This is a genomic window from Aeromicrobium massiliense JC14 (assembly GCF_000312105.1).
Taxonomy (GTDB): domain Bacteria; phylum Actinomycetota; class Actinomycetes; order Propionibacteriales; family Nocardioidaceae; genus Aeromicrobium; species Aeromicrobium massiliense.
In genome coordinates, this window is record NZ_HE978638.1 from 352,089 (window position 1) to 407,150 (window position 55,062).

The window sequence follows — 55,062 nt, forward strand, 5'->3', positions numbered from 1 at the left end:
CTGCTGCCGGGGCCCGAGGACACCGACATCTGGCAGTACTTCGCCACCGCGTCGATGCCCGACCCGGTGAAGGCGCAGGCGGTCATCGCGGCGCTGGGCGACGAGCCGCTGTCCACCCCGGCGCTCGAGACCCGGGTCGACGTCAAGCGGTCCTCGCTGGAGCTGCTGCTCAAGGTGCTCGACGTCGACGGCGCGGTGCGCCGGGTGCGCGGCGGCTGGGTCTCCACCGGCGTCCCGTGGACGTACGACGCCGAGCGCTACGAGCGCATCGCCGCCGCCCGCCAGGCGGAGCAGCAGGCGATGCTCGCGTACGAGCGGGCCACGACGTGCCGCATGGAGATCCTGCAGCGCGACCTCGACGACCCGAGTGCGGTGCCGTGCGGGCGCTGCGACGTGTGCGCCGGCACCTGGTACCCGACCGACGTGGCCGCCGACGCCGCGGCGTCCGCCTCGGGCACCCTCGACAAGGTGGGCGTGCCGGTCGAGCCGCGCGGCCAGTGGCCGACCGGCGCGACGCGACTGGGCGTCGAGGCCAAGGGGCGCCTGTCGCCCGACGAGAAGGCCGAGACCGGACGCGTCGTCGCCCGCCTCACCGACCTCGGCTGGGGCGGCACGCTGCGCACCCTGCTGGCTGCGGGAGCGCCAGACCAGCCGGTCACCGACGAGCTGCTCGGCGGCGTCGTGCGGGTGCTGCGCGACTGGGACTGGCAGCAGCGTCCGGCCGGCGTCGTGGCCATGCCGTCGCTGCACCGTCCCGAGCTCGTCGCGTCCACCGCGGCCGGCATCGCCCGGCTCGGCCGGCTGCCGCTGCTCGGCACGCTCGACGCCGACCCGGCCATGCCGGTGCCGGGCCCCGGCGGCAACAGCGCCTACCGGCTCGCGTCGGTGTGGGGACGTTTCTCGGTCGGTCCCGAGCTGGGGCAGGCACTGGGGTCCGTCACCGGGCCCGTGCTGCTGGTCGACGACCTCGTCGACAGCCGCTGGACGCTGACCGTCGCCGCCCGCGAGCTGCGCCGGGCAGGCGCGTCCGCGGTGCTGCCGTTCGCCCTCGCCTCCGTCGCCTGACCGGGCCCACCAGGCGAGCCGGGTCGCCTTCGCGCTAAGTGTGACGTTCCGGGGGTCGACACGCCGGGGCCAAGCCCCGAGACGTCACACTCAGCGGGGACGGGCGCACGCACCTGCGCGAGGATGCCGGCTCACTAGAGTGACGCCATGCCCTCCCTGCGTGACGTCGTCGCCGTGCTGGACGAGCTCTACGACCCGGCGTGGGCCGACGACTGGGACGCCGTCGGCACGGTCGCCGGCGACCCGGACGCCGAGGTGCGCCGGGTGCTGCTGGCCGTCGACCCGGTGCAGGCGGTCGCCGACGAGGCCGTCACCGGCGGGTACGACCTGTTGGTCACCCACCACCCGCTCTACCTCAAGGGCGTCACCAGCGTCGCCGCGACCACGCCCAAGGGCCGGGTCGTGCACACCCTGGTGCGCGGCGGCGTCGCCCTGCACACATGCCACACGAACGCCGACGCGCCGCGCTTCGGCGTCTCGGAGTCGATGGCGCTCGCGCTCGGCCTGACCGACGTCCGGGCCCTCGACCCCGACCCGGCCGAGGCGCTCGACACCTGGACGGTGTTCGTGCCGGCCGGGGATGCCGACCGCGTCCTCGCCGCGATGCACGAGGCCGGCGCCGGTGCGCTGGGCGACTACGACAGCGCCGCCTTCGTCAGTGAGGGCACCGGCCAGTTCCGCCCCCTCGACGGTGCCGACCCGCACACCGGCGAGGTCGGACGCCTGGAGAAGGTCGCCGAGAAGCGGCTCGACGTCGTCGCCCCGGCACGGCTGCGTGAGCGCGTCCGCCGCGCCCTGCTCGAGGCGCACCCCTACGAGGAGGTCGCGTACGACGTCGTCGAGACGGCGCCGCGGCCCGACCCTCAGCGGGGGAGCGGCCGCATCGGCACCCTCGCGGAGTCGATGACGCTGCGCGAGCTCGCCGACCACGTCGGGCGCAGCCTGCCGGCGCACCACAGCGCGCACCGGGTCGCCGGCGACCCCGACCGTGAGATCCGCACCGTGGCCCTGTGCGGCGGGTCCGGCGACTTCCTGCTCGGCCGCGCCGACGCTGCCGGCGCCGACGTCTACGTCACGTCCGACCTGCGTCACCACCCGGTGAGCGAGCACCTCGAGCGTCCCGGTGCGTGCGCCGTGATCGACGTGCCGCACTGGGCCGCGGAGTGGACGTGGCTGCCGGTCGCCGCGACGCAGCTCGTCGCACGCCTGGGCGATACGGTGGAGGCGCACGTCTCGACGACCGTGACCGACCCCTGGACGTTCGTCCCCGCCCCGAGGAGCACACCCTGAAAGCCGACCCGTCCGCCCAGCTCGTCCTTCTCGACCTGCAGGCCCAGGACTCCCAGCTCGCCCACCTGGCCCACCGCAAGGCGTCGCTGCCCGAGCACGCCCGCATCGACGAGCTGACCGCGCGCGCGGCCGAGCTCGACGGCCGCCGGGTCGAGGCCGAGACGGCCGTCTCCGACCTGACCCGCGACCAGAAGAAGGCCGAGTCCGAGGTCGAGCAGGTCCGGGTGCGTCGCCAGCGCGACGAGCAGCGGCTCAACAGCGGGGCGATCTCCAACCCCAAGGACCTGGAGTCGCTGCAGCGCGAGCTCGCCGCCCTCGACCGCCGCATCGCGACGCTCGAGGACGAGGAGCTCGTCGTCATGGAGGACCTCGAGCAGGCCCAGGCCGTGCTCGCCGACGTCATGCACGACGTGGACGAGGTCGAGGCGGCACTCCGGCAGGCCCGCGAGACCCGCGACGCGGCCCTCGCCGAGATCGAGCAGGACGTCTCCGTCGCCACGCTCGACCGCGGCGCCCTGGTCGAGCGCGTGCCGGGCGACCTGCTCGGCCTGTACGACAAGCTCCGCGCCCAGTACGGCGCGGGCGCCGGCGCGCTGCGCGCCCGTCGCTGCGAGGCGTGCCGCCTGGAGCTGAACGGCGCCGACCTGCGCGAGATCGCCGCGGCGCCCGACGACGAGGTCGTCCGCTGCCCCGAGTGCAGCCGCATCCTGGTCCGGACCTCCGAGTCAGGGCTGTGACCGAGCGGGTCGTCGTCGAGGCCGACGGCGGGTCGCGCGGCAACCCGGGACCGGCGGCGTACGGCGCGCTCGTGCGCGACGCCGTCACCGGTGAGGTGATCGCCGACCGTGGCGAGACGATCGGCGTCGCGACGAACAACGTCGCCGAGTACCGCGGCCTGATCGCCGGGCTCGAGCTCGTGGCCGAGCACGCGCCCGCTGCCGAGGTCGAGGTCCGGATGGACTCCAAGCTCGTCATCGAGCAGATGGCCGGACGCTGGAAGATCAAGCACCCCGACATGAAGCCGCTGGCCATGCAGGCCCGCCAGCTGGCTCCCGCCGGCGTCCGCTGGACGTGGGTGCCGCGCGAGCGCAACAAGGCGGCCGACGCGCTGGCCAACGAGGCGATGGACCTCGAGGCCCGCACCGGACGTCCGGCGGTCGTCGGCACCGCCGCGCGCGAGGAGACCACACCACTCCCGCAGGGCCAGGACGTCCTCGCCGCCCCGGCCGCGGCACCCGCCAAGGCCGAGAAGAACCCGCTGCTCGGCTGGCGGGGCAAGGCGCACGGCGACCCGACGACCATCGTCCTGCTGCGCCACGGCGTCACCGCCAGCACCGTCCGCAAGCTGTTCTGCGGCACCGGCGGCACCGACCCCGGCCTGACGTCCGAGGGCGAGGCACAGGCGGTCCGCGCCGCGGCCTGGATCGAGCGTCACGTGGACGTCGACGCCGTCGTGGCCTCGCCGCTGCGTCGCACGCAGGAGACAGCGGGCTTCGTCGGTCGCGAGCTCGGCCTGGACGTCGCCACCGAGCCGGGCATCGCGGAGGCGGCGTTCGGCGAGTGGGACGGCCTCACCTTCGCCGAGGTGATGGAGCGCTGGCCCGACCACATGAACGACTGGCTCGGCTCGACGTCCGTGGCCCCGCCCGGCGGCGAGACGTTCGACGCCGTCCACGAGCGCGTCCGCGACGCCCGCGACCGGCTGCTCGACACCTACGCCGGCCGGACGATCGTGGCCGTCAGCCACGTGACGCCGATCAAGATGATGGTCCGCCTGGCGCTCGACGCGCCCATGCCGATCATCCACAAGATGGAGCTGGCGCCCGCGAGCATCACCACCATCGCCTGGTGGCCCGACGGCACGCCGTCGCTGAAGAACTTCTCGGTCGTCCCGGACTGAGTGAGGAGTCCCACACCCGGGAAGGGTGGGCCCGGGGCCGTCGTTGGCACCAGGCATGGATCTCTTCACTCCCGTGACCCTGGGTGACCTCGAGCTGGCCAACCGCGTCGTGATGGCGCCGCTGACGCGCATGCGCGCCGGGGCCTCCGGCGTGCCGAACGACCTGCTCGTCGAGCACTACGAGCAGCGCGCCGGCCTCGGCCTCATCGTCACCGAGGGCACCTACCCCCGTCCTGAGTCGCAGGCCTTCGTCGGCCAGCCCGGCATCGTCACCGACGAGCAGCAGGCCGGCTGGGCCCGCGTCGCCGACGCCGTCCACGCGCGCGGCGGCCGCATCGTCATGCAGCTGATGCACGGCGGACGCGTGACGCACCCCGACGTGAACGGCGGCCGCCGGGTCGAGGCGCCGAGCGCCCTGGCCATCCAGGGCGAGGGCCACACCGAGCAGGGCAAGCAGGCCTACCCGGTGCCGCACGCGCTGACCGTCGAGGAGGCCCAGGAGGTCCGCGACGACTTCGTGCGCGCCGCCCGCCGCGCGATCGACGCCGGCCTGGACGGCGTCGAGGTCCACGGGGCCAACGGCTACCTGCTCCACGAGTTCCTGTCCCCGGCGTCCAACGTCCGCGACGACCAGTACGGCGGGACGCCGGAGAACCGCGCCCGCTTCGTCGTGGAGGTCGTGCGCGCGGTGGCCGAGGAGATCGGCGCCGGCCGCGTGGGCCTGCGGATCTCGCCCGAGCACAACATCCAGGACGCGCTGGAGACCGACCACGAGGACGTCCGCGCCACGTACGGCCACCTGCTGGACGAGCTGCGTCCGCTCGACCTGGCGTACCTGTCGGTGCTGCACCGCGAGCCCGCCGGCGACCTGGTGCAGGAGCTGCGCGCCCGCTTCGGCGGTCCGCTGGTCGCCAACAGCGGCTTCGGCTCGATCACGACCCGCGAGGAGGCGGTCCAGCTCATCGAGGCCGCGCACGCCGAGGTGGTCGCCGTCGGCCGGGCCGCCATCGCGAACCCCGACCTGGTGGAGCGCTGGCACGGCGAGCACCCGGAGAACGAGCCGAACCCGCACACCTTCTACGCGCCCGGCGCCGAGGGCTACACGGACTACCCGTTCCTGGCCCGGGCCTGAGGCTCAGACCTCGGTGACGACGACGTCGAGCCGGTTCCCGGACCGCTCGACCGTCCAGCCGAGGTCGCCCAGGGCCTCGGCCAGCTCGTCGACCGTCGCCGGTCGCGCGTCCTCCAGCAGGAGGGCGCGCACCAGCCGGCCCTTGGTCGCCTTGTTGAAGTGGCTGACCACCTTGCGCTGGCCGTCGGGGCGCTCGTGCAGCACGCGCATCGTCGCGGTGCGCGGCGCGAGCGCCTTCGACGGCTTGCCGAGGTTGACGTAGGTGCCCGAGCGCAGGTCGACCAGCAGCCCGTCGCCGGCCGCCTCGTCGAGCGCGGCGGGCAGGACGTCGCGCCACAGGCCGCTCACCGTGCCGAGCCGCGGGAGGGTCACCGACCCCGACAGCCGGTAGGCCGGGATCGGGTCGGACGGGCGCAGCAGGCCGAACAGGCCCGACGCCACGGCGAGGCTCGCGTCGGCCCGCTCGCGTGCGTCCGCCGGCAGGCTCGCGAGGTCGAGGTGGCTGAACAGCACGCCGGTGTAGACCTCGTCGGCGCGTCCGGCCGGCTCGTCGAGCAGGGCCGCGTTGGTGGTGAGCGCGTCGGCCTGGGTGGGACCGAGGCCGAGCACGTCCATCGTCCGGGCCGGACGTCCGGAGCTGAGCGTCACGAGCGCCTTGACCAGCCGCTGACGGGTCCGGTCCAGCGTCGGGAACGACAGGGCGTCGAGGTCGAGCACCCGGTCGCCGGACGGCCGGGTCTTGCCCTCCGAGGGCGGCAGCAGCACGAGCACCCGGTGACCCTACCGAGTCACCACACGAGGCTCGTCCACGCCCACAGCACCGTGGTGCACACCACGACGAGCAGCGGCGTGGTCGTCACCGCCAGCCGGTGGAAGGTGGCCAGGGAGGCGACCTCGCGGGCCGCCGAGCGCCACCACAGCAGGTTGGCCAGCGAGCCGACGATCGTCAGGTTCGCGCCCACCCCGACGCCCACGAGCACCGCCAGGACGGTGGCCGGCCCGGCCAGGGCGGCGGCCGGCAGCAGCACGAGAGTCGCCGGCAGGTTGTTGACGATGCCGGCCAGCAGCATCGCCAGCAGCGCCGCCCCCACGAGGGCCACCCACGAGTCGCCGCGGGGGAGCAGGTCGCCGACGAACGAGCCCGCCGGCGTCCGCGAGAACCACGTCACGAGCATGCCCCAGCCCAGGACGATCAGCGCCATCGGCAGGTTGGCCGCGTGCAGCAGGTCCCGCCAGGAGGACGCGCGGCGCACCAGGGTGGGGACGCCGACGAGCACGGCCGCGACGGTGGCGACCGCCCACGGGGTGGTGCCGGCACCGAGGCCCAGCAGGAGCGCGACGAGCACCGCGAGGGGGTAACGCGGGACGGGTGGCGGCTCCTCGTGCACCGACTGTGGGTGCCCGAGCTCGTCGCGGAACCACCAGCGCAGCACGAGGTACTCGCCGGCGACGGCGACCAGCCACACCGGAGCCATCGCCCCCGCGAACGCCGCGAAGCCCAGGCCCGTGGCCGAGAACATCAGCAGGTTGGTCAGGTTCGACACCGGCAGCAGGAGCGACGCGGAGTTCGCGAGCCGCACCGTGGTGTAGGCCGGCCACCGGCGCCGGCCGGCGGCCGCCAGGAGCACCGGCGTCAGCAGCACCGCGGTCGCGTCCAGGCTGAGCACCGCCGTGACGAGCGCGGCCAGCAGCACCGCGAGCGCCAGCAGCGCCGACGCCGACCCGCGCGCCAGCAACCGGGTGCGGGCACCCAGGGCGTCGAACAGCCCGGCGTCCGCGCAGGCCCGCGCCACCACGGCGATGGCGACGAGGAACCCCAGCGCCTCCGCCAGGGCACGCAGGTCGTGGAGCACGGGGGAGACCCTACGACCGTCCGCCCCGGCTCAGCCGAGCCAGCCCGCCCCCTCGGCGATCAGCAGCACGCCGAACACGGCGAACGCCGCGGACGCGCCGTACTTGATGACCTTGTCGGGCAGGTGCTTGCCGAGCGCGACGCCCACGACGATGGCCAGGGCGTCCGCGGCGACCATGCCGATCGTGCTGCCGATCCAGGTGCCGAACCAGTTCTCCTGGGTCGCGAGGGTGATGGTGGCCAGCATCGTCTTGTCGCCGAGCTCGGCCAGGAAGAACGCCGTGCCCACCGCCAGGACCGCCGAGCCGGAGGCGCGCTTGGCCTTCTCGGCCTCGTCCTCGGTGAGCTCGTCGCCGCGCAGCGTCCACGCCGCGAAGCCCAGGAAGGCCACGCCGGCGCAGACCGCGATCGGGCCCTGGTACTCGGCGAAGCCGGCCCCGATCCAGTAGCCGAGGGCGACGGAGGCCAGGTGCACCACGGCGGTGGCGACGGTGATGCCGAGCAGCACGTCCCGGGCCCGGTAGCGGGTGGCGAACGTCATCGCCATCAGCTGGCTCTTGTCGCCCAGCTCGGCGATGAAGATCACCACCGTGCTCAGCAGCAGGGCATAGGTCATGAAAAAGGCTCCTCGTCCATCCCGGACGAAGAGCCGCGCGTCGACGAGTCCTCGACCGGGCTCGTCGTACGACAAAATCCGGTCGAAAGTCTCGTCCGCCAGCCTGGGCTGGCCTGCTGTGCCGGACCCGAGGGTCAGTATGTCGACACAGCCGTTGGGGACTACTCCCTTTCGCTCCGCAAGGATAGCGCACGGATCACGGCGACCGCGTCGTGGCGTGCCTCCCACGGGACGACGACGTGGTCGTGGTGCGTGCCGGCCAGGACGTTGCAGGGGATCTGGGCGTCGGCCAGGGCGTGCGAGAACGTGGCGGTGAGCCCGACCGAGTCGAGGGCGCTGTGCACGGTGAGCGTCAGCCAGGCTCCGACGAACTCGTAGGCCAGCCCGATCTCGTCGGCGTCCTCGCGGCCGAGCACGACGGTGATGCCCTCGTCCTCGACCACGACGGCGCGGATGCCGACCTCGTCGACGACGCGCGGCACCAGGGCGTAGACGACCGGCTCCTCGTCCATGTGGACGTCGAGCCCGGCCAGCATGACGTCCAGGTCGCTCTCGCCGCTCATGGCCGAACTCTAGGCGAGGGAGGCGACGGCTAGGATGGGAACGCGAATGAGCCGGCCGGGCGGCCGCGCCGGACGCCCTCGGGCGTGCGGTGAGGAAAGTCCGGACTCCACAGAGCACGGTGGTGGCCAACAGCCACCCACGGTGACGTGCGGGACAGTGCCACAGAGAACAGACCGCCAACGGCCTGCGCCCTCGGGTGCAGGTGCGGGCAAGGGTGAAACGGTGAGGTAAGAGCTCACCAGCGGCCTCGGTGACGGGGCCGGCTCGGTAAACCCCACCGGGAGCTAGACCAAGAGGGCGCCTCGGCGCCTGCGCTGACGGGCTGCTCGTCCATGGGTCAGCGGGTAGGTCGCACCGAGCGGCGCAGCGATGCGCCGCCCAGATGGATGGTCGCCCAGCGCCTTCGGGCGTGGACAGAATCCGGCTTACAGGCCGGCTCATTCGCCTTCGCGCCCTCGGGCGTCGTGCAGTACCGTGGCCGGAGCGGTTCCACGGACGGTTCCGCGTCGGGGCCAATCACATGGAGTCGTGCGTTCGTGGCCACAGCATCGTTCCTCGCGGCGGTCGTCGCGCTGGGCGTCGCCGTGCTCGCCCTGCGCCGCCGTGACGTGTTCGGCACGGGCCTGCTGGCCGTGGCCGGCCTCGCCGTCGCCGCCTGGGACGTCATCGTGCCGCTCGCCGACGACGACCTCGACCCGACCGGCGTGAGCGACACCCTCTGGCTCCCGGTCATCGCCGTCGCCGCCCAGTGCTTCTACGTCATCGCCCGCCGCGGCGTCGTCGCGCGCTGGCAGATCCCGCCGCCCGTCCTGGGCCTGTTCGTGGCCTACCCGGCCGTGCTGGTCTCGTTCCTGTGGCCCCGTCGTGACGTGGCGTCGTTCACCGACGACGGCGCCTTCGTCGCGGTGTGGATCGTCCAGGCGGCGTACTGCGCGACGTTGATCGGCCTCGCGATCGTGGCCATGGCCGAGCGCCGCCAGCACCGTGACGCGACCCGCCGGCCGCTCCTGCTCCTGATGGTGCTCATGGTGGGGCTGCTCGGCGTCCAGATGGTGCAGCTGCCCGGCGTGCACCTCGTCGCCACCGCCGCCCTGGTGCTGATCTACCGGCTCGTCGTGGTGGTGCGCTACAACGACCGCGTGCCCGCGCCGGTCGTGAGCCCGCTCGGCGCGCTCGAGGTGCACGCCTTCGCCTTCGACCACCACGGCCGTCTCGTCGAGGCGACCCGCTCCGCCCTGCGCCTGGTCGGCGCCGCGACCGGACGCGAGCCGCGGACCGGCGACACGGTGGCCGAGGCCCTCGGCCCGGACGTCGACCTGGGCACCCCCGGCACCGACGGCGTCCTGGTGCTCGGTGCCGGCACCCGCGCCGTCGTCGCCCAGGCGCGCACGGCCTCGTACCGTCCGCCGCGCTCGGCCGGCCTGGACGGCACGATCCTCACGCTCTGGTACGCCGAGACCGTCACCGGCGCCGGCGGTGCGTCCCGCGACACCGTCACCGGGGCGCTGACCCGCGGGACGCTCGAGGCCGTCCTGCGCTCGTTCGCCCGGTACGCCACCCGGCACGGGGAGGCGCTGTCGGTCGCCGTCGTCGACCTGGACCGGTTCAAGCAGGTCAACGACCAGCACGGCCACCTCGCGGGCGACGCGGTGCTGGCCGCGGTCGCCACGCGCCTCATGGACGTCGTCGGCGACGCCGGCTGCGTCGGGCGCTACGGCGGCGACGAGATGGTCGTCGTGCTCCCCGGCACGAGCCTGGCCGGGGCCCACGCCCTGGCGTCCCGGCTCGTGCAGGCCGCCGGCCAGCCGGTGCACGCCGAGGGTCAGCGCCTGGAGCCGTCGGTCAGCGTCGGCGTCGCCCAGCACGTGCCCGGCCAGTCGGCGACCGACCTGGTGCGAGCGGCGGACGCGGCGATGTACGCGGTGAAGCGCGGCGGTGGCGGAGCGGCTGGCACCTCCCAGCGTGATCTGCGCAACAGCGCGGGTGCGTAACCTCTGCGCAAGTTCGTCGTTCTAGAGGTCACCATGGACGATCTCACCCCGCCCGCAGACCGCGGATTCGTGCACCCTGCGCAGCGTCTCTCGTCGTTCGGGGGGCCGCGAGAGACGCTGCTGTACGCCGTGCCCGACGCCCAGGCGCAGGCGCGGGTCGTCCGGGCGCTGGAGCGCAGCGACGACGAGGGGGTCGTCGCCATGTCGCTGCGCTCCGGCCACGAGCACCTGGTCGCCGTCCACTGCGCCCGTACCTGGCCCGCCATGCGCCGGGTGCGGGCGGCGGTGACGTCCGCCGACCCGGACGCCGTTCAGGTGCTCGGCTCGCGCGGCACCATCGACCTCACGGCCCCCGAGGGCCCCTGGGCGATCAGCGCCTGACATGGGCCGCGAGCTGGAGCCGGAGCCGCCCGCTCCCTACCGCTACGCCATCGGCGCCGGTCTGGGCCTGATCGTCGGTGCCGTCGTGGGCGCGGTCATCCACCGTCCCATCGCCGCGATCGTCGTCGGCGTCGCCGTGGGCCTGGTGGTGGCCTACATCCTGTCGGTGCTCCGCGAAGGAGCCGACCGCTCCTAGGGGAGCGTCAGGATCTCCGCGCCGTCCTCGGTGACCAGCAGCGTGTGCTCGAACTGCGCGGTGCGCGACCGGTCGCGGGTGACCGCCGTCCAGCCGTCGTCCCACAGGTCCCAGTCGATGCCGCCGAGCGTCAGCATCGGCTCGATGGTGAACGTCATGCCCGCCTGGATGATCGTGTCGGCACTCGGCTCGTCGTAGTGGTAGATCACCAGGCCGTCGTGGAACGCCGGGCCGACGCCGTGCCCGGTGAAGTCGCGCACGACGCCGTAGCCGAAGCGCTTGGCGTACGACTCGATCACGCGGCCGATGACGTTGACCTGACGCCCGGGCCGCACGGCCTTGATGGCGCGCATCGTGGCCTCGTGCGTCCGCTCGACCAGCAGGCGCGACTCCTCGTCGACGTCGCCGACCAGGTAGGTCTTGTTCGTGTCGCCGTGGACGCCCCCGACGTACGCGGTGATGTCGATGTTGACGATGTCGCCGTCCTCGAGCGGGCGGTCGTCGGGGATGCCGTGGCAGATGACCTCGTTGACGCTGCTGCACAGGCTCTTGGGGTACTCGCGGTAGCCCAGCGTGGACGGGTAGGCGCCGTGGTCGCACAGGAACGCGTGGCCGACGCGGTCGAGCTCGTCGGTGGTGACGCCCGGCGCGATGGCCGCCTCGACGGCGTCCAGGGCCTGCGCGGCGATCCGGCCGGCGACCCGCATGCGCTCGATCGTGCCGGCATCACGCACGAGCGGGCCGCGGTACGGCAGCGGCGCGGCCTGGCCGACGTACTCGGGACGCTCGATGGACTCGGGCACGGGCAGGGGGCCGGAGACGGTGCCGGGGACGAGGAGGCTCACCGCTCGAGCCTACCGACGGGCACGCGGACGCGGCCTCGGGCAGGATGGCGCCATGAGCGACACCGGCCCCTTCTACTTCTGCCTCAAGCACCACACGGTCGAGGGCAAGGACGGCTGCAAGGCGGCCGACCGGCTCGGCCCCTACGACACCCGCGAGGCCGCGTCCCACGCCCTGGAGTCCGCCGAGGAGCGGACGAAGGCGTGGGACGAGGACCCGAAGTGGAAGGACGACTGAGCGCTCAGGACTCGAACGAGTGCTCCGTCGCCGGGAACGTCCCGGCGGCCACGTCGGCGGCGTACTCCTGGGCGGCGGCGAGCATGACGCCGTGCAGGTCGGCGTACTTCTTGACGAAGCGCGGCGCCCGGCCGGTGCGCAGACCCATCATGTCCTGCCAGACCAGCACCTGGCCGTCGCAGCCGGCGCCCGCGCCGATGCCGATCGTGGGGATGTCGAGCGCCTCGGTCACCTGGGCGGCGACCGGCGCCGGCACCATCTCCATGACGATGCTGAACGCGCCCGCGTCCTGGAACGCCCGCGCCTCCTCGATGAGCCGCTGGGCGGCGTCGCCGCGTCCCTGGACCCGGTAGCCGCCCAGGTTGTGCTCGGCCTGCGGGGTGAAGCCGATGTGGGCCATGACCGGCACGCCGGCGTCGGTCAGCAGCTTGACCTGCGGCACCATCGCGAGCCCGCCCTCGAGCTTGACCGCGTGGGCGTTCGCCTCCTTCATGAACCGCGCCGCGGTGTCGAACGCCTGCTGCGGCGAGCCCTGGTAGGAGCCGAACGGCAGGTCGGCCACGACGAGCGCGCGGCGGGCCGAGCGGGTCACGGCGCGCACGAGCGGGATGAGCTCGTCGACCGTGACCGGCAGCGACGTCTCGTTGCCGTAGACGTTGTTCGAGGCGGAGTCGCCGACCAGCATCACCGGGATGCCGGCCTCGTCGAAGACCTGCGCGGTGTACTGGTCGTACGCGGTCAGCATCGCGAAGCGCTCGCCCTGCTGCTTCCACTGGCGCAGGTGGTGCGTGCGCACCTTGCGCACGCTGGGGTCGCTGGTCGCGGGGCCGCCGTACGGCGCGGGCTCCTCGGCGTGGATGTCGTTCATGGTGTGCTCCTTGCGTCTCTCGCGGCCCGGACGGGTCCACGGATCGGCCCCAGCCTGGCACACCGTGCCGGGGGTGCGAGCCGAGGCGTCGCTCACACCCAGGACGACGTCAGATGATGCGTTCGGAGAGGAGTGCGCGAAGTTCAACGATCTCCGACCGAAGGGCCCGCAGCTCGTGCTCGGACTCGTCGTCGGAGGCCTCCTGGATGTCACGGACTTGCTCGATCAGCCACGACGCGAACGACGCAGACACCACGCCCACGACGGCGATCCCGGAGAACATCAGGGTCGCTGCAACGAATCGTCCCGTCGAGGTGACCGGATACGCATCTCCGTAGCCCACGGTCGTGAGGGTGGTGACGGTCCACCACAAGGCGTCGCCGAAGGTCTGGATCTGTCCGGCCCCTCCGCGCTCGGCGTCCAGGACGGCGAGCGCCGCGACGAACGAGAGCAGCGACACAGAACCGACGAGGTACACCCCGACGCGACCACGCAACGAGTGGCCCGCGTATCGATTCAGTGCGGTGAGCAACGTGACCAGCCTGAGGAGCCGCAAGGGGCGTAGCAGCGGAAGGACGACGACCGCCAGGTCGAGGGGGTTCGCGCGGACGAAGGCCATCCGGTCCCTCGCCAGGCCCAGACGGGCAAGGAAGTCGAAGGCCAGCAACGCCCACGTCCCCCACACGACCCCGTCGCAGGCGCGCTGCCAAGTCGGTGACAGTTCGGGGTCGAGGATCGGCCACGCGTATGCCCCAAGGAACAGCACGGTGGACAGCGTGAGGGGGACGTCGAGGGCCCGTTCCCAACGGGCGATGCGGTCGTCTGCCATGTGGCGAACGCTAGTGGGACGTAGCGCGGATCCAGGACGACGTCAGGCGTGCTCGCGCCAGCGGTTGGTGATGGGCACGCGACGGTCGCGGCCGAAGTTGCGGCGCGAGATCTTGGGTCCCGGCGGGTACTGGCGGCGCTTGTACTCGGCCCGGTCGACGAGCGCCACGACGCGCTTGACCACCTCGGGGTCGAAGCCCTCGGCCAGCACGTCGTCGTAGCCCAGGTCGCGGTCGACGTAGGCGTCCAGGATCGCGTCGAGCACCTCGTACGGCGGCAGCGAGTCCGAGTCGAGCTGACCGGGCCGCAGCTCGGCCGACGGCGGCTTGGCGATGGCGTGCTCGGGGATCGGCGGCTGCTGGCCCTGGGTCTCGGCGTGGGCGTTGCGCCAGCGCGACAGCTCCCACACGAGCGTCTTCGGGACGTCCTTGAGCGGCGCGTAGCCGCCGACGGCGTCGCCGTAGATCGTGGAGTAGCCCGTGGCCAGCTCGGACTTGTTGCCGCACGCGAGCACGAGGTGCCCGTCGCGGTTGGAGAGCGCCATCCAGATGTTGGCCCGGATGCGCGCCTGCAGGTTCTCCTCGGCCAGGCCCTCGAGCTCGAGCAGCTCCTCGTAGGAGTCCAGGATCGAGGCGATCGGCACGGTGTCGAGCCGCAGCCCGGTGCGGTCGGCCAGGTCGGCGGCGTCGCTCCTGGAGTGCTCGGTCGACCAGGCGCTCGGGTTGGAGACGCCGAAGACGCGGTCGGCGCCGAGCGCATCGACCGCGATGGCGCCGCACAGCGTGGAGTCGATGCCGCCGGACAGGCCCATGAGCACCGAGCGGAAGCCGTTCTTCTCGACGTAGCCGCGCAGCCCGGTGACGAGGGCGAAGTAGCGCTCGCCGAGGTCGTCCAGGCGGTCGCGCACCTCGGCCGGACGCGGCTCGTAGGCCGGCAGCGGCTCGGACGAGACGATGGTGCGCTGGATGCGCAGGCCGCCGAACGACTCCTGGGGGTCGGGCATGCGGGGCGTGGCCGCGGGCAGGTCGAGGTCGACGACGAGCAGCTCCTCGGCGAACTGGGTGCCGCGGGCGAGCACGTCGCCGGTCGGCCCGACGACGATCGAGTCGCCCTCGAAGACCAGCTCGTCCTGGCCGCCGATCGTGTTCACGTAGGCCACCGTGCAGTCGCCCTCGCGGGCCCGGCGCGAGACGAGGTCGTAGCGGACGTCGTCCTTGTTCGCCTCGTACGGCGAGCCGTTGGGGACGACGAGCAGCGACGCCTCGGCGGCGCGGGCGGCGGCCGAGGGGCCCTCCTGCCAGATGTCCTCGCAGATCGCGAGCGCGACGTCGACGCCGTGGACCTGGACGACGTTGATCGTGTGCCCGGCCACGAACGTGCGCATCTCGTCGCCGACGCCGTAGTTCCACAGGTGGTGCTTGGCCTGCTTGGCCACGACGCGTCCGCCGTGCAGGACGGCGACGGAGTTGGTGGGGGCGTTCTTCGGCACGCCCGGGCCGTCGGCGACGCCCTCGGCACGGTCGAGGTGGCCGACGTAGACGACCAGGTCGCCGAGGCCCTGGGCCTGCAGGTCGACGGCGAGCGTCTCGACCAGCTCGCGCGAGGCCTGGATGACCGAGGCCCGCATCGCGAGGTCCTCGATCGGGTAGCCGGTGAGCATCATCTCGGGGAAGACGACCAGGTGGGCGTCCTGCGCGGCGGCCTCGCGGCAGCGGTCCAGGACGATCTTCGCGTTGCCCTCCAGGTCACCGACGACGGCGTCGACCTGGGCCAGGGCGATTCTCAGCTGCGGCACGCGGCCAGCCTAGTGGCGGCTCCTGGACGTCCGCCCGCCGTGGACGAGCCGGCGACGCAGGCGCGCCGACCCGTGCGGTCCGTCAGCTGAAGGTGTCGAGCGCCCGGCGCAGCGAGAGGACGACGCTGTTGACCAGCAGCTGGGTGTGCGTCTCGTGCGCCGGCGACTCGACGAGCGAGTCGAGCTGGGCGTCGGCGGCCTGGAGGCGGGGGTCCACCTCGTCGCCCTGCCCGTAGGCGTCTAGCGCGTCGGCGACCAGGCACATGGCCCCGGCGATGGGCTCGCGGACGTCGTCGCTCAGCACGGTCTGCGACCCCGGGGCGCCGGGCACGCCGTGCGGCCGCAGGAGCAGGTCGCTGACGTCGGCCACGAGGAGCGCGATCCGGTCGAGCCCGTCGGCCTCCGACGTGAGGACCGCGAGGGCGTCGCGGTTGCGCCGGGCCCGGGCCCGTGCGTTGGCGGTGAGCGACTCGTGGACGCGCGACACCGCAGCCCGCATGTCGGTGCGGGCGCGCCGGAGCTCGGAGTGCTCCTGGTTCCACTCGTCGATCGTGGGGAGCTCGTGCCTCACCATCAGGTCGGCGAGCTCGCGCAGCTGATCGGCGAGCACCGACCGGGTGCGTACGACGGTCGCGCGGGCGGGGGCCAGCGGCAGGGGAGGGGCCGCCATGTTGACGAGGATGCCGATGAGGGCGCCGAACAGGGTCAGGCCGCCGTACGCGCCGATGAACTGCGCCTCGCCGTGGCCGATGATCAGCGTGAAGACCGCGGCGGTCGGGGCCCAGCCGCCCATCGCGCCCAGGACGCGCCACCCCGCGACGCTGACCGAGAGCGCGACGACCACCGCCAGGGTGATGGCCGCCGAGCCCATGTGGTCGCCGGTCGCGGTGTCGACGAGCCAGGCGATGACGCCGCCCACGACGATCGCGCCGACCGCCTGCAGCGACTCGCGCACGGAGCCGGCGAGGGTCGACGTCGTCGCGATGATGGCGCCGAACGGCGCGTAGTACGGGTAGTCCTGCGAGCCGGGGACGAATCCCACCAGGATCCAGGCGATCGCGGCGGCCACGGCAGCGCGCAGCGCCAGGGCGATCCGGGGATGGTGCATCCACCGGTCGAGGACCCACTGCCGCGCCGTCGTCATCGGGTCACCGTCGCACGAGTCGCCGCGCGCGGCGCTGCCCGGGGTGGGGCCACGGCGGTGAGGCACCCCCGAAACATCCCGGTAACACGTCCCGTAGAGACTGGGCCCATGGGTAAGCAAGAGGACTTCGTGCTGCGCGCGATCGAGGAGCGCGACGTGCGCTTCGTCCGCCTGTGGTTCACCGACGTGCTGGGTTCGCTGAAGTCGGTGGCGATCGCCCCGGCGGAGCTCGAGGGCGCCTTCGACGAGGGCATCGGGTTCGACGGCTCGGCCATCGAGGGCTTCGCCCGGGTGCACGAGGCCGACATGGTGCTCAAGCCCGACCCGGCGACCTTCCAGCTGCTGCCGTGGCGCGGCGAGACGCCGGCGACGGCGCGCATGTTCTGCGACATCCACATGCCCGACGGCAGCCCGGCGTACGCCGACCCGCGCTTCGTGCTGAAGCGGACGCTGCAGAAGGCCGCCGACGCGGGCTTCACCTTCTACACGCACCCCGAGGTCGAGTTCTACCTGTTCAAGGACAAGCCGGCGTCGGGCCAGGTGCCGGTGCCGGTCGACGACAGCGGCTACTTCGACCACACCGCCCAGGGGGCCAGCCAGGACTTCCGCCGCGAGGTCATCGGGATGCTCGAGCACATGGGCATCTCGGTGGAGTTCAGCCACCACGAGGGCGGCCCGGGCCAGCAGGAGATCGACCTGCGCTACGCCGACGCCCTGTCGATGGCCGACAACATCATGACCTTCCGCACCGTCGTGCGGGAGGTGGCGCTGAGCCAGAGCAAGTGGGCCACGTTCATGCCCAAGCCGTTCACCGAGCACCCCGGCTCGGGCATGCACACCCACGTGTCGCTGTTCGAGGGCGACGAGAACGCGTTCTACGAGGCCGGCGCCGAGTACCAGCTGTCGCAGACCGGACGCTCGTTCATCGCCGGCGTCCTGCGCCACACGCCCGAGATCACCGCGGTCACGAACCAGTGGATCAACTCCTACAAGCGGCTCGCCGGCGGCGGCGAGGCCCCCAACTACGTCTCGTGGGGCCACAACAACCGCTCCGCCCTGGTGCGCGTGCCGATGTACAAGCCGCACAAGAGCGGCTCGGCCCGCATCGAGCACCGCGGCATCGACTCGGCCTGCAACCCGTACCTGGCGTTCGCGCTCATCCTGGCCGCCGGCCTCAAGGGCGTCGAGGAGAAGTACGAGCTGCCGCCGGAGGCCGAGGACGACGTCTGGGGCCTCAACGACTACGAGCGCAAGGCGATGGGCATCGACCCGCTCCCGGGCAACCTGGACGAGGCCATCCGGCTCATGGAGTCCAGCGAGCTGGTGGCCGAGACCCTCGGCGAGCACGTCTTCGACTTCTTCCTGCGCAACAAGCGGGCCGAGTGGGAGGCGTACCGCGCCCAGGTCACGCAGTTCGAGCTCGACCGCATGATGCCTTTGATGTGAACGGATCCTGCCCGCCGGACGCCGCCCGTCCCGCCCTCGTCCGATCGGTAGGGTGCCGCACGTGGTGACCCAGGCACGCGTCGAGTCCCTCGCCCGCAAGGGCTTCCGCTCCCCGGACGAGGCGGTCGCCCGCCTGGCCGAGCTCGCCCCGGTGCCCGAGCCGATCGTGGACGCCGTGGCCGCCGTCGCCGACCCCGACTGCGCCCTGGCGTCGCTGGCCCGCATCGGCGAGGCGTGGGGCCGCGACCGGCTGCTCGACGCCCTCGAGTCCGACCCCGTGCTGCGCCAGCGGCTGCTCGTCGTGCTGGGCACCAGCGCGGCCCTCGGCGACTTCCTGGCCCGCCACCCCGAGCTCGTGACCGACCTGGCCGACGGCCAGCTGCTCACCGAGCCGATGACCGAGGACGAGCACCGCCGCCAGATGGCCGGCGCCACGACGGCCGACGAGCTGCGCGTGGCCTACCACCGCAAGCTGCTGCACGTCGTCGCGCGCGACCTCAACGGCCTGACGACGTTCGTGCAGTCCTCGGCGGAGCTGTCCGACCTGGCTGTCGCCACGTTGGGCGCCGCCCTCGAGATCGCGCGCGCCGAGGTGACCGGCGCCGACGACTGCCGCCTGGCGATCGTGGCGCTGGGCAAGACCGGCGGGCACGAGCTCAACTACGTCAGCGACGTCGACGTCATCTTCGTGGCCGAGCCGGCCGAGGGCGCCGACCAGTCCGCCGCGCTCACGGCCGGCACCAAGCTGGCCGCCACGGTCATGCGGCTGTGCAGCGACCTGACCGCCGAGGGCACCATCTGGGAGGTGGACGCCGAGCTGCGTCCCGAGGGCAGCCAGGGCCCGCTCGTGCGCACCGTGGCCAGCCACGCCGCCTACTACGACCGCTGGGCCACGACGTGGGAGTTCCAGGCGCTCATGAAGGCCCGGTACGCGGCCGGCGACGCCGAGCTGACCCGGCAGTACCTCGACGTCGTGCGTCCGCTGGTCTGGCGGGCCAGCACGCGGCCCAACTTCGTCGCCGACACCCGGGCCATGCGGCGCCGCGTCGTCGAGCACATCCCCGCCGCGCACCGTGACCGCCAGCTCAAGCTCGGGGCCGGCGGCCTGCGCGACGTCGAGTTCGCCGTGCAGCTGCTGCAGCTCGTGCACGGACGCCTCGACGAGTCGCTGCGCAGCCCCACCACGCTGACCGCCCTGCAGGCGCTGATCGACGGCGGGTACGTCGGCCGCCGCGACGGTGCCGCGATGGAGGAGGCCTACGAGTTCCTGCGCACGCTGGAGCACCGCATCCAGCTGCACCGGCTGCAGCGCACGCACGTCGTGCCCGAGGACGAGGACGACCTGCGCCGCCTGGGCCGGAGCATGGGCTTCCGTCAGGACCCGGTCGCCAACCTCACCCGCGAGTGGCAGGCCCAGCGCCGCCAGGTGCGCCGGCTGCACGAGAAGCTGTTCTACCGCCCGTTGCTGGAGGCCGTCGCGGCGCTGCCGACCGACAGCCTGCGCCTGACCACCGAGGCCGCGCGCGAGCGGCTCGAGGCGCTGGGGTTCGTCGACCCGGCCGGCGCGCTGGGTCACATCCAGGCGCTGACGACCGGCGTCTCGCGCCGCTCGGCGATCCAGCGCTCGCTGCTGCCGGCCATGCTCGAGTGGTTCGCCGAGTCGCCCGACCCGGACCGCGGCCTGCTGACCTTCCGGCGGGTGTCCGAGCAGCTGGGCGAGAGCCACTGGTACCTGCGCAAGCTGCGTGACGAGGGCACCGGCGCCGAGCAGCTCGCGCGGCTGGTGTCGTCCAGCTCGTACGTCGGCGACCTGCTCGTGCGCGGCCCGGACACCGTCGCGCTGCTGGGCGACGACCACGAGCTCGTGCCGCGCAGCCGCGAGCGGCTCACCCACGAGATGGTGCTGGCCGCGGCCCGGCACCGGGGCGGGGACGCCGCGTTCAAGGCCGTGCGCCGCGTGCGCCGGCGCGAGCTGACCCGCATCGGCATGGCCGACGTGCTCGGCCGGCTCGACATCACCGAGGCGGGGGAGGCGCTCAGCGACCTGACCACCGCCACGCTCGAGGCGGCGCTGCAGGCGGCGATCGCCTCGGTGGAGGACGAGCGCGGCGAGCTCGGCACGCGCATGGCGATCGTGCTGATGGGCCGGCTCGGCGGCCACGAGTCGGCCTACGGCTCCGACGCCGACGTCATGTTCGTCCACGAGCCGCTCGAGGGCGCGGACGCGCAGCAGGCGCAGTCCGCCGCCACGGCCGTGGCCCAGCGGCTGCGCGCCGCGCTCGGTGCCGCCGGGGTCGACCCGGCGCTGGAGGTCGACGCCGACCTGCGTCCGGAGGGCCGCAACGGTCCGCTCGTGCGCAGCCTGTCGGCGTTCGCCACCTACTACGAGAAGTGGTCGGCGGTGTGGGAGGCCCAGGCGCTGCTGCGGGCCGACCCGGTCGTCGGCGACGAGGCCCTGTGCGAGCGGTTCCGGGCGCTCATCGACCCGCTGCGCTGGCCCGAGGGCGGCACGACCGAGGCCGAGGTGCGCGAGATCCGCCGCATCAAGGCCCGGGTGGACGCCGAGCGGCTGCCGCGTGGCGCCAGCCCGAACACCCACCTCAAGCTCGGCCGCGGCGGCCTCGCCGACGTCGAGTGGACCGTGCAGCTGCTCCAGATGCAGCACGCCCACGAGGTCGAGGGCCTGCGCACCACGCGCACCATCCCGGCCCTGCGTGCGGCGGCCGGGGCCGGCCTGCTCGACGAGGCCGACGCCGAGTCGCTGGAGGCGGCGTGGCGCATGGTCAGCCGTGTGCGCAACGCCGTCGTGCTGCTGCGCTCGCGCCCGGCGGAGTCGATGGTCGAGCAGTCCGCCGAGCGGGCGGGCGTCGCCCACCTGCTCGGGTACGGGCTGGACGGCGGCGAGGTCATGGTCGACGACTACCTGCGCACGACCCGCCAGGCGCGTCAGGTCGTCGAGCGCGTCTTCTGGGGCGACTGAACGCCCGTCCGGGGTGACACTGGAGCATGCGCTCCGTCCTCGTCGCACTCCTGGTCGCCGGCGCCCTCTCGGCACCGCAGGTTCCCGCTGCCGCGCAGGCCGCCGAGCCGGCGCCGGCCGTGCGCAACCTGTCCACGCCGACCGTCGCCGGCACCGCCGCGTACGGCCGCACGCTGTCGGTGCGCCCCGGCCGCTGGACCGAGGGGGCGCGGCTGTCTTACCGCTGGCTGCGTGACGGCCGGCCCATCGGCGGAGCGCTGGCCGGGTCGTACCGGGTCAAGCCGCAGGACGTCGGTCGCCGGCTCGCGGTGCGGGTCACCGGCTCGCGGACCGGCCACCGCTCGGCGACCGTGACCACCGCACCGACGCGCGCGGTGCAGCACATGGTGCCGGCTCGCCGGGTGGTGACGTACAGCGTCCGCACCAAGGGACGCATCAAGGCCGACCTGCGTGAGTTCCGGCGGCTCGCGCAGCAGACGTTCGACGACGCCCGCGGCTGGCGGACGTCCGGCACGGTCTTCCGCCGGGTCCGGCGCGGCGGCGACTTCACGCTCTCCCTGGCCGCCTCGCGCACGCTGCCGTCGTTCTCGCCGGTGTGCAGCCGGCAGTGGAGCTGCCGGGCCGGGCGCAACGTCGTCATCAACCAGACCCGCTGGCTCTACGCGAGCCCCGCCTGGCGGCGCAGCGGCGGCTCGCTGCGCGACTACCGGCACATGGTCGTCAACCACGAGACCGGGCACTGGCTGGGCCACGGCCACCGCTCGTGCCCGCGCAAGCGCGGCCCGGCCCCGGTGATGATGCAGCAGTCCAAGGGGCTCGGCGGGTGCGACTTCAACCCCTGGCCGCGCCCGGGGGAGCGGCGGGTGCCACGCTTCCGCTAGGGCCGACGCTCCATGCGCAGCTGGACGACGTCCAGGTAGCCCACGGCGAACCCGGCCTCGCAGTACGCGAGGTAGAGCTCCCACATGCGCCGGAACGTCTCGTCGAACCCCGCGGCGTGCACCTCGTCCCAGTGGTCGATGAACCGCTCGCGCCACAGCCGCAGCGTCCGAGCGTAGTCGGTGCCGAACGGACGCCGCTGCGTCACCCGCAGGCTCGTGTGCGCCGCCAGCACCTCGTCGACCGCCCGTTCGGACGGGATGAGTCCGCCGGGGAACACGTACTTCTGGATCCACCCGTAGGAGTGCCGGGTCGCCAGGTAGCGCTCGTGGGCCATCGTGATGGCCTGGATCGCGACCGTGCCGCCGGGGGCCAGGACGCGGTCGATCGTGGCGAAGTAGGTCGGCCAGAACTCCTCACCGACCGCCTCGATCATCTCGACGCTGACGACGGCGTCGTACTGGCCGTCGACCTCGCGGTAGTCCTGCAGCCGCACCTCGACCCGGTCGGCCAGCCCGGCGGCCGCGACGCGTTCGCGGGCAAGGTCGGCCTGCTCGGTGGAGATGGTGAGGGTCGTGACCCGGGCACCGCGGCCGGCCGCCCGGATCGCGAGCGCTCCCCAGCCGGTGCCGATCTCCAGGACCCGTGAGCCCGCGCCGACCCGTGCCGCGTCCAGCACCGCGTCGATCTTGCGGACCTGGGCGGCCTCGAGGTCGGCGAACGACGCCGGGACGGTGCCGCCGAAGTCGGCCGACGAGTACGACATCGTCGGGTCCAGGAACAGCGAGAACAGCTCGTTGGACAGGTCGTAGTGCCGCTCGATGTTGGACCGCGCACCCTCGACGCTGTTGCGCTCGGCGTGCGGCAGGCGGACGTCCACGAGCCGGCGCAGCCGTAGCAGGGGCGCGGGCACGAGCGCGGTCAGCCGCTCGGCGAACGGCCCGAGCAGGTCGGCCAGGTCGGTGCCCGGCGCCGCCCGCCAGTCGCCGGCCATGTAGCCCTCGCCCAGACCGATCTTGGTGTCGCGGCCGAGCCGGGCGAAGAACGACGCCGGACGCACGACCTGGAGCTCCGGCGAGCCGGGCCCGCCCGCGCCCCAGGCGGACCCGTCGGGGAAGGTGACGCGCACCGGGACGTGGCCCACGGTCGACCGCAGGATCGCGCGAGCGGCTCGGGCGCGGAGCGGGGTGCGCGGCGCGTGGAAGAGCTCGGGCCACCGGGTGGTGGTGGTCAGCTGCTCGGTCATCGGATCCCCTCCTGGTGGGCGTGCGGGGTGCGCGGGACGATCGGGAGACGGCGCAGCCACAGGCCGACGCCGTGCAGGCGGATGAGCGCGCTGGTGCGCTGGGTCATGAGCGGGCGCAGGAGCGCCAGGCGGGTCAGCCGCCACGGGGTGAGTGGCTGCGGGACGCCGCGGAACGTCGCGCTGAACGAGGCCTCGCCGCCCTGGCGCAGCACGATCGCGACCGACACGACGTCCTCGCGGGCCCGGATCTGCAGGTCGTAGCCGCCCTCGACGGTGAAGAAGGGCGAGACGTAGAGCTCCTTGTCGACGCGGTCGCGGCCGTGCGTGTCCGGGCGCAGCAGGTACGCGTGCCGCTCGCCATAGGTGTTGTGCACCTCGGCGACGAGGCACGTGAGGCTGCCGTCGGGCGCGAACGCCCAGAACACGCTCAGCGGGTCGAAGACGTGACCCAGCACGCGGGCGTTGGCCAGCATGACGATGCGGTGGCCGGTGAGGTCGACCCCGCGCAGCGCGCAGAACCGGCGCACGTTGTCGCCGATGGACGCGTCCGGGTCGCCGAGGTGGTCCGCGGCCCGGAAGGTGGAGAACGCACGCAGCGGCCAGCGCAGCAGCGGCAGGTCGTCGACGTCGACCAGCCATTGGTAGACGCGGTGCCGGAAGCGGTGCGTGAGCGGGGTGCGCCGGGTGTGCGACACCCAGCCGTCGACGAGGGCCGGCAGCGGGGGCAGCGCGGCGGTCGTCACGCGTCGCCCCAGTCGGCGCCCAGCGCCCGGGCCGCCTCGACGCCGGACCGGCAGCCGTCCTCGTGGAAGCCCCAGCCGAGGTGCGCGCCGGCGAAGACGGTGCGGTCGGTGAACAGCGCGCGCACCCGGTCCTGCGCGGCGACGGCTTCGACGGTGTAGACGGGGTGCGCGTACGTCATGCGCGCCTCGATCGCGGCGGGGTCGATCCGGCCGACGTCGTTGAGCGTCACCAGGAACGGCCGGTCGGCGTCCAGCCCTTGCAGCCGGTCCATGGCATAGGTGACGGCCGGGGCGGACGCGCGGTGGGAGCAGGTCTCGGTGCGGTAGTTCCACGATGCGTGGGCCCGGCGCGCGCGCGGCATCGGCGCCGGGTCGCGGTGCAGCACCGTCTCGTTGCGCGAGTAGCCGAACGCGCCCAGCGCGGCGGCCTCCGCGTCCGACGGGTCGGTGAGCATGGCCAGCGCGTCGTCGGCGTGCGTCGCGATGACGACCTGGTCGGCCACGTGCAGGCGGTCGTGGGCGTCGACGAGCTCGATGCCGTCGGGCTTGCGCGTGACGTGGCGGACCGCCGAGCCGACGCGGACGTCGCCCACGGCCTCGGCGACCTTGTCGACGTAGGTGCGCGAGCCGCCCGCGACGGTGAACCACTGCGGCGAGCCGGTGATCGACAGGAAGCCGTGGTGGCGCAGGAACTCGAACAGGTAGCGCGCGGGGTACTCCAGCGCCGTGCCGAGCCCGGACGACCAGACGCAGGCCACCACTGGGATTGCGTAGTGGTCGACGAAGTAGGCGCCGAACCCGTGCTCGCGCAGGAAGTCGCCGTAGGTCTGCGGCTCGGCGTCGTGCTGCGGCGCGTCCAGCAGCGCGAGGGCGGCCCGCTGGAAGCGCTTGACGTCCAGCAGCATGCGCAGGAAGCGCGGGTCGGCCAGGCGACGCGGCTGGGCGAACAGGCCGCTCAGCCCGCGGCCGCCGGCGTACTCCAGGCCGCACCCGTCGCACCGGATGCTCATGCTCATCTCGGTCGGGCGCACCGGCACGTCCAGCTCGGCGAACAGCCGGCGCAGCAGCGGGTACGTGCGGTCGTTGTGGACGATGAAGCCGGAGTCGACCCGGTGGCTGCGAGCCCCGTCGGCGACCGTGTGCGTGTGGGCGTGGCCACCGGCCCGGTCGTCGGCCTCGAAGACCGTGACGTCATGGGTGCGGCGCAGCACGTACGCGGCGGTCAGCCCGGAGATGCCGGAGCCGACGACCGCGACGCGGGGCCGCGCAGGGGAGAGCGTCATGCCCCTGGTTCGTGGCTAGCGGCCCTCCGGATTGGTCGCGTCGTCCTCCTGGGCACGACGGCTGGCCTCGCGGATCTCGAACACCTCGGTGCCGAACGCGCCCAGCTCGGACGTGACGCGGCGGGCGGCGTCGAAGCAGATCGCTGCGACCCCGCCCGCCGTGCTCAACGCCGCCTCGACGTACTGCTGCAGCACGTCCTTGGTGATCTCGTGACGGCTCAGGCCCATGCCACTAGTGTGCCGTGACCTGCTCCTGGGCACGACGCTCGGCCTCGGCCTCGCGCTTGGCCCGGCGCAGCGCCTTGGACTCCGGGGAGTTGCCGACCTTGTAGGGGTCGTCGGGCTTCTTGCTCAGCTGGTGCAGCTGGGAGGCGACGCTCCACAGCTGCCGCGACAGCCGGCCGGTGTTGTAGCGCAGGTCGTACTTCTCGACCAGGCGGTGGACGTCCGCGGACACCTCGCCGTAGCGGCGGGCCGGGATGTCGGGGAACAGGTGGTGCTCGATCTGGTAGCTCAGGTTGCCGGTCAGCACGTGGAAGGGCTTGCTGCCGGAGATGTTCGCCGAGCCGAGCAGCTGGCGCAGGTACCACTGGCCGCGCGTCTCGTTCTGCGCCTCCTCCTCCTTGAAGGTCTCGACCTCGGCCGGGAAGTGGCCGCAGAAGATGACCAGGAAGGTCCAGATGTTGCGGATGACGTTGGCCACGAACGTGCCGGCGAGGACGAGCACGGGGGTCCACCAGGAGGTGAACGGCACCAGCGCCAGCGACAGCACCGGGAAGGCGACGTAGTCCTTGACCAGCTGCTTGCGGATCTTGCGCATCGCGCGCTTCTTGCGGCCCTGGAACTCGGCCTTGTCCATGCGGCCGGCGAGGTACTCGTCGAGCTCGACGCCGTGGTACATCACGCCCCACTCGAACAGCAGCATGAGGATGAACGCGAGCGGCAGGTTGAACCGGTGGCTGGGGTACCAGGGCTGCTCGGCGTCGATGCGGAACATGTTGTAGCCGATGTCCCGGTCCATGCCGTGGATGTTCGTGTAGGTGTGGTGCATGTAGTTGTGGCCGTGCTTCCACTCCTGCGCGGGGGCCACGTTGTCCCACTCGTACTTCTGGCCGTTGACCAGCGGGTCGTTCATCCAGTCGTACTGGCCGTGCATGACGTTGTGGCCGATCTCCATGTTCTCGAGGATCTTGGCCACGCCGAGCAGCACGATGCCGGCGACGAACGCCGGCCAGAAGAACGGCATGAACAGGCCGACGCGGCCGAGCACCTCGAACAGGTTGCGCAGCTTGATGACCCGCCGGATGTAGTCGGCGTCGGCCTGGCCGAGGTCGTCGAGGACGCGCTGGCGCACGGTGTCGAGCTCGCGGCCGAACTCCTCGAGCTGCTCGTAGCTCATCAGGTCGGTGCCGATGGTGGCGCGCTTGTCGGCGTCGGGGCCGACGAGCGGCTGCGGCGCCTTGTTGTGGTTGCTGGCGCTCAGCGGCTCGATGGGAGCGTGCTTGGTGCGGTAGTGGGACACGGGTGGGTTCCTCTCTAGAGGGCCATGCTGACGTCGCCGACGGGGACCTGGACGCAGATCTTGACGGTCTCGTCGGTGTTGGCGGACACCTCGCCGGAGATGACGTGGCGGACGGCGCCGTGGTTCTTCTTGACGGCGCAGGTGTTGCAGACGCCCATGCGGCATCCGTAGCGGGGGGACAGGCCGGAGGACTCGGCCTGCTCCAGGATCGTGGCGCCCGAGTTGTCGGCGCTGACGGCGCTGTCCTCGAACGTGAGGGTGCCGGTCGCGTCCTCGGCGGCGAGGTCGACGGTGGGCACCTTGAAGTACTCGACGCGCAGCTGGTCGGCCGCGTCGGCCGCCTCGTACGCGTCGCGGACGGACGCGATGAGGCCGGCCGGGCCGCAGGCGTACGTGAGCGTGGTGGTGGGGTCGATGCCCAGCTGCTCGAGGTGCTCGGCGCTGAAGCGCCCCGCGACCGGAGCGTCCGGCTCGGGCGCCCGCGTGTAGACGCGGACGACCCGGCCGAGCCCGGCCTCCTCGGCCAGCGCGTCGAGCTCGGCGGTGAACATCTCGTCCTCGCGCGAGCGCGCGTAGTGCAGGAAGGTGACCTGGGGGCGCGGCGTGCCCGGCTTGGCGTCGCGCAGCGTGCGCAGCATCGACATGACCGGGGTGATGCCGCTGCCGCCGCTGAGCAGCAGGACGTGGTCGGGCAGCGTGCGGGGGAGCACGAACTCGCCGTCGGCCTGCGACAGGTGCACGAGCGTGCCGGGCTTGAGCTCGTGGTGCAGGTACTGGGAGACGTAGCCGTCCGGGTGCGCCTTGACCGACACGCTGAACGTGCGACCGGCGCGCTGCTCGGAGCTGGACACCGAGAACACGCGCACGCGGCGCTTGCCCTCGACCTCGACGCCGAACTCGACGTGCTGGCCGGCCCGGAACCCGCGCCACGCGCCGTTCGGGCGCAGCACGACGGTGCTCGCGACGCCGGTCTCGCGGACGACCTCCACGACTCGCGCCCGCACCTGGGTGACGGTCCACATGGGGTGGACGTGCTCCAGGTAGTGGTCGATCGAGTGCGGCGACGTCAGCGACGCGACCGGCTTGGACGCCAGCGCGGCTCGGATCAGCCCCATCGTTCTCCTCGCTTCGGGCGTTCAGTGAACGCGTGTGCACTCCAAGGGTCGCACAGGCCGCGGGACGACGCAACGACTGGGCCCCGCACGCGACGGTGACGGGGAACACCTGTTCACTCGGGGTGCCGATAGGCTGGTCGCATGGCGAGCGGGAGTGCCGCAGGGACGCGGCAGGAGCAGAAGGAGCGCACGCGCGAGGCCCTCATGGCTGCGGCGCTCGAGCTGAGCGGCTCCTCCGGCTTCGCCCAGATCAGCCTGCGGCAGGTGGCCCGTGCGGCCGGCGTCGTCCCGACCGCCTTCTACCGGCACTTCCAGTCGATGGACGAGCTCGGCCTGGCCCTGGTGGAGGAGTCGTTCAGCACGCTGCGGCGCATGATCCGCGAGGCGCAGCGCGACCCGCAGGTGTTCGAGAACATCATCGACGCGGCCGCCGAGGTGCTGGTCGAGACGGTGAAGACGAGCAAGGCGCAGTTCGGGTTCGTGGCGCGCGAGCGCGTCGGCGGCTCACCGGTGGTGCGCCAGGCGATCCGGCACGAGCTGGAGCTGTTCGAGAGCGAGCTGGCGGTCGTGCTGGCCAAGCTGCCGCACATCGAGCGCTGGCACAGCGACGACGTGCACATGGTGTCGCGGCTGTTCGTCCGCAACATGGTCTCCAACGCCGAGGAGGTCGTCGAGATGCCCGACGGCCGGCCCGACCTGGAGGCGCGGATCAAGGAGGGCGCCCGGCGCCAGATGCGCCTGATCGTCCTGGGGTTCGCGAACTGGCGGTCCTAGCCGGCCGCCGGCCCGGCTAGCGGCTCGGGACCTGGGCGTCCTGCGCGGTCGTGGCGAGCTGGTCCAGGGCGACGTCGAAGACGTCGTCGCCGAGCTTGTCCTCGAGCTCGTCCTGCTGCTCGGGCGCCGCGTCGACGTCGGCCTCCCACGTGACGTACGCGGTGGAGTGACCGTTGTCGCGCACCGTGATGGTGGCGGTGTGGTCGACGATGCTGAACGGCGGCTCGGGCATCGTGTAGCGCAGGCTCATCGCGGCGTCGTCACGCTCGACCACGGTGACGACCAGCTCCGCGGACGTCTCGGGGCCGCCGGTGTAGTGCGCGAGCTTGGGGTGCCACAGCGAGAAGTCGCAGGCCAGCTTCCACACGTCCTCGGCGGGAGCGGCGACGAACGTACGACGGGTGATGCGCATGCGGTTCCTCCAGGATCGCGGGACCCGGCCATTCTTCCCGACGCGCAGGTCCGCCGCCCGGGCGGGTCAGTCCTCGATCAGCAGCACCAGGAACGGCGAGCCGAACATGACCTGGGTGGTCGCCGAGATGGCGCGCCCGCCCTCGAGGTCGAACTCGATGTCGATGGGGTCGGTCTGCTTGAAGACCTCGGAGTCGAGGGGGACGATCGTCACGCGCTGGGACATGACGGCAGCCTAGGCCCTGCCGCTCACGGCAGGGCGGCGAAACGCGAGACGGCCTCGCGGACGACCGCCTCCAGCGCGGCGCCCGTGCCGTGGCCCGCGTCGGGCACGACGACGAGCTCGGCGTCGGGCCATCGCGCGGCCAGGTCGTGGGCGACGTCCGGCGGGCCGCTCACGTCGCCCTGACCGGTGGCCAGCAGGCCCGGGACGCCGTGCAGGCGGGCCGTCCCGTCGAGCAGCTCGGTCTCGCCGAGCCAGGCCGCGTGGCTCCAGTAGTGGGTGACGAGCCGGGCGAAGCCGAGCGCGAAGACGGGGTCGTCGTAGCGCGGGTCGTGCACCGCGCTGAGCGAGACGTGCCGGTCCTCCCAGGCGCACCAGGCCCGGGCGGCGGCCTGGTGCACCGCCGGGTGGGGGTCGACGAGCAGCCGGTGGAACGCCGCAGCCAGGTCGCCGTGGCGCTCGGCCTCGGGCAGGGCGCCGACGAAGTCCTCCCACTCGCGCGGGAAGAGCCGGCGCATGTCGCGCGTGACCCACGCGACCTCACGCCGGGTCGTGGTGACGACGGAGAACAGCGCGAGCGCCCGGACGCGCTCGGGGTGCGCCTGGGCGTAGGCCAGACCGAGCGTGGAGCCCCACGAGGCACCGAGGACGACCCAGCGGTGGACGTCGCGCAGCTCGCGCAGGCGCTCGAGGTCGTCCACGAGGTGCTGCGTGGTGTTCGCGCGCAGCGCGTCCGTGGTGCGTCCGGCGTGCGGAGTGCTGCGTCCGCACCCGCGCTGGTCGAGCAGCAGGACGCGGTAGCGGCTCAGGTCGAACCAGCGCAGCCAGCCCTGCCCGATGCCCGAGCCCGGGCCGCCGTGGAGGGCGACCGCCGGGACGCCGTCGGGGTTGCCGTGCTCCTCCCAGTGCAGCTCGTGGCCGTCGCCGACGTCGAGCCCGCCGGAGGCGAGGGGAGGGGTGCGCACCCGTCCATGATGGTTGGATCGCCGGTCACTGGGTACGAGGCGGTCATGGCAGCACCGCGAAGAGTGAAGAAGTACCGCAAGGGATACGCCGGACGCATGGCCGTGCTGACGACGTTGTTCGTGGTCGGCGTGCTGATCATGGTCCTGAGCCGGTACGACGTGATCGCCGCCCGCCCGTGGGGCTACGTGGGCCTGGCCTGCGCCGCGGTCGCCGCGATCCTGGCGCTGATCTCGACCGTCGTCGAGGCGCGCAACGAGAGCGAGCTGGAGTCGAGCCCGGAGAACGCCCGCAGGATGAACGAGGAGGACGCCCGTGAGTGACCAGAACCCCGAGACCCCGCGCGAGCCCAGTGGTGCGATCAACCACCACCAGGAGCACGTGGCGCCGCAGAGCGATCAGGGTCCGGTGAAGGACCAGGACGCCGGTGACGACCCGAGCCAGGGCGGCACGCCCGCGAACCAGGGCCCCGTCCCGGCCGAGCCGGAGGACATGTCCGACACCGGCTCCGACATCGGTCACCTGGCGCCGGACCCGGCCGCCGAGGAGGTCGCCGAGTAGGCGACCCACCACCAGTCAGCGAGGACCCCTGCCCTGCCCGGCGGGGGTCCTTCGCACGTCCGGGGTCAGTCGTGGGCCACGAGCAGGCCCGCGCCGAGGCCGCCCAGGGCGAGCCCGGTCGTGCGGTCCCAGGCGCGCCGGACGCGCTCGCGGCGCAGGAGCGCGGCGAGCCGGAGCCCGAGCAGGACGACCACCGTCCAGGCGACGAGACCGAGCAGCACGTCCACCGCGCCCAGCACGGCGACCTGCGTCCAGACCGGCACGTCGCCCGCGCTCACGAACTGCGGGAGCACCGCGGCGAAGAACAGGACGGCCTTGGGGTTGAGGACGTTGGTCGCCAGCGCCTGCACGAAGCTGGAGCGCACGGACGCGGGCGGGTCCGCCGGCGCGCGTCGCTGCTGCTCCGGCGCCCGGCGCAGCGTCGGCAGCACGAGGCGCCCGCCGAGGTAGAGCAGGTACAGGCCGCCGAGCACGCGCACGGTCGTGAGCAGGTCGGGGTGGCGCGCCAGAACGACCGAGAGGCCGGCGACGGCCAGGGCCACGTGCAGGCACAGGCCGGCCTGCGCGCCGAGGGCTGCGGCGACGCCGGGCCGGACGCCCCGCGTGGCCGAGCGCAGGATCACCAGGAAGTCCGGGCCCGGCACGAGGTACGCGACCATCACCACGCCCACGAAGGCCCACCAGCTCACGTCCATCCCTCGATCGTCGCACCGGACGGCCGGCCCGTCAGCCCGAGCGCGTGGGCGGCGACCCCGGTGCGGGATACGGTCCCGGCCATGACCGACGCCGGAACCCGCCGCCTGCTCCGCACCCGCCGCTGGACTCCGCCGCCGGCCCCCGCCGACGCCGGACGCACCCCCGCCACCCGCCCGTTCGACGTCGTCGCCCGCATCGCCACCGGAGCCGGGCCCGAGGACGTGGTCTTCGACCGCGAGGGCCGACTCCTCGCCGGCACCGCCGACGGCGAGGTCGTGCGCATCGACCTGTCGCGCGGGCACCGCGAGGTGCTGGCGCGTACCGGCGGACGTCCGCTCGGGCTGGAGCCGGCCCACGACGGCAGCGTGCTGGTGTGCGACCACGACCGAGGGCTGCTGCGCGTACGTCCGGACGGTGAGGTCGAGGTGCTCGTCGACTCGCTCGCCGGGACGCCGCTGCGGTTCGCCAGCAACGTGGTCGAGGCGCGCGACGGCACGATCTGGTTCACCGTCTCGACCCGGCGCTGGGACCTGGAGCACTACCTGGGCGACGTGCTGGAGCACTCCTGCACCGGCGCGCTGGCGCGGCGCGACCCCGACGGCACGGTCACCGTGCTCGCCGACGACCTGAAGTTCGCCAACGGGCTGGTGCTGGCGCCCGACGAGTCGCACCTCGTGGTGGCCGAGACCGCCGGCTACCGGCTGCGGAGGTACCGGCTCACCGGCCCGGCGGCCGGCACCTGGGAGTCGTTCGCCGACAACCTGCCCGGCATGCCCGACAACGCGAGCCTGGGCAGCGACGGCCTGGTCTGGGTCGCCTACGCCGCCCCGCGCAACGCGCTGCTCGACCGGCTGCTGCCGCGTCCGGGGTTCCTGCGCACGGTGGTGTGGAACCTGCCGGAGTCGGTGCAGCCCAAGCCGGAGCCGATCGCCTGGGTGGCGGCGTTCGACCTGGACGGCCGGCTGGTGCACGACCTGCGCAGCGCGCGCGACGACTACGGGTTCGTCACGGCCGTCGCCGAGCGCGACGGGGTGCTGGTGGCCGGCAGGCTGCACGCCGACGACGCTGTGGTGGTGGAGCTCTAGCTGGAGCCGGTGCTCAGGCCGCGGGCGCCGAGCCGCAGCACGCGCTGGACGGCCAGTTGACGTTCGTCCAGGATCGGCGAGGGACCGGACGGCCACGTGGACCGGTCCTCGTGCCCGTGCCGCGAGAGGAGATCGGTGGTGGCGAAGAAGCGGAGGTCCGGAACGCCACGTTCGATCCGGATGATGAACTACGCCTTCATCGACGAGGCACGGCAGCGGTGGGACTTCGTGCGAGTTCTGTCGAAGGCCGACACGAAGGCGTTCCTGACGAGCGACGAGATCGAGCGGACGCTGCTCAACGACGTCGCGTTCAGCACCGTCCGAGAGGTGGACGAGAGGACGGCGACCGACCTGCTCTCGAGCGTGAGGTGGGGGTCGGCGCCGACGGACCTGCGTGCCTGCCTGTTCTCGAGGGGATCGCGGAAGACCCTGGTGCTCATCCTGGAGGACTGATCCCCGACACCGCCGTCGTGGCCTAGCTGGAGCCGGTGCTCAGGCCGCGGGCGCTCGTGCGCACGGCCTCCAGCCCGAACATCGCCTCGGCCGGACGTCCGTCGACGAGGTCGGCCAGGACCCGGCCCAGCACCGGCCCGAACTTGAACCCATGACCGGAGAACCCCGCGGCGACGGTGAGCGGTCCGCGCCGGTCGAGCACGAAGTGCTCGTCGTCGGTCGTGGCGTAGGTGCAGCTGATCGGGTCGGCGGTGGCCGGGTCGAGCCCGGGGAACCAGCGCGTCACGTACGCGCGCAGCTGTGCCAGGCCCTCCGGAGTCGCGGCGTAGTCGCGCTCGTCGGGGTGGACGACCGGCCCGACGCCGTGGAAGCCGACCTTGTAGCCCTCGCCGGGCGTGGCCAGCGCGTAGGCGTCGGCAGGTGAGCCGTCGCCGGGACGGGCGTGGTGCACGACTGCTGGCCAGTCCTCGGTCGGCACGCCCGCCTGGAAGTGCGCGGGCTGCTCCTGGGTCACCGTGATGCGGGGGAGCGGCACCAGGTGCCCGACGAGGTCGTGCGCCCAGGCGCCGGCCGCCACGACGAGCTCGCGGGTGCGGAGCCGCGTGCCGTCCTCCAGCTCCACGACCGCGGCGTCGCCGGCGAGCTCGAGGCTCGCGACGCGGGCGTGGTGCCGGACCTCCGCGCCCTCGAGCGCAGCCGCCTGCTGCAGGGCGGCCACGGCGCGGTCGGCGTGGACGCGCCCGGTGGCGGGGGAGAACAGGACGTCGGTCTCGAACGCGAGCCCGGGGAAGCGCTCGGTGGCCGCGGCGGCCGGCAGCAGCTCGTGCGGCTCGTCGAGCGACCGGAGCGTCGCGACGAGACCGGCGAGCGCCTGGGCGGAGCCGTGGTCGACGCCACCGGTGCGGGTGAGCAGATCGGCGCCAGTGCGCTGCTCCAGCTCGTGCCAGGCGGTCTCGGCCTCCTGCGCGAGTCGCACGTAGGTCGGGTCGGCGTACGTGCGCCGGAAGATGCGGGACGCGCCGTGCGAGGCGCCGTGGAGGTGACCGGGGCCGAAGCGCTCGAGCAGCAGCACCTCGCGGCCGCGGCGCGCCAGCTGCCAGGCCGCGGCCGACCCGACCAGCCCGCCGCCGACCACGATCGCGCCGACGTCGGTGGCGGTCATCGGACGTCCACCGGGGCCGGGCCGGCGACGCCGAGCACGGCGAAGGGGAGGGCGACGAGCTGCAGCGGACGCATGACGGCACGGTATCGGCCGAGCCCGGCCGCGGGCACCGGGCGACGCGCGGCGGGACGCCGGCGGGCCGGTCCCGCGCGGCGACCTGTGACGCCTGGCACGATGACGCCATGACGTTCACGCTGCGCGCCGGCGACCGGGTGATGGTCAACGGACGCATGCGCAACGTCACCGCGCTCGACGCGGTGTGGGCGCCGCGGGTCCGGGAGCGGCTCGTCGAGCTCGCCCGCGTCCGCTCCACCACCACGTACGGCGCGCTCAAGGAGGACCTCGGCCTGCCGCACCCCGCCAACGGGTTCGGCCGGATCCTCGACCTGGTCGCGGAGGACTGCCGGCGTCGTCAGGAGCCCCGCCTGGACGCCCTCGTCGTCACGGTCGAGCACGACGAGGTGGGCGCCGGGCACGGCGAGGGTGCCGCCGCCCAGCGTGAGAAGGTCTACGCCCACTTCGGCTGACCGCGGCGCACCGATCCGCTCAGGCCACGCCCGCGGTCGCCGATGGGGCTGACGGCATGAACATCTCGGAAGCTGCTCACAGCGTCACGCGTCCCAACCTGGCGGTCCCCGTCGCGCTGGCCGCGGCGACCGCGCTGGTGCAGGCGCTCGCCGTGCTCATGCACCCCCATCACGCGCCGCTGCAGGGCGCCACCGCTGTGCTGCTCGTGGTGCAGGCACGCTGCATGATCCGGCGTGTCTCCACGTACCGGCACCAGGCGCCCCAGCGGGCGATCGCCGGCGCCGCGTCCGTGCTCGCCCTGGGCCTGGGCGTTGACGCCGTGCTGCACTCCATGGACCTCGGCGTCGGGCACGAGGCGGGATTCGTGGTCGGCTCGGTCCTGGCGTCCGTCCTGGCCTTCCACGGTGTCCTGCTGTGGGACCGGCTCGGCTCCGGCGTGCCGGACCTGGGCGACTGGACCAACGCGCTCGGGATGATCGCCGTCGTCGTGAGCGCGGGGCTGCTCGTCACCGACGGACGCCTGCTGGACACGGCCGGCTGGACCACGGCCGAGGAGGTCGTCGTCCTCGTGCAGGTCGCGGTCGGCATGGTGCTCCTGCTCGCCTGCCTGAGCGTCGGGCTGCTCGCGGGGATGGGTCCGGAGCTCCGGCTCTGGGCGGTGATGGTCGTGGTGGCGGCGGTCGTGGTGGCGCAGCTGATCGTGGTTCGGTCCGGCTTCCACGCGCTCCAGCTGGTCAGCTCGCTGGGCCAGGTGGTCGTCTGCAGCGCAGCGGTCGTCGCGCTGCACCGACCGCTTCCCTCTCGTCGCACCGAGGGGGAGCGGCCGCCGCTGACGACGAGCTGGTCGCTCGCGCTGACCGCGGCCGCCTGCCTCGTCCTGCTCGCTGCCCTGCTGACCGGTGCCGAGGACGCCCGCGCCGCCGGTGTGGTCGCCGGGGTGGCAGCCCTGCTCGGCATCGCGCGCACCGGCGGCATCGTCCGGGAGATCCAGGCGGCGACCCAGAGCCGGATGGAGGCCCGCACCGACGAGCTGACCGGGCTGGGCAACCGCCGGAGACTCGCCCGCGCGCTGGAGGACGCCATGGCCGAGCTCGCCGCGGGTGAGCCGGTCTCGCTGCTCGCCGTCGACCTGCGCGGGTTCCGCGACGTGAACGACCGGTTCGGCCCCGCCGCCGGCGACGCGGTCCTGCGTGCGATGGCGGCACGGATGCGCGAGCAGCTGCCCGAGCGGATGGTGTCGCGCATCAGCGGCGACCAGTTCATGGTCGTGCTGCACGAGCCGGAAGCATCGGACCCGGCGACCACGGCCGACGGCCTGGTCCTGGCGCTCGAACGGCCCGTCGAGGTGGGCGCCGCGACCCTGCGGCTGCGGGCGAGCATCGGGGTCGCCCAGGCCCGGCCGGCGGACGACCTGGCCGGGGCCGACGAGCTGCTGCGCCGCGCGCACGTGGCCATGCACGTGGCGAAGCGGGCCGAGCGCCACGTCGCCTACTACGACCCGAACGAGGAGGCCGCGGCCCACGCCGCCCGCGAGCGGGTCGAGGAGCTGACCTCCCTGCTGGCACCGGACCCGGACCCGCGCGTGGGCCACCTGGTCGTGCACTACCAGCCCCAGCTCGACCTGCGCACCGGCCGCGTCGTCGGCGCCGAGGCGCTCGTGCGCTGGGACCACCCTGTCCACGGGCTGCTGTACCCCGACGCGTTCGTCGACCTGGTCGAGCGGCACGGCCTCATGCGTCCGCTCACCGAGACCGTCCTGACCCTCGCCGCGGCGCAGTCGGCCGCGTGGGAGCGGGCCGGCACGCCGCTGCGGGTCTCGGTGAACCTGTCGTCGTCGCTGTTCCTGGACTGGCGGCTCGAGCAGATGGTGCACGACGCTCTGGAGGCGACCGGGGCGAGCGCGCAGCTGGTGGCCCTCGAGATCACCGAGAGCGTGCTCATGGAGAACGCCGAGGCGGTGCCGCGCGTGCTCGACGCGCTGGCCGATCGCGCGGTGAGCCTGAGCATCGACGACTTCGGCACCGGCTACTCGTCGTTGTCCTACCTCTCCGACCTCCCCGTGGACGAGCTGAAGATCGACCGCTCGTTCGTGCAGCGGATGCGTCAGGACGAGCGCACCCACGCCGTCGTCGCCGGGACGATCGACCTGGCGCACCGGCTCGGGCTGCGCGTCGTGGCCGAGGGGGTCGAGGACCAGGCCACGCTCGAGGCGCTGCGGGAGCTGGAGTGCGACGTGACCCAGGGCTACCTGCACTCGCGCCCGGTGGAGGCCGAGGCCCTGCGCGGCTGGCTCGACGAGCACGCCGCCGCCGTCGGCTGAGCCTTCCGCCCGCGAGGCAGTCAAGGCACGGATCACGCGAGCCGAATCGTTTTTCCGCTCAGATCGGACGCGCGCGGGACGATCGGACTCCCGCTCGCCCTCGGAGCGCCGCAGCCGTCGGCGCCTGGTGAGCACGCGTTCTCGGGCGAGCGGAGCGCCACGGCTGTTCTGTCACTCACGTCCTGGAGCTCTCGTGTCCTCAACCAGACGTCCAGCCGCGCTCGCGGCCGGACTCGCCCTCGTCCTGTCCTTCTTCGCCGGCGGTGCCTGGCAGCCGGCCGCCGCGGCCGACCCGGCCCCCACGTCCGTCGTCCTCAACCCCGACGGCGGCGTGCGCCCCGACGGCTCGGATGGCCTGCGCTTCGCCGTCAACAAGACGCCCGGCGTCGGCATGGCGCCGGCCGGCAGCGACGACCCCTACCTGGCCGGCACGTCGCAGTGGTGCTGCTCCGGTGGCGCCCCGATGCTGTCCGTCGGCGGCACGCTGTTCGGCACCGCCGGCCCGGCCTCCGGCCAGCCCTGGAAGTCCGTCGAGGTGATCTCGACGAGCGGCGACGCCACCACGGCGACCGCGCCGCTCAACGACGGCACCCGCACGGTCGCCGGCGGCGAGAGCGAGGCGGTCGTCCGCTACACCGCCGAGAAGGGCGGCCTGAGCTACGTGGTCACCCGCACGCTGTCCTACACCTTCCCGAACCAGTACGTGGACGACGCGTACTCCTTCGAGATCCCGCCCGGCAGCACGGACGCGGTGAAGTTCTACTACGGCGGCGACTCGGCCCCCGGCTCGTCCGACCAGGGCTACGGCATCATGCTCACCCAGCCGGTGCGCTCGGTCATCTCGCTGAACCCGAGCTCGGGGATCCTCGTCGGCGTCCGCGAGATGCCCGGCTCCAAGCCGTTCGACGGCGCTCGCGCCGCCAGCTTCTACGACCCCTACAGCGTCGTGCAGGCCGGCAACGACATCGGCTTCCAGGTCGAGACCGCCATCCACGACGCGGGCCTCATGACCCAGTGGAACCTCGGCTCCACGCCCGGCGTCCAGCAGGCCGAGATGCGTCACATCGTCGGCTTCCAGGGCACCAACCTGGACGCCCGCTTCGACCGCGCCAGCGTCCGTCCCGGCGACGTGGCGAACCTCGACGTCTCGATCGAGAACCTCAAACTGGCGCCCGCCTCCGCGCTCGGCTGGACGCTCGAGCTGCCGGCCGGCCTGACCGCGGCCGGAGCACCCGTGAACAGCTGCAGCGGCACCGTCACGACGTCCGGCCGTCGGGTCGAGCTGTCCGGCGCCTCGGTGGCGACGGCCGACAACTGCGTCGTCCGCCTCCCGGTCCGTGCGTCCGGCACGGTCACCCTGACCGGCACGAGCTTCGTGGCGACTGCCGGTGGCCTGGAGAACCGCGTCGGCACCTCGCGCCTGACGATCGGCAAGCCGGCCACCCCGCCGACGCCTCCGGTGGTCAAGGCGCCCACCGTGGGCCTGACGGCGTCCACCGACGTCGTGGCCGAGGGTGGCTCGGTCACCCTGACCTGGCGCAGCACGGACGTCACCGCCCTCACCGCCACCGGCGCGTGGAAGGGCGCGGTCGCGGCGACCGGCACCCGCACGGTCAAGCTGGGACGCGCCGGCACGCACGTCTTCGCGCTGTCGGCCAAGAACGCCACCGGCCGCGCCGCCGACCGCGTGAGCGTCCGCGTGCTGCCCCGCAAGACCCTGAAGGCCGTCGCTCCGACGACGGTCGTGCGTCCCGGCTCGGCCCAGACGGTGACCGCGCGCGGCCTGGCCGCGGGCGAGAAGGTCACCGTCGTCATCGGCGGCAAGGTCGCGGCTCGCGGCACGGCGGACGCCGCGGGCGTCGCGCGGGTGCGCGTCGTCGTGCCCCGCTCGGCCGGCTCCCGTCCGGTCGTCCAGGTGCGCGGCGCCGTCGCCGGCCGCGTGGGCTCGGTGCGGCTGAACGTCGCGGTGCCCGAGAAGCTCAAGCCGCTGCGCCTGCCGCGCTCGGCGATCCGGGCCTCGGACCACCTGAAGTTCGACGTCCAGCTGCTGCCGGGCGAGAAGGTCTCGGTGCGCTACAAGGGCAAGGTCGTCGCGACCGGCCGCGCGGACGCCGACGGTCGCTACCGCGTGTCGTTCAACGTCGGACGCACCTGGGGCAAGCGCACGGTGAAGGTGACCGGTGCGACCCGTGACCGCAAGGTGACGGTGAAGTTCCGCGTCGTCGAGCGGTGCGTCGTGGAGCGCCCGCGCGTCTGCGACTGACATCGACCCAGGAGGGCCCCGGGACCGCACGGTCCCGGGGCCCTCGTGCGTCCGCGGCCCTTGACCTGGCGGACGCGGAGCGGGTTACTGGGGATGTCGGCCCAGGAGGCGCCATGAACGACCCCGTCGAACGGCTCGTCCGCGCGATCGCCGGACACGATCGCGCCGCCCTGGCGGACGTGCTCGCCGCGGACGTCGACTTCCGCGGCCTCACGCCGGGCCGCACCTGGCAGGCCGGCACCGCCGACGAGGTCGTCGAGATCGTGCTCGGGCACTGGTTCGAGGACTCCGACCACGTCGAGGCGCTCACCCGGTTCCAGCGCGGGCCCTCGGTCGTCGACCTCGACCAGGTCGCCTACCGGTTCGAGGTGGTGAACGGCAGGGGTTCGCACGTCGTGGAGCAGCAGGCGTACTACCGGCACGACGGCGAGCGCCTGACCTACCTGCGGGTGATGTGCTCGGGGTTCCGGCCGCAGCCGGCCTGAGTCAGCGCGCGAGGGTGCGGACGAGGTCGGCCAGCTCGGGCATGCCCTCGGCCTCGGCGAGCGCCTTCTGCAGCGTCTCGTCGTGGGTGGGGTGCGCGTCGTCCAGCGCGGTGCGTCCCGCGGCCGTCAGCTCGGTGTAGATGCCGCGGCGGTCGTCCGCGCACAGGATGCGGGTCAGGAAGCCGCGGTCCTCGAGCCGGTTGACCAGGCGGGTGGACGCGCTGGGGGACAGGCCGGCCGCGCGGGCGAGCTGGGCCATGCGCAGGTGGAAGCCGTCCTGGCGGGCGAGCGCGTCCATGACGGTGAACTCGACGACGGAGAGGCCGTGCTCGGCCTGCAGCGCCTTCTCGAGCCGCGACTCGATGAGCTGGTGCAGGGCGGCGAGCCGGCGCCATCCCTGGGCGCGCACCTCGACGGCGTCGTCGCTGATCCCCATGGGTTCCTCCTCGGCATGTCCGAGGTCACTCTACCAGCGCTTTGCAATATCCAGCGTGTGCAACTACGTTCGACGCATGACTTCATTGCACGCGCGGGATGTTGCACCCGCACAGAGTCGCCGGATGCCGGCCGGGCTCCTGGCGCTGGCGATCGGTGGCTTCGGCATCGGGCTGACCGAGTTCGTCATCGCCGGTCTGCTCCCCGAGGTCGCGGACGACTTCGCGGTCAGCGAGGCCGCCGCCGGCTGGCTGATCTCCGGCTACGCGCTCAGCGTCGCCGTCGGGGCGATCCTGCTGACCGCGGCGGTGACCCGGCTGCCGCGCAAGCACGTCCTGCTCGGGCTCATGGTGCTGTTCGTCGTGGGCAACCTGCTGTCCGCGGTGGCGTCGACCTACGAGGTGATGCTGGCCGGTCGCGTCGTCGCGGCGCTGTGCCACGGCGCGTTCTTCGGCATCGGCTCGGTCGTGGCCGCGAGCATGGTGCCCCCGGCCAAGCGGGCCGGCGCGATCGCGCTCATGTTCGGCGGGCTCACCATCGCCAACGTGCTAGGCGTCCCGATGGGCACGTTCCTGGGCCAGCAGCTGGGCTGGCGCTCGACCTTCTGGGCCATCACGGTCATCGGCGTCGTCGCCCTGGCCGCCATCGCGGTGCTCGTGCCGGCCACGGCCGACGACGACGAGCCCGGCGACCTGCGCCGCGAGGTGCGCGCCTTCCGCAGCGGCCAGGTCTGGCTGTCCCTGCTCATGACCGTGCTGGGCTTCGGCGGCATGTTCGGTGCGTTCACGTACATCGCCTACACGCTGACCGAGGTGAGCGGGTTCGCGTCCGGTGCCGTGCCGTGGCTGCTCGTGCTGTTCGGGGCGGGGCTGTTCGTCGGCAACCTGCTCGGCGGACGCGCGGCCAACGTGTCGGTGCCGCGGACGCTGTTCGTCGTGCTGGCCGCCCTCACCGTCGTGATGACGTTCTTCGCGCTCACCGCCGGGTCGCAGGTCGCGACGGTCGCCTCGCTGCTGCTGATGGGCGCCTTCGGCTTCGCCACCGTGCCCGGCCTGCAGATGCGGATCATGACCTACGCAGGGGAGGCGCCGACCCTGGCCAGCGGCGCCAACATCGCCGCCTTCAACGTCGGCAACGCGATGGGTGCCTGGCTCGGCGGACTGACGATCAGCGCCGGCCTGGGCTACACGTCGCCGATCTGGGTCGGCGCCGGCCTGGCGCTGGGGGCGCTGCTCGTGCTCGCCGTGGCCGAGCAGACGGCCCGTCCGCGCCGGGCGCGCGAGCAGGCCGCCTGAGCCTCAGACCTTGAACGCGCCGATGAGCTCGGCCAGGCGGGAGACCGTCCGGTCGAGCTCCTCGGTCGCCTGCGAGGACTCCTCGACGGCCTCGCGCGTCCGCGTCATGGTGGCCTCAACCTCGTGCAGGCTGTCGAAGATGCGCTCGCTGCCGGTCGCGGCGGACGAGACGTTCTGTGCCATCTCGTTCGTCGTGGCGGTCTGCTCCTCGACGGCCGCGGCGATGGTCGACTGGTAGTCGTCCACGCGGCCGATCGTCTCGGTGATCGCGGCGATCGCCGCGACGGCGCTGGACGTGTCCTGGCGGATGGCGGCGACGCGGTCGCCGACCTCGCTGGTGGCTCGCGCGGTCTGCCCGGCGAGCTCCTTGACCTCGCCGGCGACGACCGCGAAGCCCTTGCCCGCCGCTCCGGCCCGGGCCGCCTCGATCGTGGCGTTGAGCGCGAGCAGGTTCGTCTGCTCGGCGATGGACGCGATGACGTCCACGACCTCGGAGATCTGGCTGGACGAGTCGCTCAGCGTGCGCATGACGCCCTCGACCTCGGCGGCCAGGCCGACGCTCTCGCGGGCCACGCCCGCCGCCTCCTGCGCGGAGCCGGAGATCTCGGCGATGGAGGCGGTCATCTCCTCGGAGCCGACGCTGAGCGTCGCGACGTTGCGCGACACCTCGCCGGCCGAGCCGGCGGCCTCGCCCGACAGCCGCGCCGCCGCGTCGGCCGACCCGGTCAGGTCGTCGCGGACGCTGCCGAGCCGGCGCGTGGCCGAGTCGACCCGGCCGGCCTCCTCGGTGATGTCGGTCAGCAGCTCGTGCAGCTGGCCCACGGCGGTGTTGAGCTCGCGGCTCATCGTGCCGATCTCGTCGTCGCCGTCCTCGGGCACCGACACCGTGAGGTCGCGGTGGGCGAGGGCGCTCATGGCGCTGGTGAGGCGTCCGATGCGCCGGGACATCCGCGTCGCGACCAGCCACGCGACGGCGGCGCCGCCGAGCGCCAGCAGCACGGCCACGACGGCGAACGACGTCAGCATGCCGCGGCGCCCGTCCGCGAGGGCCTGCTTGGCGGCGTCGAAGTCCGGTCCGTAGGCCTTGACGACGACGGCCCACTGGTACGGCTCGTAGAACGCGGTGAGCACGGTGCTGTCGGCGGCGTCCGCGCCCATGCCGGGCAGGCGGTACGTGGCGTCGGCCTGCTCGCCGGGCTCGAGCGCGGTGGCGCGCTCGAGGGTCTGCTCGAGCCACGGCCGGCCGTCGGCGTCCTCGGCGTCGAGCTCCTGGCCGACCTGGTCGGCGTCGGTGGAGGCGACGACGCGTCCGCGGTCGGCGGCGCCGGTGCTGACGATCGAGACCGAGCCGTGCTCGCCGACGGTGGTGGTCTCGAGCGCCTCGCTGAGGGCGCTGATCGCCTCGGCCTGGGGCACGCCGACGAAGATCGCGCCGACGACCCGGCCGCGCGAGTCCTTCAACGGGTCGTAGGCGGTGACGTTCCACGTGCCGACGACCTGCGCGACGCCGCGGTACGGCTCGCCGGCGCGGATCGCGGCGGCGACCGCGTTGTCGGTGCCGTCGGCGTTCCGGGCCGGGATGTAGGTGCCGATCGCCCGGGCACCCTCCTTCGTCCTGACGGTGGTGGCGACCCGCAGCAGGTCGCCGGCGTCGTTCATGCGCTGGAAGACGGTGATGTCGCCACCGACGAGCTTCTTCAGCTCGTCGACGACGGGGGTGGAGCGCCGGGCGTCGCGGTTCTGCCCGAGCACCCGCCCGCCGATGGAGGCGCCCGGGAGCTGCACCCGCGACGTGGTCTCGTCGACCTGGTTCACGGCTCGCCAGGTCACCGGCGCCCCGTCGAGCGCCAGGCCGCCGTCCTCGGCGACGCTCGACGCGACGACGTCCATGCTGGCGCTCTGCGCGTCCTGGACGGACTGGCCGACCGCGGACACGAGCCGGTCGACGCCGGCGGTGACGTGCTCGAGGTCGGACGCCGTGAGGGCGTCGACGCGGCTGCCTGCGTCCTCGGTGAAGCGGGTGGTCTGCCAGGCGCCGACGGCGACGAGGATCGCGGCGGTCAGGACGACGCTGCCGGCGCCGAGGGCGACGAGGCGGTGGCGGAGCTGCCAGCGGGACGTGGAGGGGAGGGTGCGCACGGCGCCCCTCATCGGCGCGACACGTGTCGTTTTGAGTGCCCGCGCAGGCGTTTTCCGGCCGCGGGGCGTGAGTCCGGTCACGAACCGCGTGCCAAAACGGTCAGAGGTGGAGCCGGACCTCGTAGCCGGGCCCGAGCTGGCGGTGCAGCTCGTCGCGCAGGCGGTGGGCTTCGTGCTCCCAGACCCTGGGAAGCGGCTGGTCCTCGAACCGGGCGCTCATCTCCCAGGTGGTGTTCCAGGCGTCGAGGTCGCGCACCAGCTCGTCGGTCAGGGGGAGGGCACTGAGGTCGGCGTCGTCGCCGTCGTCCCAGAGGGCGGAACCGTACTCGGCCATCAGCCGCAGGTGGACGACGGAGGGGTCACGGGGGAGCACGACGACGGCGTCCGGCCGCAGCCAGGCGTCGATCTCGCGCTCGAGCCGCTCGCCCTCGGCGTTCCAGCGCAGCTGGGCGTCCAGCGACTCCCAGCCCTCGTCCTCGTCGTAGGCGGCGTCGAGCAGCTCCAGCCAGAGCTGGACGTCCTGGCGGTGCGGGCCCAGCGCGCGGCTGACCGGGACCGGGACCAGGACGCCGTCGAGCTCACGGTCGACCGGCCGGACGCTCAGTCGGCCGTCCCGCCAGTCGACCCGGTACTCGGGCACCCACGGACCCACGGTTGCACCGCGCCGGCCCGGGCTCACCGGCGCCGTCACAGCCGCGGGTCCACCGGCTCGGACTCCATCGCCAGCACCGCGAACGCGCACTCGTGGACGCGCCACGTCGGCTCGCCCCCGGCGAGACGGCGCAGCCCCTCGAGCCCCAACGCGTACTCGCGCAGCGCCATGGAGCGCTTGTGCCCGAGGTTGCGGTCGCGCAGGCGAGCGAGGTTCTCCGGCGCGGTGTACTCCGGGCCGTAGATGATGCGCAGGTACTCGCGACCGCGGACCTTGATGCCGGGCTGCACGAGTCCCTTCGGCCCCCGCACGAGGTTGGCCAGCGGCTTGACGACCATGCCCTCGCCGCCGGCGCCGGTCAGCTCCTCCCACCAGCGGACTCCGGCCTCGACGGACGCCGCGTCGTGGACGTCGACGACGAGGCGGCGCGTCGGGGTGAACCGCTCCGGCGACTGCTGCACGAGCCGGTCGGCGAGAGCGAGGTGCCACAGGTGGTCGCGCGTCTCGTACGTGGCCCCGGACGACGCGAGCAGCTGGAACGGGGCGATCCTCACGCCGTCGAGGCCGTCGGTCTCCCAGACGTAGCGGCGGTAGGCGGCGGCGTACGCGTCCACCTCGGTCTCGCGGCGACGGGTGCGCTCGAGCAGCCCGGCCACGTCGACGCCGCGTCCGGTCGCCTGCTCCAGGACCGCTGCGGCCGTCGGGAGCGCGGCCCGGGCCGCCGCACCGACCGCGGCGTACTGGTCGCGCACCAGGGCGCCGGCCTTCAGCGACCACGGCAGGATCTCGGCGTCGAGCACGAGCCAGTCGGTGCCGAGCTCGTCCCACAGCCCGACGGCCTCGACGGTCGTCGCGACCTCGCCCAGCAGGGCGGACTCCAGCGCGGCCGGGAAGAAGGACCGTCCCGTGCGGGTGTGCACGACCCCGCCGCCGTCGCGTGTCACGTGCAGCACGGCACGCGAGCCCATGTGCTTCTCCTCGCACACGACCGTGTCGATCCCCGAGCGTCCGTAGTGGGCGAACGCCTCGGCCGGGTGCTCCAGGTGGTCGGGCAACGCCGAGGTGTCCACCGGCGACATCGTCGGCGGCAGGTAGGCCAGGCGGGCGGGCGCCACGGCGAACCGGCTCATGACCTCCAGCGCGCCCGCGGCGTTCTCCTCGCGCAGCGAGACGCGTCCCATGTGGGCGGTCTCGACGATGCGCGGGCCGAGGACGTCGGTGAGCCGCAGGGCCTCGGGGTCGCGCGGCGTCTCGACGGGCCGGACGGGCGCGTAGTGCTCGCGCTCGGCGGGCACCTGCACGACCTCGCGCTCGGGGTAGCTCAGCGCCGACAGCGAGCCGCCGAAGACGCAGCCGGTGTCCAGGCACATGGTGTTGTTGACCCACACCGGCTCGGGCACGGGCGTGTGGCCGTAGAGCACCGTCGCCCGGCCGCGGTAGTCGTCGGCCCACGGGTAGCGGACGGGCAGGCCGAACTCGTCGGTCTCGCCGCTGGTGTCGCCGTAGAGGGCGAACGCGCGGACCCGGCCGGACGCGCGCCCGTGGTAGGCCTCCTTGAGCCCGGCGTGGGCGACGACGAGCCGGCCGTCGTCCAGCACGTAGTGGGCGATGAGCCCGTCGACGAACCGGGCGACGCGCTCACGGAACTCGTCGCTCTCGGCGGCGAGCTGGTCGAGCGTCTCCTGCAGGCCGTGGCTGGCCGTCACCTTGCGGCCGGCCAGCGCGTTCGCGAGCTTCGCCTCGTGGTTGCCCGAGACGCACAGCGCGTGCCCCGCCTCGACCATGCCCATCACGAGGCGCAGGACGCCGGGGGAGTCCGGGCCGCGGTCGACCAGGTCGCCGACGAACACCGCGGTGCGTCCGTCGGGGTGGTGCGCGTCCACCGGACGTCCCTGCTCGTCGCGGTCGAGCGCGTAACCGAGGTCGCCGAGCAGCTGCTCGAGCTCGGCCCGGCAGCCGTGCACGTCGCCGACGACGTCGAACGGCCCGGTGACGTCGCGCAGGTCGTTGCGCAGCCGCGTGCGCTCGAACCTGACAGCCTCGATCTCCTCGAGGGAGGACAGCACGTGGACGTGGCGGAAGCCCTCGCGCCGCAGGCTCTTGAGCGAGCGGCGCAGCTGGTCGTGCTGGCGGCGGACGACCGACGCACCGAAGTCGCGGTCGGGCCGGTGCTCGTTGCGCTCGACCGCCACGCCCGGCGCGACGTCCAGGACCACGGCGGTCGGCAGCACGTCGTGCGCCTTGGCCAGCGCGACGAGCTCGCGCCGGGCCGCGGGCTGGACGTTGGTCGCGTCCACCACCGTCAGGCGTCCGCGCTCGAGCCGCTTGCCAACGATGAAGTGCAGCACCTCGAAGGCGTCCTTGGTCGCGCCCTGGTCGTTCTCGTCGTCGGAGACCAGGCCGCGGCACCAGTCCGACGACACGACCTCGGTCGGCCGGAAGTGCCGGGCCGCGAACGTCGACTTGCCCGCGCCGCTGGTGCCGACCAGCACGACCAGGGAGACCTCGGGGATCTGCAGCGTGGTCATGCGGCCACCTCCTCGCGGAACACGGCCATCTGGGTGGGGGCGCCGTGCTGCGGGTGCTCGTCGCCGACCGGCAGCAGCTCGACCGTGTAGCCGTAGGTCGCGGCGACGTCGGAGGCCCAGGCCGCGAGCTCGGCGCGCGTCCACTCGAACCGGTGGTCGGGGTGGCGCATGCCGCCCGGCTCGAGGTTCGGGTAGAGCACGTTGTGCTCGGCGTTCGGCGTCGTGACGACCACCGCGGCCGGGCGCATGGCCGAGAACACGTTCGCGGTCACCGCCGGGAGCCGCTCGGGGTCGACGTGCTCGATCACCTCCATGAGCACCGCCAGGTCGAAGCCACGCAGGCGCTCGTCCTGGTACTGCAGCGACGACAGCCACAGGTCCAGGCGCGACGCCTGCCGCTCGGTCATCCGGTCGACGTGCAGCCGCTTGGCCGCGACGGAGAGCGCGACGTCGCTGACCTCGGTGCCCACGACGCGCTGGACGCCCTGCAGCTCGAGCAGCCGGCGCAGCAGGGCGCCCTGCCCGCAGCCGAGGTCGAGCACGGTGGCTGGGCGGAGCCGCTCGACCTGCGCCATCACCGCGTCGTGGCGCACGGCGACCAGCGGACGCTCGGCCGGCTCCTCGGACGGCTCGAGGTCGGGCCGGTCGTCGAGCTCGGTCAGCCGGGTGCGCGCGGCGTCGACCATGTCGCGCTGGTGCGCGAGGTACCGGCGGGTGATGAGCTCGCGCTCCGGATGGGAGCCGAGCCACCCCTCGCCCGAGCGCACCAGCTTGTCGACCTCGTCGGGCCCGACCCAGTAGTGCTTGCCGCCGTCCAGGACGGGGACCAGCGTGTAGAGGTGGTTGAGCGCGTCGCGCAGCCGGTGACGCCCGGTCAAGCGCACGGTCGCGTAGGGGGAGTCGCCCCAGGCGGGCACCTCGGGATCGAGGGCGACGGGCGTGGCGTCGACCGTCCAGCCGAGCGGCGCGAACAGCCGCTCGACGAGGTCGGCGCCGGGCACGGCGGGGAGCTCGACGGTCAGGTCGAGGGCGGCGTCGACGAGGTGCGGCCGCGCGTCGCAGCGTCCGCCGAGAGCAGTGCGGAAGACCTTGCCCATCGCGACCGACAGCAGCGACGTCGCCGCGTACGGCCGGTCGTTGACGTACTGGGCGAGCGAGAAGCCCTCGTGCTGACGCCGCTTGCCGCGCACGAGCCCGATCGGGTCGACCTCGAGCACGACTGCGACGGTGGTGCGCTCGGGGGACACCTGCGGGTACAGCACGGTCGCGGTGCCGCCCACGACGTCGAAGCCCTGGACGCGGTCGGGGTGCTTGTGCAGCAGGAAGCCCAGGTCGGAGGCGTCCTCCAGCACGTCGGAGCGGTCGGCGGTGATGGTCAGCAGCACCGGCACAGTCTGTCAGCCGGCCGCCGCCGGCGTGGCCGGCTTCCCGCGGCCGTCACCCGTGCCTACCCCTGGTCGCCGGCCGTGGCGAGCTTCTCGGCCTGAGCGGTGGCCAGCGCGGCGACCGCGTCGGCGTCACCGGTCTCGGTGCCGCCGACGGCGGTGGAGGTCTGGAGGATGGCGTTGGCCGACTGGACGAAGACCTGGTGCATGACGACCGGGACGTCGTTGACCGTCGTCTCGATCTTCACCGCGAGGGCGCGGTCGCCGAGGTCGGGTGCGGAGACGACGGAGTACGTCTGCTTCGCGCCCGCGACGGTCGCCGAGTCGCACGTCTCGAGGGTCTTGGCCGCGGCGGCGATCTGGGCCTTGGCGTCATCGGCGGACTCGAACTCGTCGGCCACCGATCGCACGAGCGAGAACGACGTCTTGTCGGTCTTCTCGAACTCGGTCATGTACGTGTCGGTCGGGGTCGCGGGCGGCTCGTAGTCGCAGAAGTAGGTGCGGGCCCGGTCCTCGTCCGCGTCGGTCTGGATGAATCCCGGCTCCACCATGTCGTCCAGGGTGAGCAGGCTCGACCGGAGCTCGCTCCCGGCCAGGTGGGTCGCCGTGGGCGTCTTGGGCGACGTGCTTTCCGCCTCGTCCTGGGTCGAGCACGCCGAGGCGGCGAGGAGCAGAGCGGCGCCGAGCGCGAGCAGGTGGGTACGCATGGACGACGAGGTTAGGGACGGCCGGCCGCGCGGTCCTCCCAGATGCCCGGGATCGCCGTGTAAGGGCGGTGAAAGCGGTTTCCGGTGTGCTCTACCCGAAGCCGGGCCTTCCGCTCACGCGCCGGCGCTGAACGGAGCCCGCTTCGGACGTCCTTGGACGCACGAGGTGCTGCGGTCGATCCGCCCTGCCCCCCGCGCGTCGCCCTCGCGGAAGCCGGAGCCAGCATGTCACCCCGAACGGTCGCAGTCCTCGTCCTCGCCCTCGTCACCGCCGGCGCGGGCGTCCTCGCCGCGCCTTCCGGTGCGCGTGGGGCGTCGGTCTCCGAACCTTCGGAACGGCGACCTGTCGTCGCCGTCATCGGCGACTCGATCTCGTCCGTCGGACCCCGTGGGCGGTACGGCGACGGGTACGACGGCTCCCCCGCGGACCGTCCGCTCGTGTGGTGGTCGCACCTGGTCCATCCCGCAGGCGTGCAGCAGCACGACGTCCTCGACCTCGCCCTGGGCGGGACCGGCTACCTGCGCCGCAGCGACCGCCGGGTCGACGGCTCCTACGGACGGTGCGCCGGTCCGACGTTCATCGAGCGACTCGAGGCGGTGCGCCGGGCGCGGCCTCGCATCATCGTGCTCGCGGGCGGCAGGAACGACATCTACCGCTGCACGGCGGAAGGGACTCGGCGGGCGACCGCCCAGGAGCGGCACCGGGCGGTCGCGCGGTTCTACGCGGAGCTGGTGGACGTCGTGGACGACATCGGCGTTCCGCGCACGCAGGTCTTCGTCCTGGTCCCCTGGGGCTCCGCGGTCCCGGCAGGTCGGGCCGAGGTGGTGGAGCAGGTGGAGACCGCCGCGCGTGCCGCTCGGTTCACGTACGTCGCGGTCCCGCCGTCGCACTGGACGCAGCAGCTGGACGTCACCCACCCCGACGAGGCGGGTGGGAGACGGCTGGCCGACGTGGTGGCACGCGGCAGCTCATTGGACGAGTCCCTCGCGGCCGCGGTGCAGGACCAGCCCGTTCCGGCGCCCTCGCCGGCGCGGGCCGCGTCGCGGTCGACCACGTGCTCGACGGCGGAGCGGCGCGCGACGAGCCGGGGCGGCTGGGGACGCTCTGGTGCCGCGGGTCTCGTGTCCGCCCGACTCTCCGCGGTCTCAGCGACGCCGATGGCGCCGCCGCAGACGTCCGAGTCGTGGTGGCGAGCGGCCCGACGGGCCGGCGGACGGCCGGTCAACGCCCCGAGAGCAGGCGACGTGGCATGGTGGCCCGGCAGTGCCGCAGTGATGGGCCGCCCGCGCGAGCACGTCGCCGTGGTCCGATCCGTGGCGGACGGCGCGACGACGGTCTCGGTCACCGAGGCGGCATCCCCGACGAGGTGCTACCGGACCGTGTACACCGCTGGTGCGCTGCCCAGCGTCTACATCCGCATGCCGCGCGACTCCGGCACACCCCGCGGTGGGGTCACGTCCGTCGTGACGAGCAGACGCTCGTTGCGCCTGACCGGCTGGGCCGTCGATCCGGACGCGAGCCTGGCAGCCACCCGCGTCCGGATCACCGTGCGTGGACGCTCAGGCCGCGTCGTGACGAGACGGACGTCGCGGGTCCCGTTCGTGTTCAGGCTGCACCTGGACCTCGCGCGGTCCGGCGTTGGACGGGGGGCACGGGTCACGGTCGTCACGGAGGCGCTGAACCGTCGCGGCACGCACGGGCGGGCGCACCGACGAGTGGACTCTCGATCCGTGCGTCTGCGCTGATCGAGATCAGGCGGTGTAGTCGTAGAAGCCCTTGCCGGTGGCGATGCCCATGCGGCCCTGGTCGATGTACTCGCGCTTGATCGTCTCGGCGAACTCGCGCTTGACCGGGTCGTCGCTGTTGACGTTGAGGTTGTACGGCGTCTCCATGCCGACGACGTCGAAGATCTGGAACGGTCCGACCGGCGCACCGGTGCCCTTGCGCCAGGTGAGGTCGATCGTCTCGATGTCGGCCACGCCACGGACCCACAGGTCGGCGGCAGCGCTCAGCAGCGGCACGAGCAGCGAGTTCAGCACGTAGCCGGGCTGCTCCTTGAGCACGCGGATGGCGAGCATGCCGATCTCGTCGGCGAACGTCGCGACGGCCTCGAAGGCGTCCGCGTCGGTGCCGGGGTGGCCCATGACCTCGCCGGTGTTGTTGCGCCAGATCTCGTTGGCGAAGTGCAGCGCCAGGAAGCGGCCCGGACGGCCGGTCGACTCGGCGATGTCGCTGGGCAGCAGCGTGGAGGAGTTGGTGGCGAAGATCGTCTTCTCCGGCGCGACCTCGGCGACCTTGGCCCACGTCTGGCGCTTGATCTCGAGCACCTCCGGCACGGCCTCGATCACCAGGTCGGCGTCACGCAGGGCGTCGGCCAGGTCGCTGGTGGCGCGGATGCGGCCGATCGCGGCGTCGACCTTCTCGTCGCTCGCGCCGGGCAGGTCGGCCAGGTAGCGGGCGCGAAGGAACTCCCAGCGCTCGGGCAGCTTGGCCAGGGCGTCGTCGCTGACGTCGTAGGCCACGACGTCCTTGCCGTGGTAGGCGGCCTGGAGGATGATCTGCGACCCGAGCACGCCGGTGCCGAGCACGGTGAGGTTCTGCATGAGGTGTCCTTCCTGAAGCGGTTCGTCGCCAGGACGGCGGCTACTAGGTGCAGCGCGCGACCATCGTCGCGTGTTCCGGAACGTGAGGCACGAGACACCGGGCCCCGGTGCATGAGTCAGGCGGCCTGCTCCGGGGTACTGCTCGCGCGAGCACCGACCAGGAGGAGCCATGACGCAGGAGTTCCAGAAGGGCGACCACGTGACGTGGAAGAGCCACGGCGGCGAGGCCGAGGGTGAGGTCGTCCGCAAGATCACGTCCGACACCGAGGCCGGCGGACGCACGGTCCGGGCCAGCCAGGACGAGCCGCAGTACCTCGTGCGCAGCGAGAAGAGCGGCGGGGAGGCCGTGCACAAGCCCGACGCCCTGACGCGGAAGAAGGGCTGACCGGTGGCGCAGACGGACGAGGCCGTGGACGAGGTCTGGGACGACTGGCAGGACGCGGTGAACATGACCGCGACGCAGCTCGAGGACTTCCTGCAGACCGACGAGTCCCGGTCGGTCGGCGACAAGGGGTCGGGCGGTGAGTCGACCGGCCATCGGTCGGGTCGGCGCATCGTCAGCATCCTGCAGAAGAACAAGACCGAGCTGACCGCCGACGACGCCGCCCACATGCGCAAGGTCGTGGGCTACGTCCATCGGCACCTGGCGCAGCGGCCGGACGGCGACGTCACCGACACCGACTGGCGGTGGTCGCTCATGAACTGGGGCCACGACCCCGAGAAGCGCTGACTCAGACGTAGGCGCGGACGTGGTCGACCCGCAGGCGGGGCGCGAACCCGTCGGTGCGGTCGACGGCGAAGTCGAACACGGCGATCATCGCCTGCATCGGGTACGCCGGGGGAGCGGACGTCTCGCGCACGACCTGCCCGTCGACCGCGAAGACCGCGCGGTCGCGCGTCCAGTCGACGGCGTAGTCGTGCGGCTCGCGCACGTCGATCGCCACCGGCACGGCGGCGAAGTCCTCGGTGACGGCCGGGTCGCGGAAGGCGTGCACGCCCGCGCCGACGTCCGCGCCGGCCGATGACACGGTGCGGCCGAAGACCTCGGCGACGCAGATCTCCGCGCTGCGCTCCGGCTGGTCCTCGAGGCCCACGAGCCAGAACGCGGCCATGCTGTCGGCGTCCAGCTCCATGCGCGCCCGCACTTCCAGGTGGCCGCCGGCGAACGCATGCCCGACGAACGTCCGCTGCTGCTCGCGCACGAGCAGGCCGTCGCGGTACGGCTGCTGCCCCTGGGTGCTGCCGACCGGCCCGGACAGGTTGCCGCTCTGGACGCCCGACACGCGCAGCAGCGGCGTGTGGTCGTCGCCGCACCAGGGCTGCTGGTCGGGGGCGACGCTCAGGTCGAGGTGCGAGTCGGCGACCGCGTAGGTCGCCCGGGTCTGGGCGAGCGACGACCAGGCGGGCAGGTAGTGCGGCAGCCACACGCGCTCGTCGAGCTGGTCGCCGTCGAAGTCCTCGTCCAGGACGAGTCGTGACGGGTCCGGTCGGTGCAGCTCCACGGCGGTGGCCTCCTCGGGACGGGACGGGCGCTCGTCGCCGGCACGGTACCGCGATGCGGGTCGGGGAGCGCATCCCCAGGGAGTGGGGGCCGGCCGCCCCGGCTCAGTGGTCGCCAGGTCTGATCCGCAGGCGCTCGGCGATGCGGGCGAGTGCGGCACGGTCCTCGGCCGGCAGGGGGTCCAGGACGAAGTCGCGCACGGCGCGCACGTGCGTCGGTGCGGCGCGCACCACCATCTCGTAGCCGGCGTCGGTCAGTGCCGCGACGGTGTAGCGGCCGTCGTCCGGGTCGGGGTGGCGCTCGGCCCAGCCCTTCTGCTCGAACCGCTTCAGCACGTTCGAGAGCCGGGGAAGGGAGCCGTTGGTGATGTAGGCGAGCTCGCTCATGCGCAGGCGCCGGTCGGGGGCCTCGGAGATCGCGCTGAGCGACATGTAGTCGAACAGCGTCAGCCCGAACCGGCGCAGCGGCGCCTCCAGCCGGCCGGGCATCAGCAGCGCGATTGAGATGAGGCCGGTCCAGGCCGCCTTCTCGTCGGCGTCGAGCCAGGCGGCGGGCTCCTCGGCGGGGGAGTCGGCGGTCATGCGTGCATGCTAGCTGCGGCGAATTGAGTTCACAGTTGAAGTCATATAAGTTCAAGCGTGAACTCAATCGGAAGGACACGCACATGACCATCGAGATGATCGATCCACCCCGCCTGCCTCAGGTGCCGCTCTACCGCCAGGTGTCCGTGGCCACCGGGTCGCGACTCGTCCACGTCGCCGGACAGGTGGGCTGGGACGCTGACGGCGCCACGGCCAGCCTCGACCTGGCCGACCAGGTCGAGCAGGCGTACGTCAACGTTGCCGCGGCCCTCGAGGGCGTGGGTGGCTCGTGGGACGACGTGGTCGACCTGACCGTCTTCGTCGTGGACTGGCGTCCCGAGCGGATGCCGGAGCTGGTCGACGGGATGGAGCGCGCCTTCGCCCGCCTGGGCAAGCGCTTCGTGCCGCCGGGCACGATGATCGGCGTCGCCACGCTGGACGTCCCGGAGCACCTCGTCGAGCTCAAGGTCACCGCCGTCCTCGAGTGAGCCGGCTTCCGGCCGTGCCGCCGCCGAACGGGCCATGTCGGCGGTACGGTCGGCCCATGAGCGAGGACTGGAGGACCGGGCTCGTCGACCGCCTGCGGGGCCTGGTGCGGTCGGCCGACCCGGACGTGGTGGAGGACGTGAAGTGGCGCAAGCCGTCCAACCCCGACGGCGTGCCGGCCTTCTCGTGCGACGGCCTGCTGTGCACCGTCGAGACGTACCAGGACAAGGTGAAGGTCACCATGGCCCGCGGCGCGTCGCTGCCCGACCCGGCCGGGTTGTTCAACGCGAGCCTGGACGCCGGTACCCGCCGGGCGATCGACCTGCGTCAGGACGACGAGCTGGACGAGCAGGCGTTCGTGGCCCTGGTGCGTGAGGCGATCGACCTCAACCGCGCCTGAGCCGCGTCAGTCGAGGCAGAACTCGTTGCCCTCGGGGTCGGCCATGACCAGGTGCCCCGCGGACATCGGCGGCTCGGGCTCGAACCGGCGCAGCCGCGACGCGCCCAGCCCGACCAGCCGGTCGGCCTCGGCCTCGAGCGCGGCCATGCGGGTCTCGCCCTGCAGGCCCGGCGCGGCACGGACGTCGAGGTGGACGCGGTTCTTGCCCGACTTCGCCTCCGGCACCTGCTGGAAGAACACGCGCGGCCCGGTCCCTTCCGGGTCCTCGATCGCCGAGCGCGTGTTGCGCAGCGCGGGCGGGACCCCGAGCGAGGCCAGGAAGTCGTCCCAGGCGTCGAGCGGGTCGGTGCCCTCGGGCACGGTGACGCCCGGCGGGCCGGGATGGACGTACCCGAGCACGTCGCGCCAGAACGTGGACAGGGCGCGCGGGTCGTGCGCGTCGAACGTGACCTGCACCTGACGGCTCATGTGGACCTCCCGGGTCGGTGGACGCCTCCATGCTGCGCCCC

57 protein-coding genes and 1 other RNA gene (1 of these 58 cut by a window edge) are annotated in these 55,062 nt (G+C 73.2%); 28 read left to right on the plus strand and 30 right to left on the minus strand.

All coding sequences use genetic code 11. From position 1 onward, the window contains the following. From HGAM_RS14475 to HGAM_RS14495, 5 genes are all read left to right on the plus strand, one after another. Positions 1-1,065, plus strand: partial view of a RecQ family ATP-dependent DNA helicase gene (locus HGAM_RS14475; protein ID WP_019146214.1) — the 3' portion only. It extends 1,029 nt beyond the left edge of the window; 1,065 of the gene's 2,094 nt are visible here — the last part of the coding sequence; the start codon falls outside the window, past its left edge; the stop codon is at positions 1,063-1,065. A 147-nt stretch (positions 1,066-1,212) separates the two neighbouring features. Beyond that, positions 1,213-2,355 (plus strand): Nif3-like dinuclear metal center hexameric protein, encoded by a 1,143-nt coding sequence (locus HGAM_RS14480; protein ID WP_019146215.1) that lies wholly within the window; start codon positions 1,213-1,215, stop codon positions 2,353-2,355. Between the two features lie 35 nt (positions 2,356-2,390). Continuing rightward, entirely contained in the window at positions 2,391-3,092 is a 702-nt protein-coding gene (locus tag HGAM_RS21090; RefSeq protein WP_425358409.1) for a zinc ribbon domain-containing protein, read from the plus strand. Beyond that, positions 3,089-4,255 (plus strand): bifunctional RNase H/acid phosphatase, encoded by a 1,167-nt coding sequence (locus tag HGAM_RS14490; RefSeq protein ID WP_019146217.1) that lies wholly within the window; start codon positions 3,089-3,091, stop codon positions 4,253-4,255. The genes HGAM_RS21090 and HGAM_RS14490 overlap by 4 nt, the downstream gene beginning before the upstream one ends. Before the next feature lie 55 nt (positions 4,256-4,310). Beyond that, positions 4,311-5,387 carry an alkene reductase gene (locus HGAM_RS14495; RefSeq protein ID WP_019146218.1) on the plus strand — a complete coding sequence of 359 codons (1,077 nt, stop codon included), beginning with the start codon at positions 4,311-4,313 and terminating at the stop codon, positions 5,385-5,387. A 3-nt stretch (positions 5,388-5,390) separates the two neighbouring features. Here HGAM_RS14495 and HGAM_RS14500 read toward each other — a convergent pair whose 3' ends face one another. The 4 genes from HGAM_RS14500 to HGAM_RS14515 form a co-directional block, all read right to left on the minus strand. Next, positions 5,391-6,158, minus strand: coding sequence for a YaaA family protein (locus tag HGAM_RS14500; protein WP_019146219.1), 768 nt, complete (start codon positions 6,156-6,158; stop codon positions 5,391-5,393). 17 nt (positions 6,159-6,175) lie between these two features. Further along, positions 6,176-7,240 (minus strand): SLC13 family permease, encoded by a 1,065-nt coding sequence (locus HGAM_RS19560; RefSeq protein ID WP_019146220.1) that lies wholly within the window; start codon positions 7,238-7,240, stop codon positions 6,176-6,178. A gap of 30 nt (positions 7,241-7,270) precedes the next feature. Next, a complete protein-coding gene (locus HGAM_RS14510) occupies positions 7,271-7,855 on the minus strand; it encodes a TMEM165/GDT1 family protein (protein ID WP_019146221.1) in 585 nt (194 codons plus the stop codon). Between the two features lie 161 nt (positions 7,856-8,016). Continuing rightward, the gene (locus HGAM_RS14515) at positions 8,017-8,418 is read right to left on the minus strand and encodes an ACT domain-containing protein (protein ID WP_019146222.1); all 402 of its coding nucleotides are present in this window, start codon (positions 8,416-8,418) and stop codon (positions 8,017-8,019) included. Between the two features lie 47 nt (positions 8,419-8,465). Here HGAM_RS14515 and rnpB point away from each other — a divergent pair. The 4 genes from rnpB to HGAM_RS14530 all read left to right on the plus strand — a co-directional run bounded on the left by rnpB (position 8,466) and on the right by HGAM_RS14530 (position 10,987). Next, positions 8,466-8,863, plus strand: an RNA gene (gene rnpB, locus HGAM_RS19840) — RNase P RNA component class A. Between the two features lie 92 nt (positions 8,864-8,955). After that, the gene (locus tag HGAM_RS19565; protein WP_019146223.1) at positions 8,956-10,410 is read left to right on the plus strand and encodes a GGDEF domain-containing protein; all 1,455 of its coding nucleotides are present in this window, start codon (positions 8,956-8,958) and stop codon (positions 10,408-10,410) included. 33 nt (positions 10,411-10,443) lie between these two features. Further along, the gene (locus tag HGAM_RS14525; protein WP_020692278.1) at positions 10,444-10,791 is read left to right on the plus strand and encodes a hypothetical protein; all 348 of its coding nucleotides are present in this window, start codon (positions 10,444-10,446) and stop codon (positions 10,789-10,791) included. Position 10,792: 1 nt separating this feature from the next. Further along, positions 10,793-10,987, plus strand: a complete 195-nt coding sequence (locus tag HGAM_RS14530) for a hypothetical protein (protein WP_019146225.1) — start codon at positions 10,793-10,795, stop codon at positions 10,985-10,987. On the opposite strand, the gene map is transcribed toward HGAM_RS14530, so the two are convergent. Next, the gene (gene map / locus HGAM_RS14535) at positions 10,984-11,832 is read right to left on the minus strand and encodes a type I methionyl aminopeptidase (protein WP_019146226.1); all 849 of its coding nucleotides are present in this window, start codon (positions 11,830-11,832) and stop codon (positions 10,984-10,986) included. The two genes, HGAM_RS14530 and map, sit on opposite strands and share 4 nt — an antisense overlap. Before the next feature lie 52 nt (positions 11,833-11,884). Here map and HGAM_RS14540 point away from each other — a divergent pair, with 52 nt between their 5' ends. Continuing rightward, positions 11,885-12,067 (plus strand): hypothetical protein, encoded by a 183-nt coding sequence (locus HGAM_RS14540; RefSeq protein ID WP_019146227.1) that lies wholly within the window; start codon positions 11,885-11,887, stop codon positions 12,065-12,067. Between the two features lie 4 nt (positions 12,068-12,071). Here HGAM_RS14540 and panB read toward each other — a convergent pair whose 3' ends face one another. The 4 genes from panB to HGAM_RS14560 form a co-directional block, all read right to left on the minus strand. Then, positions 12,072-12,935, minus strand: coding sequence for a 3-methyl-2-oxobutanoate hydroxymethyltransferase (panB, locus tag HGAM_RS14545; RefSeq protein WP_019146228.1), 864 nt, complete (start codon positions 12,933-12,935; stop codon positions 12,072-12,074). A gap of 109 nt (positions 12,936-13,044) precedes the next feature. Beyond that, the gene (locus HGAM_RS14550; protein ID WP_019146229.1) at positions 13,045-13,764 is read right to left on the minus strand and encodes an ion channel; all 720 of its coding nucleotides are present in this window, start codon (positions 13,762-13,764) and stop codon (positions 13,045-13,047) included. Positions 13,765-13,806: 42 nt separating this feature from the next. After that, positions 13,807-15,558, minus strand: a complete 1,752-nt coding sequence (locus HGAM_RS14555; protein WP_019146230.1) for an NAD+ synthase — start codon at positions 15,556-15,558, stop codon at positions 13,807-13,809. A gap of 82 nt (positions 15,559-15,640) precedes the next feature. Further along, positions 15,641-16,702 carry an aromatic acid exporter family protein gene (locus HGAM_RS14560; protein ID WP_019146231.1) on the minus strand — a complete coding sequence of 354 codons (1,062 nt, stop codon included), beginning with the start codon at positions 16,700-16,702 and terminating at the stop codon, positions 15,641-15,643. A 108-nt stretch (positions 16,703-16,810) separates the two neighbouring features. Between HGAM_RS14560 and HGAM_RS14565 the strand changes: the two genes are divergently transcribed. The 3 genes from HGAM_RS14565 to HGAM_RS19570 all read left to right on the plus strand — a co-directional run bounded on the left by HGAM_RS14565 (position 16,811) and on the right by HGAM_RS19570 (position 22,009). Continuing rightward, positions 16,811-18,148 carry a glutamine synthetase family protein gene (locus HGAM_RS14565; RefSeq protein ID WP_019146232.1) on the plus strand — a complete coding sequence of 446 codons (1,338 nt, stop codon included), beginning with the start codon at positions 16,811-16,813 and terminating at the stop codon, positions 18,146-18,148. Positions 18,149-18,209: 61 nt separating this feature from the next. Then, positions 18,210-21,128 (plus strand): bifunctional [glutamine synthetase] adenylyltransferase/[glutamine synthetase]-adenylyl-L-tyrosine phosphorylase, encoded by a 2,919-nt coding sequence (locus HGAM_RS14570; RefSeq protein WP_019146233.1) that lies wholly within the window; start codon positions 18,210-18,212, stop codon positions 21,126-21,128. Positions 21,129-21,154: 26 nt separating this feature from the next. Next, positions 21,155-22,009: a DUF3152 domain-containing protein gene (locus HGAM_RS19570; RefSeq protein ID WP_049798363.1), complete on the plus strand. Its 855-nt coding sequence runs from the start codon at positions 21,155-21,157 to the stop codon at positions 22,007-22,009. On the opposite strand, the gene HGAM_RS14585 is transcribed toward HGAM_RS19570, so the two are convergent. From HGAM_RS14585 to HGAM_RS14610, 6 genes are read right to left on the minus strand one after another with little or no spacing between them, the layout of a single operon-like run. Continuing rightward, positions 22,006-23,253 carry an SAM-dependent methyltransferase gene (locus tag HGAM_RS14585; RefSeq protein WP_019146234.1) on the minus strand — a complete coding sequence of 416 codons (1,248 nt, stop codon included), beginning with the start codon at positions 23,251-23,253 and terminating at the stop codon, positions 22,006-22,008. The genes HGAM_RS19570 and HGAM_RS14585 overlap by 4 nt on opposite strands. After that, positions 23,250-23,996, minus strand: a complete 747-nt coding sequence (locus tag HGAM_RS14590; RefSeq protein WP_019146235.1) for a DUF1365 domain-containing protein — start codon at positions 23,994-23,996, stop codon at positions 23,250-23,252. Before HGAM_RS14590 ends, HGAM_RS14585 begins: the two co-directional genes overlap by 4 nt. Beyond that, positions 23,993-25,279: an NAD(P)/FAD-dependent oxidoreductase gene (locus HGAM_RS14595; RefSeq protein ID WP_019146236.1), complete on the minus strand. Its 1,287-nt coding sequence runs from the start codon at positions 25,277-25,279 to the stop codon at positions 23,993-23,995. The genes HGAM_RS14590 and HGAM_RS14595 overlap by 4 nt, the downstream gene beginning before the upstream one ends. A 15-nt stretch (positions 25,280-25,294) precedes the next feature. Then, positions 25,295-25,507 (minus strand): hypothetical protein, encoded by a 213-nt coding sequence (locus HGAM_RS14600; protein ID WP_019146237.1) that lies wholly within the window; start codon positions 25,505-25,507, stop codon positions 25,295-25,297. Positions 25,508-25,511: 4 nt separating this feature from the next. Continuing rightward, positions 25,512-26,801, minus strand: a complete 1,290-nt coding sequence (locus tag HGAM_RS19575; RefSeq protein WP_019146238.1) for a fatty acid desaturase family protein — start codon at positions 26,799-26,801, stop codon at positions 25,512-25,514. Positions 26,802-26,815: 14 nt separating this feature from the next. Then, entirely contained in the window at positions 26,816-27,916 is a 1,101-nt protein-coding gene (locus HGAM_RS14610; protein WP_019146239.1) for a ferredoxin reductase, read from the minus strand. Positions 27,917-28,057: 141 nt separating this feature from the next. On the opposite strand from HGAM_RS14610, the gene HGAM_RS14615 reads away from it, so the two are divergent. Continuing rightward, on the plus strand, positions 28,058-28,690 hold the full coding sequence (locus tag HGAM_RS14615; RefSeq protein ID WP_019146240.1) for a TetR family transcriptional regulator: 633 nt from the start codon (positions 28,058-28,060) through the stop codon (positions 28,688-28,690). 16 nt (positions 28,691-28,706) lie between these two features. Here the strand turns inward: HGAM_RS14615 and HGAM_RS19580 are convergent, their stop codons facing one another. The 3 genes from HGAM_RS19580 to pip all read right to left on the minus strand — a co-directional run bounded on the left by HGAM_RS19580 (position 28,707) and on the right by pip (position 30,289). Then, positions 28,707-29,102 carry an SRPBCC family protein gene (locus tag HGAM_RS19580; RefSeq protein ID WP_019146241.1) on the minus strand — a complete coding sequence of 132 codons (396 nt, stop codon included), beginning with the start codon at positions 29,100-29,102 and terminating at the stop codon, positions 28,707-28,709. A 66-nt stretch (positions 29,103-29,168) separates the two neighbouring features. Continuing rightward, positions 29,169-29,327, minus strand: coding sequence for a hypothetical protein (locus HGAM_RS20425; RefSeq protein ID WP_019146242.1), 159 nt, complete (start codon positions 29,325-29,327; stop codon positions 29,169-29,171). Positions 29,328-29,350: 23 nt separating this feature from the next. After that, complete coding sequence (gene pip / locus HGAM_RS14630) at positions 29,351-30,289, minus strand: prolyl aminopeptidase (RefSeq protein WP_019146243.1); 939 nt, start codon at positions 30,287-30,289, stop codon at positions 29,351-29,353. Between the two features lie 45 nt (positions 30,290-30,334). Between pip and HGAM_RS14635 the strand changes: the two genes are divergently transcribed. Further along, positions 30,335-30,610: a hypothetical protein gene (locus HGAM_RS14635; RefSeq protein WP_147543768.1), complete on the plus strand. Its 276-nt coding sequence runs from the start codon at positions 30,335-30,337 to the stop codon at positions 30,608-30,610. Beyond that, complete coding sequence (locus HGAM_RS14640) at positions 30,603-30,848, plus strand: hypothetical protein (protein WP_019146245.1); 246 nt, start codon at positions 30,603-30,605, stop codon at positions 30,846-30,848. The genes HGAM_RS14635 and HGAM_RS14640 overlap by 8 nt, the downstream gene beginning before the upstream one ends. Positions 30,849-30,913: 65 nt before the next feature. Here HGAM_RS14640 and HGAM_RS14645 read toward each other — a convergent pair whose 3' ends face one another. Then, entirely contained in the window at positions 30,914-31,543 is a 630-nt protein-coding gene (locus HGAM_RS14645; RefSeq protein ID WP_019146246.1) for a LysE family translocator, read from the minus strand. 81 nt (positions 31,544-31,624) lie between these two features. Between HGAM_RS14645 and HGAM_RS14650 the strand changes: the two genes are divergently transcribed. Together HGAM_RS14650 and HGAM_RS14655 are read left to right on the plus strand one after the other, a co-directional pair. Continuing rightward, positions 31,625-32,629 (plus strand): SMP-30/gluconolactonase/LRE family protein, encoded by a 1,005-nt coding sequence (locus tag HGAM_RS14650; protein ID WP_019146247.1) that lies wholly within the window; start codon positions 31,625-31,627, stop codon positions 32,627-32,629. Positions 32,630-32,812: 183 nt separating this feature from the next. Then, the gene (locus tag HGAM_RS14655) at positions 32,813-33,082 is read left to right on the plus strand and encodes a hypothetical protein (protein WP_147543770.1); all 270 of its coding nucleotides are present in this window, start codon (positions 32,813-32,815) and stop codon (positions 33,080-33,082) included. Positions 33,083-33,104: 22 nt separating this feature from the next. Here the strand turns inward: HGAM_RS14655 and HGAM_RS14660 are convergent, their stop codons facing one another. After that, a complete protein-coding gene (locus tag HGAM_RS14660; protein WP_019146249.1) occupies positions 33,105-34,244 on the minus strand; it encodes an FAD-dependent oxidoreductase in 1,140 nt (379 codons plus the stop codon). 182 nt (positions 34,245-34,426) lie between these two features. Here HGAM_RS14660 and HGAM_RS14670 point away from each other — a divergent pair, with 182 nt between their 5' ends. From HGAM_RS14670 to HGAM_RS14685, 4 genes are all read left to right on the plus strand, one after another. Continuing rightward, a complete protein-coding gene (locus tag HGAM_RS14670; protein WP_019146251.1) occupies positions 34,427-34,771 on the plus strand; it encodes a hypothetical protein in 345 nt (114 codons plus the stop codon). A 56-nt stretch (positions 34,772-34,827) separates the two neighbouring features. Continuing rightward, on the plus strand, positions 34,828-37,092 hold the full coding sequence (locus HGAM_RS19585) for a putative bifunctional diguanylate cyclase/phosphodiesterase (RefSeq protein ID WP_019146252.1): 2,265 nt from the start codon (positions 34,828-34,830) through the stop codon (positions 37,090-37,092). Between the two features lie 193 nt (positions 37,093-37,285). Next, the gene (locus HGAM_RS14680) at positions 37,286-39,355 is read left to right on the plus strand and encodes a hypothetical protein (protein ID WP_019146253.1); all 2,070 of its coding nucleotides are present in this window, start codon (positions 37,286-37,288) and stop codon (positions 39,353-39,355) included. Positions 39,356-39,468: 113 nt separating this feature from the next. Continuing rightward, positions 39,469-39,840, plus strand: coding sequence for a hypothetical protein (locus HGAM_RS14685; RefSeq protein ID WP_019146254.1), 372 nt, complete (start codon positions 39,469-39,471; stop codon positions 39,838-39,840). Between the two features lies 1 nt (position 39,841). Here the strand turns inward: HGAM_RS14685 and HGAM_RS14690 are convergent, their stop codons facing one another. Further along, positions 39,842-40,276: a MarR family winged helix-turn-helix transcriptional regulator gene (locus HGAM_RS14690; protein ID WP_019146255.1), complete on the minus strand. Its 435-nt coding sequence runs from the start codon at positions 40,274-40,276 to the stop codon at positions 39,842-39,844. 124 nt (positions 40,277-40,400) lie between these two features. On the opposite strand from HGAM_RS14690, the gene HGAM_RS14695 reads away from it, so the two are divergent. Then, complete coding sequence (locus tag HGAM_RS14695; RefSeq protein ID WP_019146256.1) at positions 40,401-41,570, plus strand: MFS transporter; 1,170 nt, start codon at positions 40,401-40,403, stop codon at positions 41,568-41,570. A 3-nt stretch (positions 41,571-41,573) separates the two neighbouring features. Here the strand turns inward: HGAM_RS14695 and HGAM_RS14700 are convergent, their stop codons facing one another. The 5 genes from HGAM_RS14700 to HGAM_RS14720 all read right to left on the minus strand — a co-directional run bounded on the left by HGAM_RS14700 (position 41,574) and on the right by HGAM_RS14720 (position 48,981). Then, positions 41,574-43,709: a methyl-accepting chemotaxis protein gene (locus HGAM_RS14700; protein ID WP_019146257.1), complete on the minus strand. Its 2,136-nt coding sequence runs from the start codon at positions 43,707-43,709 to the stop codon at positions 41,574-41,576. A 100-nt stretch (positions 43,710-43,809) separates the two neighbouring features. After that, a complete protein-coding gene (locus tag HGAM_RS14705; protein ID WP_019146258.1) occupies positions 43,810-44,361 on the minus strand; it encodes a hypothetical protein in 552 nt (183 codons plus the stop codon). A gap of 35 nt (positions 44,362-44,396) precedes the next feature. Next, positions 44,397-46,889 carry a polynucleotide kinase-phosphatase gene (locus HGAM_RS14710; RefSeq protein WP_019146259.1) on the minus strand — a complete coding sequence of 831 codons (2,493 nt, stop codon included), beginning with the start codon at positions 46,887-46,889 and terminating at the stop codon, positions 44,397-44,399. Continuing rightward, a complete protein-coding gene (locus HGAM_RS14715; protein ID WP_019146260.1) occupies positions 46,886-48,274 on the minus strand; it encodes a 3' terminal RNA ribose 2'-O-methyltransferase Hen1 in 1,389 nt (462 codons plus the stop codon). The genes HGAM_RS14710 and HGAM_RS14715 overlap by 4 nt, the downstream gene beginning before the upstream one ends. Positions 48,275-48,336: 62 nt before the next feature. Beyond that, entirely contained in the window at positions 48,337-48,981 is a 645-nt protein-coding gene (locus HGAM_RS14720; protein WP_019146261.1) for a hypothetical protein, read from the minus strand. 225 nt (positions 48,982-49,206) lie between these two features. Here HGAM_RS14720 and HGAM_RS14725 point away from each other — a divergent pair, with 225 nt between their 5' ends. After that, positions 49,207-50,727 (plus strand): GDSL-type esterase/lipase family protein, encoded by a 1,521-nt coding sequence (locus HGAM_RS14725; RefSeq protein ID WP_147543772.1) that lies wholly within the window; start codon positions 49,207-49,209, stop codon positions 50,725-50,727. 6 nt (positions 50,728-50,733) lie between these two features. Here the strand turns inward: HGAM_RS14725 and HGAM_RS14730 are convergent, their stop codons facing one another. Then, positions 50,734-51,585: a 3-hydroxyacyl-CoA dehydrogenase gene (locus tag HGAM_RS14730; RefSeq protein ID WP_019146263.1), complete on the minus strand. Its 852-nt coding sequence runs from the start codon at positions 51,583-51,585 to the stop codon at positions 50,734-50,736. Positions 51,586-51,754: 169 nt separating this feature from the next. On the opposite strand from HGAM_RS14730, the gene HGAM_RS14735 reads away from it, so the two are divergent. Then, positions 51,755-51,970: a hypervirulence associated TUDOR domain-containing protein gene (locus HGAM_RS14735; protein WP_019146264.1), complete on the plus strand. Its 216-nt coding sequence runs from the start codon at positions 51,755-51,757 to the stop codon at positions 51,968-51,970. A 3-nt stretch (positions 51,971-51,973) separates the two neighbouring features. Continuing rightward, positions 51,974-52,315, plus strand: coding sequence for a DUF3140 domain-containing protein (locus HGAM_RS14740; RefSeq protein WP_019146265.1), 342 nt, complete (start codon positions 51,974-51,976; stop codon positions 52,313-52,315). Between the two features lies 1 nt (position 52,316). On the opposite strand, the gene HGAM_RS14745 is transcribed toward HGAM_RS14740, so the two are convergent. Together HGAM_RS14745 and HGAM_RS14750 are read right to left on the minus strand one after the other, a co-directional pair. Further along, positions 52,317-53,087 (minus strand): glycoside hydrolase family 16 protein, encoded by a 771-nt coding sequence (locus HGAM_RS14745; RefSeq protein WP_019146266.1) that lies wholly within the window; start codon positions 53,085-53,087, stop codon positions 52,317-52,319. 103 nt (positions 53,088-53,190) lie between these two features. Further along, a complete protein-coding gene (locus HGAM_RS14750; RefSeq protein ID WP_019146267.1) occupies positions 53,191-53,667 on the minus strand; it encodes a MarR family winged helix-turn-helix transcriptional regulator in 477 nt (158 codons plus the stop codon). A gap of 83 nt (positions 53,668-53,750) precedes the next feature. Here HGAM_RS14750 and HGAM_RS14755 point away from each other — a divergent pair, with 83 nt between their 5' ends. Beyond that, positions 53,751-54,155, plus strand: a complete 405-nt coding sequence (locus tag HGAM_RS14755) for a RidA family protein (protein ID WP_019146268.1) — start codon at positions 53,751-53,753, stop codon at positions 54,153-54,155. 56 nt (positions 54,156-54,211) lie between these two features. Beyond that, positions 54,212-54,553 carry a DUF1801 domain-containing protein gene (locus tag HGAM_RS14760; protein WP_019146269.1) on the plus strand — a complete coding sequence of 114 codons (342 nt, stop codon included), beginning with the start codon at positions 54,212-54,214 and terminating at the stop codon, positions 54,551-54,553. Positions 54,554-54,559: 6 nt separating this feature from the next. Here HGAM_RS14760 and HGAM_RS14765 read toward each other — a convergent pair whose 3' ends face one another. Next, positions 54,560-55,021 carry a VOC family protein gene (locus tag HGAM_RS14765; RefSeq protein WP_019146270.1) on the minus strand — a complete coding sequence of 154 codons (462 nt, stop codon included), beginning with the start codon at positions 55,019-55,021 and terminating at the stop codon, positions 54,560-54,562. Positions 55,022-55,062: the final 41 nt, after the last annotated feature.

Coding starts and splice junctions, on each gene's coding strand:
- HGAM_RS14480 (WP_019146215.1), top strand. CDS start 1,213: ATGCCCTCCCTGCGTGACGTCGTCGCCGTGCTGGACGAGCTCTACGAC.
- HGAM_RS14495 (WP_019146218.1), top strand. CDS start 4,311: ATGGATCTCTTCACTCCCGTGACCCTGGGTGACCTCGAGCTGGCCAAC.
- HGAM_RS14510 (WP_019146221.1), bottom strand. CDS start 7,855: ATGACCTATGCCCTGCTGCTGAGCACGGTGGTGATCTTCATCGCCGAG.
- HGAM_RS14515 (WP_019146222.1), bottom strand. CDS start 8,418: ATGAGCGGCGAGAGCGACCTGGACGTCATGCTGGCCGGGCTCGACGTC.
- HGAM_RS14525 (WP_020692278.1), top strand. CDS start 10,444: ATGGACGATCTCACCCCGCCCGCAGACCGCGGATTCGTGCACCCTGCG.
- HGAM_RS14530 (WP_019146225.1), top strand. CDS start 10,793: ATGGGCCGCGAGCTGGAGCCGGAGCCGCCCGCTCCCTACCGCTACGCC.
- HGAM_RS14540 (WP_019146227.1), top strand. CDS start 11,885: ATGAGCGACACCGGCCCCTTCTACTTCTGCCTCAAGCACCACACGGTC.
- panB (WP_019146228.1), bottom strand. CDS start 12,935: ATGAACGACATCCACGCCGAGGAGCCCGCGCCGTACGGCGGCCCCGCG.
- HGAM_RS14550 (WP_019146229.1), bottom strand. CDS start 13,764: ATGGCAGACGACCGCATCGCCCGTTGGGAACGGGCCCTCGACGTCCCC.
- HGAM_RS14560 (WP_019146231.1), bottom strand. CDS start 16,702: ATGACGACGGCGCGGCAGTGGGTCCTCGACCGGTGGATGCACCATCCC.
- HGAM_RS14565 (WP_019146232.1), top strand. CDS start 16,811: ATGGGTAAGCAAGAGGACTTCGTGCTGCGCGCGATCGAGGAGCGCGAC.
- HGAM_RS19570 (WP_049798363.1), top strand. CDS start 21,155: ATGCGCTCCGTCCTCGTCGCACTCCTGGTCGCCGGCGCCCTCTCGGCA.
- HGAM_RS14585 (WP_019146234.1), bottom strand. CDS start 23,253: ATGACCGAGCAGCTGACCACCACCACCCGGTGGCCCGAGCTCTTCCAC.
- HGAM_RS14595 (WP_019146236.1), bottom strand. CDS start 25,279: ATGACGCTCTCCCCTGCGCGGCCCCGCGTCGCGGTCGTCGGCTCCGGC.
- HGAM_RS14600 (WP_019146237.1), bottom strand. CDS start 25,507: ATGGGCCTGAGCCGTCACGAGATCACCAAGGACGTGCTGCAGCAGTAC.
- HGAM_RS14610 (WP_019146239.1), bottom strand. CDS start 27,916: ATGGGGCTGATCCGAGCCGCGCTGGCGTCCAAGCCGGTCGCGTCGCTG.
- HGAM_RS14615 (WP_019146240.1), top strand. CDS start 28,058: ATGGCGAGCGGGAGTGCCGCAGGGACGCGGCAGGAGCAGAAGGAGCGC.
- HGAM_RS19580 (WP_019146241.1), bottom strand. CDS start 29,102: ATGCGCATCACCCGTCGTACGTTCGTCGCCGCTCCCGCCGAGGACGTG.
- HGAM_RS20425 (WP_019146242.1), bottom strand. CDS start 29,327: ATGTCCCAGCGCGTGACGATCGTCCCCCTCGACTCCGAGGTCTTCAAG.
- HGAM_RS14635 (WP_147543768.1), top strand. CDS start 30,335: ATGGCAGCACCGCGAAGAGTGAAGAAGTACCGCAAGGGATACGCCGGA.
- HGAM_RS14645 (WP_019146246.1), bottom strand. CDS start 31,543: ATGGACGTGAGCTGGTGGGCCTTCGTGGGCGTGGTGATGGTCGCGTAC.
- HGAM_RS14650 (WP_019146247.1), top strand. CDS start 31,625: ATGACCGACGCCGGAACCCGCCGCCTGCTCCGCACCCGCCGCTGGACT.
- HGAM_RS14655 (WP_147543770.1), top strand. CDS start 32,813: ATGAACTACGCCTTCATCGACGAGGCACGGCAGCGGTGGGACTTCGTG.
- HGAM_RS14660 (WP_019146249.1), bottom strand. CDS start 34,244: ATGACCGCCACCGACGTCGGCGCGATCGTGGTCGGCGGCGGGCTGGTC.
- HGAM_RS14670 (WP_019146251.1), top strand. CDS start 34,427: ATGACGTTCACGCTGCGCGCCGGCGACCGGGTGATGGTCAACGGACGC.
- HGAM_RS19585 (WP_019146252.1), top strand. CDS start 34,828: ATGAACATCTCGGAAGCTGCTCACAGCGTCACGCGTCCCAACCTGGCG.
- HGAM_RS14685 (WP_019146254.1), top strand. CDS start 39,469: ATGAACGACCCCGTCGAACGGCTCGTCCGCGCGATCGCCGGACACGAT.
- HGAM_RS14690 (WP_019146255.1), bottom strand. CDS start 40,276: ATGGGGATCAGCGACGACGCCGTCGAGGTGCGCGCCCAGGGATGGCGC.
- HGAM_RS14695 (WP_019146256.1), top strand. CDS start 40,401: ATGCCGGCCGGGCTCCTGGCGCTGGCGATCGGTGGCTTCGGCATCGGG.
- HGAM_RS14710 (WP_019146259.1), bottom strand. CDS start 46,889: ATGACCACGCTGCAGATCCCCGAGGTCTCCCTGGTCGTGCTGGTCGGC.
- HGAM_RS14720 (WP_019146261.1), bottom strand. CDS start 48,981: ATGCGTACCCACCTGCTCGCGCTCGGCGCCGCTCTGCTCCTCGCCGCC.
- HGAM_RS14725 (WP_147543772.1), top strand. CDS start 49,207: ATGTCACCCCGAACGGTCGCAGTCCTCGTCCTCGCCCTCGTCACCGCC.
- HGAM_RS14730 (WP_019146263.1), bottom strand. CDS start 51,585: ATGCAGAACCTCACCGTGCTCGGCACCGGCGTGCTCGGGTCGCAGATC.
- HGAM_RS14735 (WP_019146264.1), top strand. CDS start 51,755: ATGACGCAGGAGTTCCAGAAGGGCGACCACGTGACGTGGAAGAGCCAC.
- HGAM_RS14750 (WP_019146267.1), bottom strand. CDS start 53,667: ATGACCGCCGACTCCCCCGCCGAGGAGCCCGCCGCCTGGCTCGACGCC.
- HGAM_RS14755 (WP_019146268.1), top strand. CDS start 53,751: ATGACCATCGAGATGATCGATCCACCCCGCCTGCCTCAGGTGCCGCTC.
- HGAM_RS14760 (WP_019146269.1), top strand. CDS start 54,212: ATGAGCGAGGACTGGAGGACCGGGCTCGTCGACCGCCTGCGGGGCCTG.
- HGAM_RS14765 (WP_019146270.1), bottom strand. CDS start 55,021: ATGAGCCGTCAGGTGCAGGTCACGTTCGACGCGCACGACCCGCGCGCC.